61 protein-coding genes, 1 tRNA gene and 1 pseudogene (2 of these 63 running past the window's edge) are annotated in these 54,512 nt (G+C 59.1%); 35 read left to right on the top strand and 28 right to left on the bottom strand.

Annotation, left to right across the window (positions count from 1 at the left end; genetic code table 11):
• The 5 genes from aglF to SM755_RS17240 form a co-directional block, all read left to right on the top strand.
• Window positions 1-461 carry the 3' portion of a UTP--glucose-1-phosphate uridylyltransferase AglF gene (gene aglF, locus SM755_RS17220; RefSeq protein WP_323173744.1) on the top strand. 313 nt of this gene lie to the left of the window's left edge, so the window shows 461 of its 774 coding nt (coding positions 314-774); the start codon falls outside the window, past its left edge; its stop codon occupies window positions 459-461.
• A gap of 198 nt (window positions 462-659) precedes the next feature.
• Window positions 660-3,158 carry an MFS transporter gene (locus SM755_RS17225; RefSeq protein WP_323173745.1) on the top strand — a complete coding sequence of 833 codons (2,499 nt, stop codon included), beginning with the start codon at window positions 660-662 and terminating at the stop codon, window positions 3,156-3,158.
• A 312-nt stretch (window positions 3,159-3,470) separates the two neighbouring features.
• Window positions 3,471-4,301 (top strand): glycosyltransferase, encoded by an 831-nt coding sequence (locus tag SM755_RS17230; RefSeq protein ID WP_323173746.1) that lies wholly within the window; start codon window positions 3,471-3,473, stop codon window positions 4,299-4,301.
• A gap of 280 nt (window positions 4,302-4,581) precedes the next feature.
• Entirely contained in the window at window positions 4,582-6,039 is a 1,458-nt protein-coding gene (locus SM755_RS17235; protein WP_323173747.1) for a sulfatase, read from the top strand.
• Between the two features lie 516 nt (window positions 6,040-6,555).
• Window positions 6,556-8,031: a flippase gene (locus SM755_RS17240; protein WP_323173748.1), complete on the top strand. Its 1,476-nt coding sequence runs from the start codon at window positions 6,556-6,558 to the stop codon at window positions 8,029-8,031.
• A 9-nt stretch (window positions 8,032-8,040) separates the two neighbouring features.
• Here SM755_RS17240 and SM755_RS17245 read toward each other — a convergent pair whose 3' ends face one another.
• From SM755_RS17245 to SM755_RS17265, 5 genes are all read right to left on the bottom strand, one after another.
• On the bottom strand, window positions 8,041-9,600 hold the full coding sequence (locus tag SM755_RS17245) for an O-antigen ligase family protein (RefSeq protein ID WP_323173749.1): 1,560 nt from the start codon (window positions 9,598-9,600) through the stop codon (window positions 8,041-8,043).
• On the bottom strand, window positions 9,597-10,430 hold the full coding sequence (locus tag SM755_RS17250) for a glycosyltransferase family 2 protein (RefSeq protein ID WP_323173750.1): 834 nt from the start codon (window positions 10,428-10,430) through the stop codon (window positions 9,597-9,599). Before SM755_RS17250 ends, SM755_RS17245 begins: the two co-directional genes overlap by 4 nt.
• A gap of 3 nt (window positions 10,431-10,433) precedes the next feature.
• Window positions 10,434-11,387, bottom strand: coding sequence for a hypothetical protein (locus SM755_RS17255; RefSeq protein WP_323173751.1), 954 nt, complete (start codon window positions 11,385-11,387; stop codon window positions 10,434-10,436).
• A 167-nt stretch (window positions 11,388-11,554) separates the two neighbouring features.
• On the bottom strand, window positions 11,555-12,781 hold the full coding sequence (locus SM755_RS17260; RefSeq protein ID WP_323173752.1) for a glycosyltransferase family 4 protein: 1,227 nt from the start codon (window positions 12,779-12,781) through the stop codon (window positions 11,555-11,557).
• Window positions 12,778-13,665, bottom strand: a complete 888-nt coding sequence (locus SM755_RS17265; protein WP_323173753.1) for a hypothetical protein — start codon at window positions 13,663-13,665, stop codon at window positions 12,778-12,780. Before SM755_RS17265 ends, SM755_RS17260 begins: the two co-directional genes overlap by 4 nt.
• Before the next feature lie 140 nt (window positions 13,666-13,805).
• On the opposite strand from SM755_RS17265, the gene SM755_RS17270 reads away from it, so the two are divergent.
• Window positions 13,806-14,897, top strand: a complete 1,092-nt coding sequence (locus SM755_RS17270; RefSeq protein WP_323173754.1) for a glycosyltransferase family 4 protein — start codon at window positions 13,806-13,808, stop codon at window positions 14,895-14,897.
• A gap of 267 nt (window positions 14,898-15,164) precedes the next feature.
• On the opposite strand, the gene SM755_RS17275 is transcribed toward SM755_RS17270, so the two are convergent.
• Window positions 15,165-15,482, bottom strand: coding sequence for a helix-turn-helix domain-containing protein (locus SM755_RS17275; protein WP_323173755.1), 318 nt, complete (start codon window positions 15,480-15,482; stop codon window positions 15,165-15,167).
• A 224-nt stretch (window positions 15,483-15,706) separates the two neighbouring features.
• Between SM755_RS17275 and SM755_RS17280 the strand changes: the two genes are divergently transcribed.
• Window positions 15,707-16,066 carry a hypothetical protein gene (locus tag SM755_RS17280; protein WP_323173756.1) on the top strand — a complete coding sequence of 120 codons (360 nt, stop codon included), beginning with the start codon at window positions 15,707-15,709 and terminating at the stop codon, window positions 16,064-16,066.
• Window positions 16,067-16,324: 258 nt separating this feature from the next.
• Here SM755_RS17280 and SM755_RS17285 read toward each other — a convergent pair whose 3' ends face one another.
• On the bottom strand, window positions 16,325-16,864 hold the full coding sequence (locus SM755_RS17285) for a hypothetical protein (protein WP_323173757.1): 540 nt from the start codon (window positions 16,862-16,864) through the stop codon (window positions 16,325-16,327).
• Between the two features lie 461 nt (window positions 16,865-17,325).
• Here SM755_RS17285 and SM755_RS17290 point away from each other — a divergent pair, with 461 nt between their 5' ends.
• Window positions 17,326-17,580, top strand: coding sequence for a hypothetical protein (locus SM755_RS17290; protein ID WP_323173758.1), 255 nt, complete (start codon window positions 17,326-17,328; stop codon window positions 17,578-17,580).
• Between the two features lie 390 nt (window positions 17,581-17,970).
• On the opposite strand, the gene SM755_RS17295 is transcribed toward SM755_RS17290, so the two are convergent.
• Window positions 17,971-19,461 (bottom strand): hypothetical protein, encoded by a 1,491-nt coding sequence (locus tag SM755_RS17295; protein WP_323174066.1) that lies wholly within the window; start codon window positions 19,459-19,461, stop codon window positions 17,971-17,973.
• A 674-nt stretch (window positions 19,462-20,135) separates the two neighbouring features.
• On the opposite strand from SM755_RS17295, the gene SM755_RS17300 reads away from it, so the two are divergent.
• Window positions 20,136-20,534, top strand: a complete 399-nt coding sequence (locus SM755_RS17300) for a hypothetical protein (RefSeq protein ID WP_323173759.1) — start codon at window positions 20,136-20,138, stop codon at window positions 20,532-20,534.
• A 476-nt stretch (window positions 20,535-21,010) separates the two neighbouring features.
• Window positions 21,011-21,463: a hypothetical protein gene (locus SM755_RS17305; protein ID WP_323173760.1), complete on the top strand. Its 453-nt coding sequence runs from the start codon at window positions 21,011-21,013 to the stop codon at window positions 21,461-21,463.
• 265 nt (window positions 21,464-21,728) lie between these two features.
• Here the strand turns inward: SM755_RS17305 and larC are convergent, their stop codons facing one another.
• Window positions 21,729-23,138: a nickel pincer cofactor biosynthesis protein LarC gene (larC, locus tag SM755_RS17310; RefSeq protein ID WP_323173761.1), complete on the bottom strand. Its 1,410-nt coding sequence runs from the start codon at window positions 23,136-23,138 to the stop codon at window positions 21,729-21,731.
• 242 nt (window positions 23,139-23,380) lie between these two features.
• Here larC and SM755_RS17315 point away from each other — a divergent pair, with 242 nt between their 5' ends.
• Window positions 23,381-25,609, top strand: a complete 2,229-nt coding sequence (locus tag SM755_RS17315; RefSeq protein WP_006666688.1) for a CDC48 family AAA ATPase — start codon at window positions 23,381-23,383, stop codon at window positions 25,607-25,609.
• A 358-nt stretch (window positions 25,610-25,967) separates the two neighbouring features.
• On the opposite strand, the gene SM755_RS17320 is transcribed toward SM755_RS17315, so the two are convergent.
• The 3 genes from SM755_RS17320 to SM755_RS17330 all read right to left on the bottom strand — a co-directional run bounded on the left by SM755_RS17320 (window position 25,968) and on the right by SM755_RS17330 (window position 28,030).
• Window positions 25,968-26,327 (bottom strand): hypothetical protein, encoded by a 360-nt coding sequence (locus SM755_RS17320; RefSeq protein WP_323173762.1) that lies wholly within the window; start codon window positions 26,325-26,327, stop codon window positions 25,968-25,970.
• 218 nt (window positions 26,328-26,545) lie between these two features.
• A complete protein-coding gene (locus SM755_RS17325) occupies window positions 26,546-27,478 on the bottom strand; it encodes a DMT family transporter (protein WP_323173763.1) in 933 nt (310 codons plus the stop codon).
• 177 nt (window positions 27,479-27,655) lie between these two features.
• Window positions 27,656-28,030, bottom strand: a complete 375-nt coding sequence (locus SM755_RS17330) for a hypothetical protein (protein ID WP_323173764.1) — start codon at window positions 28,028-28,030, stop codon at window positions 27,656-27,658.
• Window positions 28,031-28,332: 302 nt separating this feature from the next.
• Between SM755_RS17330 and SM755_RS17335 the strand changes: the two genes are divergently transcribed.
• From SM755_RS17335 to SM755_RS17345, 3 genes and pseudogenes are all read left to right on the top strand, one after another.
• Complete coding sequence (locus tag SM755_RS17335) at window positions 28,333-28,989, top strand: ribonuclease H (protein WP_323173765.1); 657 nt, start codon at window positions 28,333-28,335, stop codon at window positions 28,987-28,989.
• Window positions 28,990-29,179: 190 nt separating this feature from the next.
• Window positions 29,180-29,626, top strand: a pseudogene (locus tag SM755_RS17340) (DUF2240 family protein); the annotation flags it as partial.
• A gap of 142 nt (window positions 29,627-29,768) precedes the next feature.
• Window positions 29,769-30,215, top strand: coding sequence for a hypothetical protein (locus SM755_RS17345; protein WP_323173766.1), 447 nt, complete (start codon window positions 29,769-29,771; stop codon window positions 30,213-30,215).
• A 20-nt stretch (window positions 30,216-30,235) separates the two neighbouring features.
• Here SM755_RS17345 and SM755_RS17350 read toward each other — a convergent pair whose 3' ends face one another.
• The 3 genes from SM755_RS17350 to SM755_RS17360 all read right to left on the bottom strand — a co-directional run bounded on the left by SM755_RS17350 (window position 30,236) and on the right by SM755_RS17360 (window position 32,635).
• Complete coding sequence (locus tag SM755_RS17350; protein WP_323173767.1) at window positions 30,236-31,537, bottom strand: cation:proton antiporter; 1,302 nt, start codon at window positions 31,535-31,537, stop codon at window positions 30,236-30,238.
• 35 nt (window positions 31,538-31,572) lie between these two features.
• A complete protein-coding gene (locus SM755_RS17355; protein ID WP_323173768.1) occupies window positions 31,573-32,073 on the bottom strand; it encodes a TrkA C-terminal domain-containing protein in 501 nt (166 codons plus the stop codon).
• A gap of 187 nt (window positions 32,074-32,260) precedes the next feature.
• Window positions 32,261-32,635 (bottom strand): methylglyoxal synthase, encoded by a 375-nt coding sequence (locus SM755_RS17360; RefSeq protein ID WP_323173769.1) that lies wholly within the window; start codon window positions 32,633-32,635, stop codon window positions 32,261-32,263.
• Between the two features lie 161 nt (window positions 32,636-32,796).
• Here SM755_RS17360 and SM755_RS17365 point away from each other — a divergent pair, with 161 nt between their 5' ends.
• A complete protein-coding gene (locus SM755_RS17365; protein WP_323173770.1) occupies window positions 32,797-33,231 on the top strand; it encodes a VOC family protein in 435 nt (144 codons plus the stop codon).
• Between the two features lie 127 nt (window positions 33,232-33,358).
• On the opposite strand, the gene SM755_RS17370 is transcribed toward SM755_RS17365, so the two are convergent.
• On the bottom strand, window positions 33,359-33,898 hold the full coding sequence (locus tag SM755_RS17370) for a hypothetical protein (RefSeq protein ID WP_323173771.1): 540 nt from the start codon (window positions 33,896-33,898) through the stop codon (window positions 33,359-33,361).
• 372 nt (window positions 33,899-34,270) lie between these two features.
• Complete coding sequence (locus SM755_RS17375; RefSeq protein ID WP_323173772.1) at window positions 34,271-34,621, bottom strand: hypothetical protein; 351 nt, start codon at window positions 34,619-34,621, stop codon at window positions 34,271-34,273.
• A gap of 435 nt (window positions 34,622-35,056) precedes the next feature.
• Here SM755_RS17375 and pyrF point away from each other — a divergent pair, with 435 nt between their 5' ends.
• Both pyrF and SM755_RS17385 read left to right on the top strand, forming a co-directional pair.
• Window positions 35,057-35,857: an orotidine-5'-phosphate decarboxylase gene (gene pyrF, locus SM755_RS17380; RefSeq protein WP_006666670.1), complete on the top strand. Its 801-nt coding sequence runs from the start codon at window positions 35,057-35,059 to the stop codon at window positions 35,855-35,857.
• Window positions 35,858-36,241: 384 nt separating this feature from the next.
• Complete coding sequence (locus SM755_RS17385; protein WP_323173773.1) at window positions 36,242-36,661, top strand: hypothetical protein; 420 nt, start codon at window positions 36,242-36,244, stop codon at window positions 36,659-36,661.
• Window positions 36,662-36,927: 266 nt separating this feature from the next.
• Here SM755_RS17385 and SM755_RS17390 read toward each other — a convergent pair whose 3' ends face one another.
• The 3 genes from SM755_RS17390 to SM755_RS17400 all read right to left on the bottom strand — a co-directional run bounded on the left by SM755_RS17390 (window position 36,928) and on the right by SM755_RS17400 (window position 38,842).
• Window positions 36,928-37,899: a hypothetical protein gene (locus SM755_RS17390; protein WP_323173774.1), complete on the bottom strand. Its 972-nt coding sequence runs from the start codon at window positions 37,897-37,899 to the stop codon at window positions 36,928-36,930.
• Between the two features lie 460 nt (window positions 37,900-38,359).
• Complete coding sequence (locus SM755_RS17395; RefSeq protein WP_323173775.1) at window positions 38,360-38,623, bottom strand: hypothetical protein; 264 nt, start codon at window positions 38,621-38,623, stop codon at window positions 38,360-38,362.
• A gap of 33 nt (window positions 38,624-38,656) precedes the next feature.
• Complete coding sequence (locus SM755_RS17400; protein WP_006666667.1) at window positions 38,657-38,842, bottom strand: hypothetical protein; 186 nt, start codon at window positions 38,840-38,842, stop codon at window positions 38,657-38,659.
• 115 nt (window positions 38,843-38,957) lie between these two features.
• On the opposite strand from SM755_RS17400, the gene SM755_RS17405 reads away from it, so the two are divergent.
• A complete protein-coding gene (locus SM755_RS17405; RefSeq protein ID WP_323173776.1) occupies window positions 38,958-40,565 on the top strand; it encodes a GTP-binding protein in 1,608 nt (535 codons plus the stop codon).
• A gap of 94 nt (window positions 40,566-40,659) precedes the next feature.
• On the top strand, window positions 40,660-40,956 hold the full coding sequence (locus SM755_RS17410; RefSeq protein ID WP_323173777.1) for a hypothetical protein: 297 nt from the start codon (window positions 40,660-40,662) through the stop codon (window positions 40,954-40,956).
• Here the strand turns inward: SM755_RS17410 and SM755_RS17415 are convergent.
• The 8 genes from SM755_RS17415 to SM755_RS17450 all read right to left on the bottom strand — a co-directional run bounded on the left by SM755_RS17415 (window position 40,925) and on the right by SM755_RS17450 (window position 45,368).
• Window positions 40,925-41,374: a hypothetical protein gene (locus SM755_RS17415; RefSeq protein WP_323173778.1), complete on the bottom strand. Its 450-nt coding sequence runs from the start codon at window positions 41,372-41,374 to the stop codon at window positions 40,925-40,927. The two genes, SM755_RS17410 and SM755_RS17415, sit on opposite strands and share 32 nt — an antisense overlap.
• A 96-nt stretch (window positions 41,375-41,470) precedes the next feature.
• Window positions 41,471-42,151, bottom strand: a complete 681-nt coding sequence (locus tag SM755_RS17420) for an HAD family hydrolase (protein WP_323173779.1) — start codon at window positions 42,149-42,151, stop codon at window positions 41,471-41,473.
• A 50-nt stretch (window positions 42,152-42,201) separates the two neighbouring features.
• Entirely contained in the window at window positions 42,202-42,762 is a 561-nt protein-coding gene (locus tag SM755_RS17425; protein WP_323173780.1) for a hypothetical protein, read from the bottom strand.
• A gap of 39 nt (window positions 42,763-42,801) precedes the next feature.
• Window positions 42,802-43,734, bottom strand: coding sequence for a methenyltetrahydromethanopterin cyclohydrolase (gene mch, locus SM755_RS17430; RefSeq protein ID WP_323173781.1), 933 nt, complete (start codon window positions 43,732-43,734; stop codon window positions 42,802-42,804).
• A 114-nt stretch (window positions 43,735-43,848) separates the two neighbouring features.
• Window positions 43,849-44,064, bottom strand: a complete 216-nt coding sequence (locus tag SM755_RS17435) for a heavy-metal-associated domain-containing protein (RefSeq protein WP_323173782.1) — start codon at window positions 44,062-44,064, stop codon at window positions 43,849-43,851.
• A gap of 70 nt (window positions 44,065-44,134) precedes the next feature.
• Complete coding sequence (locus SM755_RS17440; RefSeq protein WP_323173783.1) at window positions 44,135-44,446, bottom strand: MTH1187 family thiamine-binding protein; 312 nt, start codon at window positions 44,444-44,446, stop codon at window positions 44,135-44,137.
• Between the two features lie 83 nt (window positions 44,447-44,529).
• On the bottom strand, window positions 44,530-44,907 hold the full coding sequence (locus SM755_RS17445) for a HalOD1 output domain-containing protein (protein ID WP_323173784.1): 378 nt from the start codon (window positions 44,905-44,907) through the stop codon (window positions 44,530-44,532).
• A gap of 390 nt (window positions 44,908-45,297) precedes the next feature.
• Window positions 45,298-45,368: transfer RNA gene (locus SM755_RS17450), tRNA-Gly, on the bottom strand.
• Window positions 45,369-45,669: 301 nt separating this feature from the next.
• Between SM755_RS17450 and SM755_RS17455 the strand changes: the two genes are divergently transcribed.
• The 16 genes in view from SM755_RS17455 to SM755_RS17530 are tightly spaced (at most 12 nt apart) and all read left to right on the top strand, a layout consistent with a single transcriptional unit that may run on beyond the window.
• Entirely contained in the window at window positions 45,670-46,569 is a 900-nt protein-coding gene (locus SM755_RS17455; protein ID WP_006666657.1) for a putative RNA uridine N3 methyltransferase, read from the top strand.
• 4 nt (window positions 46,570-46,573) lie between these two features.
• Complete coding sequence (locus SM755_RS17460; protein WP_323173785.1) at window positions 46,574-47,596, top strand: 50S ribosomal protein L3; 1,023 nt, start codon at window positions 46,574-46,576, stop codon at window positions 47,594-47,596.
• A gap of 3 nt (window positions 47,597-47,599) precedes the next feature.
• Window positions 47,600-48,352: a 50S ribosomal protein L4 gene (gene rpl4p / locus SM755_RS17465; protein ID WP_323173786.1), complete on the top strand. Its 753-nt coding sequence runs from the start codon at window positions 47,600-47,602 to the stop codon at window positions 48,350-48,352.
• Window positions 48,349-48,603 carry a 50S ribosomal protein L23 gene (locus SM755_RS17470; protein ID WP_006108961.1) on the top strand — a complete coding sequence of 85 codons (255 nt, stop codon included), beginning with the start codon at window positions 48,349-48,351 and terminating at the stop codon, window positions 48,601-48,603. The genes rpl4p and SM755_RS17470 overlap by 4 nt, the downstream gene beginning before the upstream one ends.
• A 2-nt stretch (window positions 48,604-48,605) precedes the next feature.
• Window positions 48,606-49,328, top strand: a complete 723-nt coding sequence (locus SM755_RS17475; protein WP_323173787.1) for a 50S ribosomal protein L2 — start codon at window positions 48,606-48,608, stop codon at window positions 49,326-49,328.
• The gene (locus SM755_RS17480) at window positions 49,325-49,750 is read left to right on the top strand and encodes a 30S ribosomal protein S19 (RefSeq protein ID WP_006826041.1); all 426 of its coding nucleotides are present in this window, start codon (window positions 49,325-49,327) and stop codon (window positions 49,748-49,750) included. The genes SM755_RS17475 and SM755_RS17480 overlap by 4 nt, the downstream gene beginning before the upstream one ends.
• 7 nt (window positions 49,751-49,757) lie before the next feature.
• Entirely contained in the window at window positions 49,758-50,252 is a 495-nt protein-coding gene (locus tag SM755_RS17485) for a 50S ribosomal protein L22 (RefSeq protein WP_006826042.1), read from the top strand.
• On the top strand, window positions 50,252-51,247 hold the full coding sequence (locus SM755_RS17490; protein ID WP_323173788.1) for a 30S ribosomal protein S3: 996 nt from the start codon (window positions 50,252-50,254) through the stop codon (window positions 51,245-51,247). Before SM755_RS17485 ends, SM755_RS17490 begins: the two co-directional genes overlap by 1 nt.
• Window positions 51,247-51,459 carry a 50S ribosomal protein L29 gene (rpmC, locus tag SM755_RS17495; protein WP_006666651.1) on the top strand — a complete coding sequence of 71 codons (213 nt, stop codon included), beginning with the start codon at window positions 51,247-51,249 and terminating at the stop codon, window positions 51,457-51,459. The genes SM755_RS17490 and rpmC overlap by 1 nt, the downstream gene beginning before the upstream one ends.
• 12 nt (window positions 51,460-51,471) lie before the next feature.
• Window positions 51,472-51,936 (top strand): ribonuclease P protein component 1, encoded by a 465-nt coding sequence (locus tag SM755_RS17500; protein ID WP_323173789.1) that lies wholly within the window; start codon window positions 51,472-51,474, stop codon window positions 51,934-51,936.
• Window positions 51,927-52,376, top strand: a complete 450-nt coding sequence (locus SM755_RS17505) for a 30S ribosomal protein S17 (protein ID WP_006666649.1) — start codon at window positions 51,927-51,929, stop codon at window positions 52,374-52,376. Before SM755_RS17500 ends, SM755_RS17505 begins: the two co-directional genes overlap by 10 nt.
• A complete protein-coding gene (locus tag SM755_RS17510; RefSeq protein WP_006666648.1) occupies window positions 52,376-52,774 on the top strand; it encodes a 50S ribosomal protein L14 in 399 nt (132 codons plus the stop codon). Before SM755_RS17505 ends, SM755_RS17510 begins: the two co-directional genes overlap by 1 nt.
• A gap of 4 nt (window positions 52,775-52,778) precedes the next feature.
• Entirely contained in the window at window positions 52,779-53,147 is a 369-nt protein-coding gene (gene rplX, locus SM755_RS17515) for a 50S ribosomal protein L24 (RefSeq protein WP_006826047.1), read from the top strand.
• Window positions 53,144-53,890, top strand: coding sequence for a 30S ribosomal protein S4e (locus SM755_RS17520; protein WP_323173790.1), 747 nt, complete (start codon window positions 53,144-53,146; stop codon window positions 53,888-53,890). Before rplX ends, SM755_RS17520 begins: the two co-directional genes overlap by 4 nt.
• Complete coding sequence (locus tag SM755_RS17525) at window positions 53,887-54,432, top strand: 50S ribosomal protein L5 (protein ID WP_323173791.1); 546 nt, start codon at window positions 53,887-53,889, stop codon at window positions 54,430-54,432. Before SM755_RS17520 ends, SM755_RS17525 begins: the two co-directional genes overlap by 4 nt.
• On the top strand, window positions 54,425-54,512 hold the 5' portion of the coding sequence (locus tag SM755_RS17530; RefSeq protein WP_006108949.1) for a 30S ribosomal protein S14. The gene runs 125 nt beyond the window's last position; the window shows 88 of its 213 coding nt (coding positions 1-88); it begins with the start codon at window positions 54,425-54,427; its stop codon lies off the right edge, out of view. Before SM755_RS17525 ends, SM755_RS17530 begins: the two co-directional genes overlap by 8 nt.

The following is a 54,512-nucleotide window of genomic DNA, read 5'->3' on the forward strand; positions in this document are numbered from 1 at the left end:
ACAACGTCTTCCGGGCGAATCTCGGCGATGTCGTCGCTCGCCAGCGCGAGGATCGCGCCGACGCGGCGTTTCTCGTCGAACAGGTACCCGTCGAGGAGGCCTCGCGCTACGGCGTGCTCGATACGAACGAGTATGGCGAGATCGTCGAAGTCGTCGAAAAACCAGACGACCCGCCGTCGAACCTCGTGATGACCGGCTTCTACACGTTCACGCCGGCGATCTTCCACGCCTGCCATCTCGTCCAGCCGAGCGACCGCGGCGAGTACGAACTCTCCGACGCGATCGATCTCCTGATTCAATCGGGGCGGACGATCGACGCGATCCGCATGGACGGCTGGCGCGTCGATGTCGGCTATCCGGCAGATCGGGATCGGGCGGAGGCGTTTTTGCAAGGTGACGCCGTGCCGCCCACGGAGGCCGGTGGGACCGCCGTCGGCGTGTCGGAAACGGAACTCGACTGAGACGGTCTTCCGTGCCGATTTTCCGGCCACTCGCAGACGGTTGCGGCTGCGCCTGCACCGACTGCCAGCAGCCCGCCCGAGTCGCCTGCGTAGTGTCGCCAGTCCCCCCTCGATATCGCCTTCAGCCGGTCCGTATTCTGGGTGGCATCCGCGGGCAGTCTCGCAGTTTTTATCCTCTCGCAGATGAACGTCTGCCCAATGGCCGACGCCGACGACCCGGCTTCCGGAAGTCATCCCCCGGCGATTGCCGATGCAGCAGCGTCGTTCTGCGAGGACCACGACGACGGGGAACAGGCCCTCGAGACGCTCCTCGAAACCGACGCCGACCACGGCACCGAAGCGTGGACGTTTGCGGACCTGCCGCTGGATTCGGGTACCTTCGGTGAACTCGTTTCGCGCAATATCGTCGTCAAAGACGGCGGTGAGTACCGCGTCTCGAGTCGCGAGGGCGTGCAGGCAGCGCTGGCCGGCGACGACATCGTCTCTCCCGAGGGCGAATCCGGGTCCGAGTCGAGTTCAGCGAGCGTCCGGTCGGCCGTGGCGGCCGTCGATGTTCGCACGGCCGGGGCGCTCGTGGGCGCGCTCGCGGTGCTGTTGGTGATGCGATTGCTGAACTACGGGGCGGTGTTTCGCGGTGATCGCGTCGTTTCGCCGGGGAACGATCCGTACTACTACCGGTACTGGATGAGCGAGTTCCTCGCGTCGTCGGACGGACTGACCGACTGGAGCGTGATTACGTCGATGCCGGCGGGGGCGGCCGAACGGCGGCCGTTTACCCACGCCGCGAACTGGCTGCTCGCGGAGGCGCTCGGTGGTGGTCAGGGGGCGGCGGATACGGTCGCTGCGTGGTTGCCCATCGTCGCAACGCTTGCGCTGGGGTGTGTCGTCTACTGGCTCGCCGTCGTCGTTACGGACGACGTTCGCGTCGGGATCGCATCGGTGATCCTTCTCGCACTGACTCCCGTTCACGCCGTCTACTCCGGCGTTGGGTTCCTCGAGCACCGATCGTACCAGTACCTCTGGCTCGGCGTGACGGTGTTGGCACTGGCCTGGCTGGCCGTCGACCTTCAGCGACGCCTCGAGGCGACACCGGACCGAACACACGGGGTGCTTCGCGAGTACTGTCGCGCTCCCTGGCCCTGGATCGCTGCTGTCGTTGTTGGCATCGGGCTGACTTTCTCGGCGTACGCCTGGGGCGGCTCAGTTCTGATGTATATCCCGGTCGCTATCTACGTCGGATTGAAAGTCCCGGTCGACGTTCGGACGGGAGTTTCGCCGGCGCTTGCAAACGGGCCGTTGCTGGCCGGACTGGGCGTGAGCAGCGCGCTCAGTGTCTTCCTGCATTTCCGCTGGGGATGGCACGAATCGTTTACCGCAGTCGTCTCGATCCTCGTCGTTGCCGGCGGCGTCGGCGTGGTTGTCCTCGGCGAGGCGTGGCACCGGTTCGAGTTCAGCGTTCCCGTTTCCGGGCTGGTCGGGATCGAAGCGGTGCTCACCGCAGTCGGCATCGGTGCGGTTCACACACTGCGGCCGACGGACTGGGCGCGGTTACGGACGCGGGCCGACGATCTGCTGTTTCGGACGGGGGCGACGGAGACGGGGTCGGTCTTCTCGACGGACAACTCCGTTATTCTCGAGCCGATGGCCCAGCTCGGCGTCAACTTCTACCTCGCGGTTATCGTTCTCGGCTGGGCGGGCTGGGTTGCCTCGCGCCGGTACGAACCAGGGTGGCTCTTGCTATCGGTCTATACCGTCTTCTGGCTCGCCATGGCGACACTCCAGGTTCGCTTTGCGGCACAGCTTGCGATCCCGCTCGCCGTTCTGGGCGGCCTGGGACTCGTCGCCCTCCTCGCCTGGGTCGATCTGGCCCGCGTGCCGCGACCGTTCCGAACCGCTTCGGCGGCCGCCGATTCGAACGTCTCGTTGCGCGCGCAGGATACCGTCCCTGATGGTGGAACCGGGGAGGGTGAGCCGGGACTCATCGTCCCCCGGGACGCCCGCAAACTCGCCACGTTGGGAGGGGTCGCGCTTCTCGTCTGTGGGATGAGCCTGATTTTCGTCCCGTCATTGAGTGCGCAGACGACACACAGCGACGCACAACTTGCGGCGACGACGGCGATCGAAGAGCACGCCCTCGAGACAGACCGGACATATCCGGAAACCTTCGTGTTCAGTCGGTGGGATGATACCCGGCTGTACAACTACTTCGTGAGCGGTGAATCACGGAGCTACAGCTACGCCCAGAACAATTTCGCGGCGTTCCAGACGGGAACCGATCCGGACGGTTGGTACGATCAGTTCGAGGACCGCGTCGGCTATGTGGTTCTGACCGCCCAGCGCGGCGACGCTGACGGGATGGCACAGTCACAACTCCACGAGGCCCACGGTACGGGTGGCAATCAGACTGCCCCACTCAGCCACTACCAGGCGATCTACCTCGACGACGACGTGACCGCGTTCGCCGTCGTGCCTGGCGCGACGATCACCGGCACCGGCGAGGCCGGGGAGACCATTACTGTCGAAACCGAACCCGACGTTTCCGGCGAACCGCTTCCGTACGAACGGTCGGTGACCGTCGACGACGACGGCACGTTCTCCGTCACCGTCCCGTACCCCGGCGACTACGACGTTGGCACGGCGTCGGTCGACGTTCCCCAGTCCGCAGTCGAGTCGGGGGAGTCGGTTCCGCTTCCCTAACGTCGCTCTCGTCTCCCGCTCGTCGAACTCGTCTGGTCAGCCGTCTGGAATTTGACTGCCATTATCCAGTTTAATGCGCCTATTTGCCTCTATGATAGTGTTTTATCATAATAGTACCAGGAGCGACGAGTTCAACAGCCAGTTGAGTCTCTGTAATCCAATCATAGATTATGGGCTAAAATCCACCCGTGAGGGTGTTGTGATTTCAGGATAACCATGAGTGGTACGGCCCTCTCGCTCAAAGTTCCTAACTGTGACCGCTATCGACATCGTTTCAGCACCGTTTTTACCACGGGAGAGGAGATGAGAATAATGATTGATGAATCCATTTCCGTGCTTTTGTCGATTTACGAAGGGGAGAACGCCGACCATGTCGATGCAGCCATCGAGAGTATTGTCGAACAGTCGGTGCCGCCCACTGAAATCGTCGTGGTCAAGGATGGGCCACTGACATCTAGTTTAGACCAAACGCTTTCGGTATGGGGGTCGGAGTATCCGTCACTCTTCGAGTTCGTCGAGTTCGAGGAAAATAGAGGACTAGGGATAGCACTCAGAGAGGGTATCCAACATTGCTCGAACGAACTCGTTGCGCGTATGGACGCCGACGATATCGCACACCTGGATCGACTGGAAACGCAACTCCGTTTTTTTAAGCAGTATCCAGATACAGATGTCGTTGGCGGCTACGTTGCGGAGTTCGAGGGTGACATATCGAACAGTGATCGAGTTCGAACGGTTCCGACTGACTCAGAACAACTTGCGAAAAAAGCACGGTTCCGCTGTCCCATGAATCACCCAACGGTCATGTATCGGCGAGCGGCGGTGCTCGATGTAGGAAACTATCGTGGATTTCGCTCGATGCAAGATTACGACCTCTGGGCACGAATGCTTCTCGCAGGAAAGGTGTTGCGTAATGTTCCAGAAGTGCTGGTGTACGCGCGGGCCGGAGATGAGTTGTATCGACGTCGGGGCGGGATAAATTACCTGAAAATTGAATATCAGCTTCAGCGTGATTTTCTCAGACGAGGGTTCGTTTCAATGCCAGTGTTTGCTATGAATATGGCTTCGAGAACGGCAGTTCGTTTCATGCCGAACAAACTTCGAGAGTGGATTTACTCGTCGTTTCTTCGAATAAATAAATAGTAATCCCTCTACCAGTATTTACTCACTCAGTTCGCAGATACGATTTCTGATGGTTCCATCAACTATGTAATAATACAATCCATTATGGATGATTAATTCTAGCTGGGATAATTTCCGTATCGGGATCAATAGCACTCATAACTGATGGGTCTCGAATCACCGTTAAACGATGAAGAAAAACGGCTTTCTGAATTATGTATATCATTTACGATAAATTTGTGTCGCCTAGTCTCCGTGTAGACTAGATGGTTATTTGGATAATCAATTCCTTTGTCAAGATATGACCGATCGAAGATCAAACGTTATCGTTCTTATATTTGATACCCTTCGCGCCGACGCCCTCTCCTGCTATGGTGGTACCGCTTCCACGCCGAATTTCGACCGCGCTGCTGATATGGGCACTCTGTTCGAACGGGCATTTTCTGCCGGTCCTGGCACACCGATTTCACATGCCGCTCTCTATACTGGCCAGTACCCGGCAGAAAACGGCGTCACGGGTGCGTATATCAGTCTCCCCGACGAGAGTCCAGTCATTGCCGGCCACTTTCGTGAACACGGCTATGAGACATTCGGAATCACCGGTCCTTCTAAAATGGGGTCTGACTTTGACTACGACCGTGGGTTCGACGAACTGTTCGAACCCTACTATGATATCGGCCAGCGGAAATCGCTCGATTATCTCAAACGTGTCATAACAAACCCGCTTCTCCGGAATAATCTCATGCGAACTATCCGTCGCGGCGACGACTCCTACACCGAACTCAAGTTCGATTTACTCCAGAATCGAATCAACTCATTCACCCAGCCATTTTTCGTATTATCGAATTTCCTTACTGTACATTCACCCTATAACCCACCGCGACCGTACAAAGAACAAGCTGTTGAAGGCTACAAACGCCCACGAATTCCTCTAGAGGAAATCCTCTTCAACAACATTGGCACACTTGACCGAGACGACATCCGGTTAGATCGGATCATGAAGGCTCAAACAGCTACCGGTATCGGGAAATACATCGCGGATTCCGATTGGCTCACAGATGCGGAACTTACGGTACTGAAGGCGTGGTATCGTGCAGCCGTCGAATACCTCGATAAACGTCTCGGTCACTTTCTCCACTACTACAAGCGCGAACTCGCCGAAGACACGATTCTAGTGCTCACTGCCGACCACGGCGAAGAACTTGGTGAAAACGGGTTGCTCGGCCATAGCCACCGGTTGTACGATGCGACCCTCCACGTCCCACTCATCACCATCGGACCAGACATCGACGCTGGCATTCGCCGTGATGACCTCGTGTCTCTCATCGACGTGTTTCCGACGCTCTGTCTGCAGACTGGCCTACCGACCCCCGACACGGTCTCCGGTGTGCCGATGTTCACGGAAGAACATCGTACAGCAGTCTGTGCAGAGCACGGTGTGCGTCCCAATACCTATCAATCTGACCCGCACGTCTCTCGCCTGAGTAGTGAACGTCTGCAAGAGTTTCTCGCAGGACGAAAATGTGTCCGTACAGACGAGTACAAACTCGTCGTTACATCAGACGGCAAGTCGATACTTTACGAACTACCCGAGGAACGGCAAGTCGAAAACCCACCTCCGGAGGTTGTGATGGAACTCGAAACTGAACTGTCCGAACAACTCGAACCGGAATTTGGCAATTGGCCGCCAGCGAAGTCATGGAGTGATGTGTCGGCGAGCGTTGAGGATGACCTTCGCGCACTCGGCTATATCGAGTAACTTGTTCCTCGTTACAAGGTTAGAGGTTTGTTGCACTAGAGGATGAGTTGTACCTACATCGATACTATTCGAGATATCCGAGTCTCTCTAACTGAGTCCTACCAACGACATCATCCGTAGCGACTGTGTGGATATCAAAGCTATCTGGTAAATAACAAGCGTGCTGTCTAACAATACTCAGTCTTTGAGACTCTCAGTATGTAGATGAACAGTGTAACGACGACATTCGTAGCAAATCGAACTGATTTGAGGTTCTGAAGAACCTTATTGAATTATGTCACATATAGTAATGTACCAAATACTATTTTATTTAATGCCTCCAATATGAAAATTTATAATGGTGAGTCGAGATACTGCCTACCGTATTTGACTACTGTTTAGATATTTCTCATCAACTACTATTCAAACCGTTCCCGATAATTGAAAACTCAGTGTTACCGCGGTAATTTTCAATGATGACTCACCCATTCCACAACCTACATTATGGTGACTTGTATGTAGACGAGTATTCGCTACATGCCAGATGAGTCTACTTCCTCCTTACGAACCGTGACTCGCGGAGCAGGTCTTTTCATCGCGGGACGCGGAATCAGCAATATTCTTCGATTCTTCATCAACCTCCTTCTCACGCGTTCGTTGGGAACAAGTTTGTACGGTATTTATTCGTTCGGAAATATAACCCTCTCCATCTCACTTATATTCACTAATTTGGGAACGGACCGATCTATTTTGAAGTTCATACCACAATTCGATGGTGAGCGAAAACACCAAAATCAAATACTCGGTCTCGCTGCGCTGACTTCGACTGGGGCGAGTATCGTCGTCGCTGTCGGGCTCTACTTTGCAGCGCCGTGGATTACAGCAATGACGCTCAATCGTCCCTTAGAGACAGACGTGATACAGTATTTCGCACTGCTTCTGCCCGTCAGTACGCTCACTAACTCGATAGTAAGTCTTTTCAGGAGTCTTGAGCTTCCAAAATACCACGTCCTGATCTCCCAGATAGTCGTGCCACTGACTCGACTCGTCTCGGTTGGCATCGCCTTTGTTATTGGCCTCTCGTTGCTTGGAACGGTCGCTGCCATCGTCGTCGGTAGTGTTATCGCGTTCCTCATCGCGATTCGTCTGTTTCTCTTGAAGACCAAACTTCGACCTCGTCGTGGGTCTTCCCGCGAGATGGCTGTCGAATTTTATGATTTCTCGATTCCCCTGACGCTCAGCAAAGCGGGTTCCTTTCTTGCGAATCGTGTGGACGTGTTGATGGTCGGTATCTTTCTCACCAGCAGTGCTGTCGGCATCTACAACGTTGCAACTCTCATTGCTGGTCTGTTAACACTTCCTTTGGCCGGATTTAATCAATTGTTCCCTTCTATCGCATCTCAACTGTACTCGGAGCGCAAACTCAACGAACTTGAATCAATATACTGTCGCGTCACTCGCTGGACGTTCACTATCGCTCTCCTCATGGCAATCGGAGCAATTGTCTTCAGAATGGAAATACTGACGTTGTTCGGTGAGGACTTCGTGGCCGGTCATGTCGTCCTTGTGCTATTCGTATTCGGACAGCTGACCAATGCTACAGTCGGGCCGAGCGGGTACCTGCTTATGATGACTGACCACCAGTACGTGACACTCGTCAATCAATGGGTATTGGGAGTATTCAACGTGGGACTTAACTATATTTTAATACAAGAACTTGGGATGATAGGAGCCGCAGTTGCAACAGCGAGTGTCCTCGCGACGGTTAATCTCGTTCGCGTCGGTGAGTTATGGTGGCTAGAAGGTCTATTCCCCTACTCGCACTCGTTCGTCAAACCGCTCGTTGCAGGCGTCGTCGCTGGCGTGACAATGGTGATGATACGAGATCTGTTTAGTGGTCTTGTGTCGTTGTTCGTTGGCGGTGGAATGGGAGTACTTGTGTTTGGAGTCATACTTGTCGTCCTCGGAATTGAACAAGGTGACCGAGAACTCTTTGATGAGGTCATATCGTAATTGACCAACCTACTGTCGCCGCGGAACAGAACCCATTGTGGCACCTGCAATCAACCAGAAAGTACCCTGTGTTGGGACGTGGCTATACACCACAACCAACAATGAGTACAAAACAAACCCCGCCATTCCGAGAAACAACGCAAACCAGAATGATGAATCATCTGCGCCAACCGTCAAAAGACGCCGGAAAAGAATACAAAATGGAATTGCCACAGCGAGACAGAAAGCGAGGAATCCTGGAAGTCCAACTTCTGCGAGGTACGAAAGAAACGTATTGTGAATGGACATTTGACGGGGAAGGTAAGATTCAGAAACCGCGACGAAATTGTATCCACCAATGCCGAACGCGGGGTGTTCAATCCATAGTTTTACAGCCTCGACATATTGGATAAGTCTAATTGAGAGTGTATCGAGTGAGAAGATGAACAACTGACTCTCTCCGGCTTGGGTCGTTTTGATAACGAAGAGAATGACATAGGCTACAAATCCGAGTATACAGACTAGTACCGTTATGAGGCCAGCAATGACCTTTGGCTGACGTAGTATCGTCCGTTTGCACACCTGGAGTTCGGTGTAATCTATCTCCTGTCGTTGAAGAACAATATACACGGTCGTAATTCCGAGCATTGAAATCACAGCTAATAAACCGGCGTCTGTCTCCGCTACGACAAACACAAGCGAACCGAGAACGACAGTGGCCACCGATAAGACCCGCTTGATTCCGTGTGCGTGTAGAGACAATAGCACGGCCAGTGGAAGAAAAAGTATTGTAATCCCCCACAGATGGCGAGAGTTCCCGACGATACCACCAGCGTACAGACCTGTTTGGAACTGAATTAGCCCTAAATCAACGACTGACAAATAATGGCCACCCTGATCACCAAGATACGTAAGTCCGAGTGTGCGCCCGTGAATGACCTCTACAAATGCGTAAACAAGGTTCGCTACCACAGCAATTCCTGTTGTGTACAACACAACCCCGATCGTCATCCGATGAACGACGAGAAGACCAAGTAAAAATAGCAGGAAAAATCGAAGTTGATCGAGAACGAATGCAAATGCCGCAATGCGAGATGGGCCATTTCCGACCAGTGCCGATAGAAATGCCCAGACAATGAGCGCACCAAATGAAGCGATGACTGTTTTCTGGGACAACGATAGTGCGAATGGTTTCTGATTCAAACTGGTGATCAAGAGTAACACTGCAGATACCAGTACTGGATCAAGAAGCATTATATCGATATTAGCACTAACGGGACCATCGACTAACGGAACTCTTGTATGGACATATAGTAACACGAGTGCAGCACTCGTGACTCCCTCGAAAATGATGTCGTTCGATATGATTGCAACTGCATACACGACACCGATGACGACTACTGATATCGGAACGGGAACGTTGACGAAGATTGCGAAGATAGGCACCACGAACGCCAGTGCAACGACTAATGATACTGCGCAAATGAGGGATGTCCTGAGAAGCGGCTCTTCTTTGGGAAGACACCGCTGTAGAAAATCATCGACTATCCGAGCAGTACCCAATTGTTGAGTACCTAGTTTCTCCTTCATTTAAATCCTCTGAAACACTTGCTAGTACTCATCCAACAGTACTGGACAAATGATAGTGCAAAAGCACCAACGGGTTTCAAATGTGGGATTTCAATGAACGAACGCCCGAGATAGTCAAGAGATTTCAAGTATTCGCCATCGAAATAGTAGTGTCGACCGTGGTGATAGTACGTTCGTGCCCAGAATCTATTTGAAAGTTTTTCAAGTACTGGAAACAATCTGATGGCTTCTTCGTGAAACCGTTCTTGTGCTTCCAGTTTTTGTTCGTGATTTTCATTCTCTGAAAGCCCCTCCTCATGTTTTTCGACGTAGGTCAGTGCACTATCAACATAACAGTATCCACCATCACGGGCTGCTTTAAGCGCGAACAAGTGATCTTCTAAACGGTAGATCGTCTCGTCGAAACGGACGTTCGTTTTCTTAGTGTCGATCACCATCGACGAGGTAAAACTAGCCATAGAACCAAGGAATACCTCGGCGGCGAATTCAGTGGCCGTTGAAGCAGCAACATCAGTAACTGATCCATCTGAACGCTCGGTTGCAGTCAAACAGAGGGCTGTATCGGATTCCCGCAACGTTGCCATTTGTACTTCTAACTTCTTCGAAGCCCAGTGGTCGTCGGCATCGAGAAACGCTACGAAGCGGTGACTCGAACGATCGAGACCTCGATTCCGCGCCCACGCTACGCCTCGTTGTTGCTCGTCAGTGACAACGATTGGTTCCGCTGAAATCGTTTGAGAGCGGACCGACTCGACTGCTCGAGCGCGTAGACGCTCCGGCGTATGTTCAGGGCTGTAGGGTATGATGACATCGACAGGTTCTGCATTCATGATTTATTCACGGTATCCTAGTGCTTCGAGTCGATTCGACACTATTTCGTCGTCGGTTTCAGCCGTCTTCACTGGCGATTCCGACATTACTTTCCTCTGCTGGCCCGTTTCGACAATGAACCACGGAACTTTCACGAGTGGAGGAGCGTACAAACCACGCGGATGGCCGAATCCGCGTACTGGAATCGGTCGCAGTTCGTCACCAACCAGATTTCCGTGGTCGGACGTGACGACTGTCTTCCCGTTTAGCTTCGTGAGGAGATCACGTACATGGTTCAGAACAATATCAAGATTTTCGGAGTACGCTCGGCGTACCCGACCAATATCGACTTCGCCGCGACGGGCCGCTTCCCAGACATTCGGTGCGTCAGAAGCGTCGTCGTCTAGGTGAATCGTGATCCCCTTATGATTCAACCCGTCTCCATGGTAGCCGATGAAAGGGAAGTGTGGCTGCATGAAATGGACGATTAATCGCTTGTTGGGATACATCTTATGTGCTTTCACAGCACGTTCGACGACTGCGCTCGGACGAACTGTTCCCACCTTGTCGTCCCATGCATCGCGAAGTAAGTCGATGACTGCGTGAAAAGTGTCATCGGGAAGTTTGTGCCAGTGTGGGTTAGCCGTTACGTATACCGTATCGTGGCAGTCTCGACTGCCAAAATTGTGGGAGAGAAACTCCCAACTTTCGCTTCCGTGTGATATTCGATGTTCGAGATTTCCAGATAGATCGTTACAGCGATCAAACACATCGAAACGGCAGCCATCGAGAATAAAGAGGTTGTCCCAGTCTTCTTCGAAGACATCAGTTCCACCATCGTACGAGCGTTCGTAGAATCGTTTGTTGAGTAAGAGAGCAGCGTCGTAGTACTGGCTATTTAATTCTCCAAGAAATAGTTTCGGATTACGAACCGCACGGAAGAAATTCTTTAGCGTATATCGATTCTGCCAACTCATCTGTCGAATACCATTTTTGCGAAGCGGATAAAGATTTCTTCACTCACTAGTGGCTTTTGAAAACTCTAATAATGCAAATCATACCAACAAATGTATTTCGGTTATTATCATTTGGATTAAACCAGCTTTCGGAAAGACACATACTAGAGATGGGTGATTAATATTGGTCACTTTCCAACGATGATCTCTTCGTACATCGATTCGATACGGCCTACAACCGACTCACGATGGAATTTCCGCGCCTCATTCATCGCAGCTACAGACATCTCTTCGAGGCTCTCACCGTCGAGAAACTCCGCTATCGTCCGAGCGAACGCACCGACATCGCCCCTCACCGCAACGCCACCATCACCCATTATATTTTCTATACTTCCGTATCCAGATGAAATAATCGGCGTTCCGGTTGCTAGTGATTCTAAATACACGCGGCCAAGCGGTTCCTCCCAGAGACTGGGATACACAAAGAGGTCGTGATTGGCGTATATTCCTGGAAGTTTTTCATTCGATATGAATCCGCGGAACTCAACGGCGTCTTCGACGCCGAACTTTTGAGCTTGCTCGCGCATATGGTTTTCACGTGGTCCTTTGCCGACGATTGAAAGCGTGAATGAGATGTCAATCTGTTCTCGAAGGCGGGCGACGATCGGAATCAAATTGTCAACCCCTTTCTTCTGTTTTAGAAACCCGACATAGAGCAATCGAAACGGTTCCGCGAACTCACTTCGATGATCGACGAGAAAGTCGGAATTGAGTGGGTGTGGGATGACGTGGATTCGCTCAGAAGAGAAACCGTGTTGGACGTAGTTTTTCTTAACGTGACCCGATGGCGCTCGAAATGCGTCAACATGTTCGAGGTTTTGTTTTGCTTCGTGGACTAGTTTGAGGTTCGCAAATCTACTTGCAGTTAGGCGAGCAGGATTCCGTCCGTCATCAAAACTCGTCCGACCGATACAAGCTGTACACTTCGTAAGCGATCCTGCAGTGCATTGCTTTTGACCAAGGAAGTACAAGTCGTTTTTCGGACAGACACCGCCGTATGCGTTCAATGTAACTGCCGTTGCTGCAGATGTTTCACGACCGATCGTTTCGAGCGCAGGAAGTGTAATGGTAAGGTAGCTGTGGACAACGTCATATTCTTCGAAATCGGCTGCACGGTTTTTGAGAGTGTTATTTAACCGGAGATTCCCTTGGTAATGGTATAGTCGCCCATCGTCAGGTAGATAGCTCATTTCCAAATTCGTGGTATTGGTATGGTCTTCCGGAATTGACTCGGTGCAGAATACATGAACGTCGTGACCGCGTTCCGCGAGTCCATGAACTACTTGCGTCGCACTGTGGGTCGCACCGGTTCCCTCGCTCCCGGGCCAACTAGGATGGATGAACGCAACCTTCATAATTTGTAGCCCAACTCTTCGAGGCGTTGTTCAACCTGGTCGAAATCCGCGTCGAATTCAGCATCAGATGGTGACTCCGCGACGATTTCTTTCCGTTGGTCGTTTTCGATGACGAGCCACGGGACGGTCACCAGTTCGTCGTGATAGAGGCTACCGAAGTGACCATATGTCCGAACCGGAATCGGTCGTCCCCGCTCACCGAGCATCTCTCCGTGATCCGCGGTCACGACTGTCCGCCCATCAAGTGATGATAGGAGGTTGGCGACTGAGTCAAGTACGAGATCGAGATTTTCTTGATATGCCCTTCGAAGGGTGTCGTCGGTCACATTGCTTTGATGTAGCGTCTCTCGAAGTCCTGGAGAGACCTCAAACAGTTTACGCCCGATTGGCCCAATGTACGGTTGATGTGGTTGTAGATAGTGGACGATAAGTCGTTTATTGGGGTATTCTTCGGCGGCATTGTGTGCCTCTTCTGTGACTGCTTCGGGGGGAACTGTTCCGAGCGCCTCGTCGTGATGTTTTTCTTGGAGGTTGACGAACTTGTGGAGTTCACTATCGAGTTCTTCGAAGAGTTTTAGGTACCAAACGTTCGCGGAGACGTATACCGTATCGTGAAGTGTTCGTCCCTCGAAATTCTCGCGAATGAACTCGGCGGTCGTCGAACCGAGCGAGCGACGACGTTCAAGTGTACCAGGAAGCGAGGAATGCGCAGCGAATGCATCGTATCGACAGGCATCCAGAACGATGAGGTTGTCCCACTCGCCATCGAAAATACTTCGTGCGCCTTCGTTAGTTTTCACTCGAGAGTGGAAATAGCGATTTATCTCAACCCCAGCACGACCAGGATAGCGTATCGCATTGAGCATCTGCGAAGGCGTGTACATTACCCAACGGTTCAAGGTCGATTACCGAAAAGACCAACGATCACCGCCGACTAACGCTATTCTCCCGGTCGTATTGATTCCAACATAAACATGCGGAGCAGACACAATCTTTTCCTGATGGCTGCGACAGCATACAGTCGATGACTACTCCTCCGCATCGAGTGACGTATCTCATCGACGGTCTCAACGTTGGAGGCGCGCAAGTTGGTATGGCTCGGTTGATAAACCAACTTAACCCTGACCGGTTCGATATCACTGTCGTCGGTCTCGACGGTAGAGGAAAGGGCGTCGTCTCCTTACTCCCGGAACACGTAACTATCATCGATCTTGGAATCCAACAGAAGTATCGATTCGACCGTCTCACTCCGCTGTGGCGGTGTCTCGGGCAAACCGATATCTTGGTTACATCGCTTTTTCACTCTCTTGTCATCGGCTCCATCCTCGGAAATTTGCGAAGCGTTCCAAACATACTCGCCTGGCAAAACTCGGCGGGGCATACGAGCTCGCTTCGCCGGAAGATATCTCGACTCGCGTTCGGCTGGTGCGACCACATCCTTGCCGATTCCGAAGCGGTTGCATCGATGTTACGCGAGGTAGGAGTAGCCGCATCCAATATTTCTGTCGTTCCAATCGCGGGCGTCGATGTAGAAACGTACCAGCCAAACACGGCACGTTCATCAGACGACGGTGCGATTCGTGTCGGTTCGATTGGGCAACTCATTCCTGCGAAAAATTACGAAGGGTTAATCGAATGTGCAGCGCAGTTAGACGATACATTCGAATTTCACGTGGTCGGCGATGGCCCACGCCGGGATGCATTGGAAACCCTCGCAGCAGAGCGCACTCCCGACCGCGTCACCTTTCACGGCAAGATGCCACCAGACGAAATTCCCTCGTTTCTCGGTGAACTTGACATATATTTTCAGCCCTCCCGTCGAGAAGGTCTCTGCATCACGGTTATCGAAGCAATGGCGTGCGGACTTCCGGTCGTTGGGAGCATGGCTGGGGGTATTTCTGAATCAGTTGAACACGGCCAAACAGGGCTTCTAGCGCCGACGGACGCGATAGACGATCACTGTCAACATTTACGGATTCTCACAAACGACGAGGAGTTGCGGCATCGGTACGGGCGGGCGGCACGAGAGCGCGTGGCTTCTAACTACTCGGCTGAGGCGCTTGAAGCTAACTTTCTCGAAGCAATCTCCCACGTGACTGGGCCACCATCAACGTAATCTGCGAGGCCCAATAACTAGCCAGTGTCGAGTGAGCGAAAAACGATCCATAACTTCCGGTTCTAACCACACATTCAGAACCGCAGAGGAAACAAATCACACTCTCCCGCCAGAGAACCTGCTATAGCAGGTTCGAGACAATTGATTTCGGATCAACTATCTATACGAAATCGTTCTGATGAGGAACCGTTGACACGTTCTCTTGTCTTCTTCGACTCTAGAGCAGCAGTTGAGCAGTATTAACAATCTTTGACGGAAGAGCGGTCTTCACAATTTCTCTTCCTTCTTTTCTTCGAGTTCACTTGCAGCAAGTTCACCACGAAGATAGGCGAGGCCGCGATCTGTGATTTGATAGTAGCCGCGTTTTTCGTCGGTTTTCTCGAGCAAGCCAGCATCTGAGAGGACGTTCATCCGTCGCGAGACCGTATTCTGGCTCCGGTCGAGGACGCCGAGTTCTTCGACAAGATTGTACCAAACGGTGGTTGGTGGAAGCGCAATTCGGTGGCCCGCGTCAGTCTCCAGTTCCCGAAGGTATTCTAAAATTGCATCGTCAGCCTCGTTCATCCACGATACGCGGGCCCGCATGTCTCGGAGGTCATCTGTTTGTTGATTAATTGCACCGGATCGGACGCTTGTTGGACCATATAATCCAACTATGAGCCATATATACCAGAAACTAAGTAACATGAATCTGTAGGTCTTGTTAGGGAAGCTATACGCGGATTCGACTCTCAAGAAAGTCGGAAATGCGGATCGGTGCTGCAGACACCGAGTCCGCGAGAAGCTCCCGTAATTCCCCTACGGAAGCCATGTCAAACGACGAGACACGGGGTAATGAAAGCCCCGACCGGCAGGACGCGATCGACCCGAACGACCCGCTCGAGACCCACCTCGAAGCCATCGACCAGCTCACGAGGGCTCTCCTCGTCAAGACGACGCCACCGGACGCGCCGGCGATCGACGACCTCGAGCAGCCACAGCGCCGAGAAGTCCGCCGCCGACTCCGCGAGATCCGAGCCGAGACCAGTCGGATCGGCCTGCTCCTGATCGGCCCCGAGGCGGCGATCCCCTACCGGCCCGATGGCGTCACGACCCACTCCGGCCCGGACCCGGATCTGTTCGAGGACGACTCGCGACGGGACGACACCCAGGGTGAGCGCGATGACTGACACCCTCCGCAACCACGTTGAAACACTGGAAGCCGACCTCCAGCGCAAAACCGCTTGTGACGGACGTGTGACTGTTCATAGCACAGGTCTGTGTGTAGATACTAAATAAGTTCTCCTTTGGGAATAAGTGTCCGTAGCCAAGCGGAGTACGGTAGCCAGCGATACAGCTAGTGGCGGTACTGGCATCCCACAGACATTCAAATAGTCTGACTACTCAATCGAAAACAATGGATGAGGTATCCGCGAGGCCGACCCGTTTCAACACGAGACCGACGAGTCCGTTTCGATGCCACTGTCTCCAATAGTTAGCTCCGTCATCCCCTCCTCGCAATCGTTTGGCGACCAGGTGGTGGACGTTTCGCTTTCCAGTCCGTCGGCTTCGATCGCCATGTCGTAGGTGCCGCCGCTGGACAGTTCGATTACGAGTTCACTTGCGGCCGGGATTGTAACGTCCCGATCGAGGATCGAGTCGCCGTCGTGGTCGAGTCGAAGCGCGATCGTGAGCTCCTCGTCGGTCGTGTTTTCGATGCGAATGCCGTATGCGTCATCCGCGACGGTCCAGTCGTCTTCGCTGGATCGGCGTTCGAATCGATCGATCACGTCGGAGTCGTCGGAGATCGAGTCGAGGTCGCCCGCCGTCTGGGAGTCCGACGGTGAGTCGGTGTCGGTCGATGAGTCATCACCATCGGGCCATGTGGTGCCGCTGAGACAGCCGGCGAGAGCGGTGAGCCCGCCCGTCGCGCTGAGCGTGATGAACGTGCGTCGGTCCGGGTCACGATCATCGAGATTCAGATCCATATCGACAGCACACGAGCGCGCGTAATGGCCTTTTTTCACGGAACGCGAACGGTCTGGCCGGAGAGACTGTCAAACGGTGGCTTTCGTTCCGAAAGGATGGCGACTACTGAAGAGGGCCAAGAGCACCCCTCTCGCGTTCAGTATGGCTGACTGGACGATCCCACACCGTGTTGAGTAGGTGGGAGTTACACGGTTGTGGCTGGCACAACGGGGCCGAGTACGGTGGTGTAGTCGGGTCGCTTGTTGAATGGCCGGGGGCCGGATGGCTACTGACAGCCATCACAAACGGTCACCTATCGAGATGAAAGTTCCCACTGAGCGTGTAAACGCCACGTGGGGTTATTACCATCGGCAGGGAGCCACGAGTGCCCGTAGGGCAGTATCACCTCATGAGCGGAACACACTGGTTCGATTCGCGTTCGCGCACAGTTTCACTGGTAGTCATCGGTGGGCTTCTCGCAATGGTGATCGGTGGTGGATTCACTGCGGCTGTCTCAGCCCAGTCGTCCGCAGACGATGTCGCCGTCAACGAGACGATCACCAACGAGAGTTCACAGGAGATTATCGAGGAATCGGTTGCCAACGAAACGTCCGAAACGGGAACGGACGTTCCGGAGACACCCGACCCATCTCTCCCGGCGCTCCCGGAGATAGATGATGGGCTGATTCCTGATGGTATCGCCGACGGAATCGCCGACAACTGGATTCCGTTCTGAGAGCCACTTTCCACCAGTAGACCAGTAGAGATTCGCTCCTACTGGTCGACTACCTGCTTTCGCGTGCATGGCTCGAGCCACGAACCACGAACTGAGTCGGGGCTGGTGGTGCGGTGTCGACTCCCGCAGACACGGTGCGATGGTGGTTCGATAGGGTACCGAAGACGAGAGATAGTTCTTCAGCAGTCCAGTCTCCCCGATCGAGATGGTTGGTACTACAGTGCAAGCGGTCGGCGAGTGCCAGGCAGGAACAGTGTCTCTGTGAAGAAGTACCCTCTAACGCGTGTGTGTATGCGTTAGTGCCACTGACGAACCAGTGCTTGCGAAGAAACGGAAGAAACGGCGGTGTCAAATAGCTGAATCGCAGTGAATGGGCGCTAACGGAGTGGATTACGCGCCGGCCCAGACGTTCGTTGAGGCGACAGCACCGAACTGAGCGTTTTCGTTCTCCTGAAGGGTCACCTGTGCGGAGTCAGCGGTGCCACCGTTTTCGGCGACGGCGATGGCGGCCTGCTGCTCGTTGATGTTCTCCTGGAGCACGTACTGGACCTGGTCGATCTGTGCGCTCGCTTCCTGCTCGACCTCGTTGGTCTGCTGTGCGTCGTAGTCGAACGCGATACCTGGTGCACCTTCGACGTCGCCGCCACCGAGGGTCATGCTCGTCGTGTCGGAGTAGATGACACTGTCGTGCATGTAGCCCGGTCCGGCGTAGACGTTCAGCGCATCAGCGAACCCAACCTGCGTGTTGATGTTCTGCTGGTGGGCCAGCTGGACTGCGGTGGCTTCGCTGCCGTTGGTCGCGATCGCCATCGCAGTGCTCTGGAGGTTGACGTTCATCTGTTCGACTTCCTGCGTCTGGCTGACGCCGGAGGTCGCCGTCTGGACGCCCTTGTCCTTCTTGTGGTGGTCGTCGTCCTTCTTGTCCGACTCTTCACCGAGCGTCTCGGCCGCCTGTGTGGCCTCATCCATCATCTCGGGGTTGTCGACGCCCGCGGTGGCGATGGCCATACCGGGCATCGACGAGAGGATGTTCTGCGCCTCTGCTTCGCCGATCTGCCCGTTGAAGTTGGTTTGTTCGGTGAGCTGGATCGCCGTCGCAGTGCTGTTGTTTCCGACAGCGATTGCGACCGCGCTGTCTTGCTCGTTGTAGTTCATCTGATCGGCGTTCTGGCCCTGTTCGACTGTGGCCTCGGCCGATTGATCGAGGAACTCGCCGCCACCTGCGTAGACGTTCGTGGCGTTTGCGACTCCCTGCTGGAGGTTCTGGTTGGTCTGTTGGGACTGCTGGATCGAGAGCGCTTCACTGTTGTTCGCCGCGAGGGCGAACGCGGTGCTTTGCTCGTTGTAGTTCAGCTGTCCAACGACCTGGCTCTGGGTGACTTCGGCTTCGGCAGCCTGGTCGGGATCGACTTCACCCTTGTCACCTTTCTTGTCGGCGATACCCCAGCCGTCGAACTCCTTGCCGTCACCGCTCCCGATGACGACGTTGACAGTTCCGACATCCTCGAAGGAGGTCATCTCGCCCATGTTGTTTCCGGCGAGGGCTTCACCAAACTGCTCGTTGTCGTTGTACTGGTTTGCCTCCTGAACCGCGGTGGCTTCACCACCGTCGATCGAGATGGATGTCGCGTTCGACTGTTGGTTGATGTTAACCTGATCAACATCCTGGTACTGGCTCACTTCGGCATCGGTCTGTCCGGACGCCTGGGACTCGATGAACTCGTCGAGTGTTGTCCCGTTGAGGTCGGCCCCGAAGACCAGATACAGTTCTTCACCATTGTCGAGCGTGTGTACACCGTTCGAACTCGGTGTGGTATCTTCTCCGGCTGCGGCTGCGGGTGCCCCCGCAGCGAGCATCGATAAGGCGACAATACACGCCATCAGGACGGTCGTACATCGTGACCGTCTCGTCGTTGTGGTACTCATGTTTCGTTTGATCCGTGCCGTGAGAGTCTTTTGTTTCTGCACCTCCACGGCGCAAATCGTCGTATCCTGATGACAGACTTTGTTATCTGGTAGTTGCCGCATCGATGGAAGGGCCTACCGCGCGGAAGCAGGTGGCTTATCAGCCGAAGGAGCAGACTTCGAGCGCGAGAAACTGGACGTGTGTCCCAGGAATCGGCTGTTCGGATTCAAACTGTCCATAAGGAATCCGTATATCGGTTTCGAACCGTCCTGACGGTTCGAGTTCAGTGACTGTTTCAGGCGGCAAAGTCGCTGGTTAGTAGTGCTGGAACCGTTCGACTGCGATATAGTCACCAGGCGGTGAGTGATCGGTACTGCTGGCTGTTACTGCTGGCTGATACTGGATATAGTACCCCCTCAATCTGCCGAATTACTCGGTTCTGGGAATGTGTAGGTGTAGGCACACAACGATAGGTGCGGATTCAGCGGGGCTAATCGCGGTATTCACCGTGAAACCGTTGTCCGGGTTCAAGTCCCTCTCCATACTGCGTTGGAACCGGGCAACGTGTCACACGGATTGCAGAGTAGCGAGCCTGTTGTTCCGCTCGTGAATATCTGCCGTGTGCCGCGTGCCTCAGGAACACTCCACTATGAAGCGAACACTCACGATCACACTGACGGTAGCACTGGTAGGCGGCCTCATGTTCATGGGGTTCGCCGGAACGGCAGCAGCCCAAGACGGGCTCATCGGGGTCGACATCGGTGACGATGTTGGTGTTAATCAAAGTGCCAACGCAACCACCGACGTAAGCGTCGATCAATCGAATTCAAACGATCAGGCACAAGAATCCCTCGCTCTGTCCAGTAACGGAGCCTCGGAGGCAGTCGGTGCCCAGGCCCAGGAGGTCACACAGGATAATAGCGCGAGCGTAGAGAACGTCTCGTCAACCGCGACTAACGATGCAGATGTCGATACCGGCACGATTGAGATCAATGTCACCGCCGATATCGGTATCGGTGACGGTATCCTCCCTGTTGAGGAGGCATAAGCTAGACCCAATCTGCACATTTTTCGCTGATCGCTCCGTTTCTGCTCGCTACTCACCGATTCTCTCCTCGTCGCTAGGCACACCGTCGAGCGACAAAACTGCGAGCAGTTCAGAAGCCCCGTTCCTAGACGGTTCACTGTTCAGTAATCGAACCTGACTGTCTCTCGTTATGACCGATAGGCGAACGTGAGATACACTGGCTCGCTGTGTTCTCAGGTGGCTTTAGTGAACGAACAGTGACTGACACAGTACTTGTCATCCGGTAGTCGCTACGACCAGGATCGGTTTGCCGTTTTAATCTCGTATAATGGCTGAAACCGTTCTCTGGTTTAATACCAATCTCTATTGAGCCACTGGATGGGCAACGCGCTAGCAACCACAGCTGGATCATCGGGGTCTTGTAGTATGCGATACCCTGCAACGGGGATTCCAGAAGGACCCCGGTCGATTGAGCGTGTCTGCCCGGTGACCACAGTATGAAACGCGCATTCACCCTACTAGTGACCGTCGCAATGGTCGGCACCCTCATGTTTATGGGGATCGCTGGAACAGCCGCCGCACAGGATGGTGGCCTCATCGATGTCGGTATCGGTGATGAAGTCGACGTCGATCAGGATGCAGATGCAACGACTGACGTAAGTGTCGATCAGAATAACGATAATAGCCAGTCCCAGTCGGTAGTCGCAGCCAGTGCGGGTGGCGGCGATGCGAACAGCCACGATAAGCACGGCCACGATAAGCACGGCCAGGATAGTTCCTCTAGCGGCGCAGACGCTGTTGGTGTACAAGAACAGGCTGTGAGCCAGAGTAACGATGCCAATGTCGAGAACGTTACCTCCGCTGCCGGTAACAATGCGACTGTTGACACCGGGCTGATCGAGATCGGCATCGACATCGGTCTTGACCTGCTTGGTGCCACCAACGGGTAATTCGGGACCCTCATTCCACATTCTATCCGTTATTTCATCCGGATAAACAGCGCCTGGATACTTCGGGAAGCGGTCCTGTGACTGTGCTGTTTGCTCTCCCGAACAATCGCTGCCACTGACCCGCGGCTGTTCTCGTCCCTGTAGTCAGTACCATCTTCGTCGCCTCCCCCAGTGATTGCTTCGATATATCCGCTCATCTCGACTGCTACATTCCATCTTGACTGTCCGTACTACCGGCTCACAGCGCACTTACGAGCGGTCGAGTTCAGTTTCTCTCCGGGTCACCATCGAGAGCACGTCCATCCCGAACGAGTGCTTCCGCGCGAGTGATCACGGTCCGTATTGGCAGATCAGTGTCGTGAGCCACGGCCGCAGCGTCGTCGTACTCCGCACTCACGTCGTAAATCTCGCCGTCGCTGTCGCTCGCAACCTTCACCGTCACCTCGTAGGTGTCGCCGGCGAGTTCGACGGCGGCCGTTCTGAACTCGCGCTGGGCGATCCAGCGGTGGGTTGCGCCGGCGTCGCGGACCCCCAGGGTGCCGGTCTCCTCGGCCAGTCGCCTGGCAACTCGCCGTCTGTCCTCGGGTTTGCAGATTACCTTCACGAGGTGGCCGGGACGGGATTTTTTCATCGTGACCGGAACGATTGAGACGTCACGCGCGCCCGCATCGGCCAGGGTTTCCTGCAGGCCGCCCAGAACCTCGGGCGCGGCGTCGTCGAGGTTCGTCTCGAGGACGGCGATATCGTCTTTCACCAGTCCGCCGCTACCCGTGCCGACCAGGACGCGGAGCATGTTCGGGTGGGGGTCGAGGTCGTAGCCGCCGGCACCGTAGCCCGCGCTTGTGAGCTCGAGTTCGGGAAGCGAGTCGACGCCGTCGGCGACGTGGGCAAGGATGGCAGCACCGGTTGGGGTGAGCAGTTCTGCGTCGACGGGGCCGCCCCGGAGCGCCCAGTCGGCGTCCGCCGCGAGTTCGACGACGGCGGGCGTCGGAATCGGGTACTCGCCGTGGGCCATGGAAGCGGTGCCGCCGCCGGTCGCGAGAGGTGTCGTCACGATGCGGTCCGGGTTCAGATCGTGGAGGAGGACGACTGCACCGACGATATCCGCGATGGCGTCGTCGGCACCGACCTCGTGGAAGTGGATGTCTTCGAGGGCCTCGCCGTGAACGCTGGCTTCGGCTTCGCCGAGACGTTTGAAGATGGCGAGGGCATCGCGCTCGACGGGTCCGGGGAGCCCCATCGCGTCGACGATGTCGCGGACTTCCCGGTAGCTGCGATGGGGGCCGTGACCTTCGGCGTGCGTGTGGCCGTCGTGGCTGGTGTGGTCGTCGTGGCTATGTTGTCCATGCGTGTGCTCGTGTGCGTGTTCGTGTCCGCGCTTCTGGTTGTCCTCGGCTGCCGCCGCAACCGTCTCCGCCGAATCCGCATCAGTATCGGCGTCCGCATCAACATCCGCGTCCGCCCCACTGTCGGACTCGGACCGTTCGTCGGTGAGAACCACATCGACCGTCGTTCCCGTGATTCCGCACTTGTCCGTCTCGTCGATCCGGTACTCGACCGCGAGTTCGTCCGCGATGAACTCGAGGCGGTCGGGGTCGGCACCGGCATCGAGGAGGGCGGCGAGGATCATGTCGCCGCTTGCACCCATGCGGCCGTCGAAGGCGAGTAGCGTCATCGTGATATACGGATAAGTCGGTGCCGAGCGCAAAAAGTCATCTTCTCGAGTCCAGCCGGTGACCGCGAGCGCGAATCCGCGACCGTGAGTCTTTCTCCGATTCTCTCAAAACCAACCGCCGTCGACACTTCTATGTAGGTTCCAACCAAACATAGGTTTGGTAGCACCTAGCAAACTCAGATGAGCAAAAAACCTATCCGATCCGGAATCGGAGTCACAGACATTGCCGTGGATCCTGAATCATGAATGAAGTTCAACTGGAGGTTGCGAAGGCGTACCCGAACGACTCGGGTCGTGGTATCGCCCGGCTCGACCCGGACACGCTGTTGCATTTGAAGCTGAGTCCGGGCGACATCATCGAAATCGAAGGCGCAGATACGACCGCTGCGAAGGTGTGGCGTGCGGACCGGCAGGACTGGAACACGGATACCGTCCGAATCGACGGGTTCACGCGACAGAACGCCGACGTGGGTATCGGCGAGCGAGTCACGATTCGCAAGGCGGAGGCGACCAAGGCCGATAGCCTCGTCCTCGCCCCGCCCGAGGAGGCGTCGGTGCAGTTCGGCTCCGACGCTGCGGGCATGGTCAAACGCCAGATTCTGAAACGGCCGGTCGTCGGTCGCGATATCGTCCCCGTCATGTCCTCGACGAACCACCCGTTCATGCGGTCGCCCGGCCAGGCGATCCCGCTGATCGCAGTCGAAACCGAACCCGAGGGCGTGGTCCTTATCACTGAAGACACCGACGTCGAACTCCGCGAAGAACCCATCTCCGGCTTCGAGAAGACCGGCGGCGGGATCACCTACGAAGACATCGGCGGGCTCCAGAGCGAGATCCAGCGGGTCCGGGAGATGGTCGAACTCCCGATGAAACACCCCCAGATCTTCAAGAAATTGGGGATCGAACCCCCGCAGGGCGTCCTCCTGCACGGCCCGCCCGGTACCGGGAAGACCCTGCTCGCGAAGGCCGTCGCCAACGAAACCTCAGCGTCGTTCTTCTCGATCGCCGGCCCGGAGATCATCTCGAAGTACTACGGCGAGTCCGAACAGCAGTTACGCGAAATCTTCGAGGACGCGAGCGAGGAGTCACCCGCCATCATCTTCATCGATGAACTCGACTCCATCGCGCCCAAACGCGAGGACGTGACCGGCGAGGTCGAACGCCGCGTCGTCGCCCAACTGCTGACGATGATGGACGGCCTCGAAACGCGCGGCCAGGTCATCGTCATCGCGGCGACCAACCGCGTCGACAGCGTCGATCCCGCACTTCGTCGCCCCGGCCGCTTCGACCGCGAGATCGAAATCGGCGTCCCCGACGAAACCGGCCGCGAAGAGATCCTGCAGATTCACACGCGCGGCATGCCCCTCTCGGACGACGTCAACCTCTCGCATCTGGCCGACGAAACCCACGGCTTCGTCGGTGCGGACATCGAGAGCCTGACAAAAGAGGCCGCGATGAAGGCACTGCGGCGCTACCTCCCGGAAATCGACTTAGACGAGGAGGACATCCCGCCCAGCCTGATCGACCGGATGATCGTCAAACGCGAGGACTTCCGCGGTGCGCTCAACGAAGTCGAACCCTCCGCGATGCGGGAAGTCCTCGTCGAACTCCCGAAGATCACCTGGGACGACGTCGGCGGCCTTCACGACGCCAAGGATCAGGTCAAAGAGTCGGTCGAGTGGCCGCTCAACAACCCTGAACGGTTCACCCGACTCGGAATCGATCCGCCCGCCGGCGTCCTGCTGTACGGCCCGCCCGGTACCGGGAAGACGCTCATGGCGAAAGCCGTCGCCAACGAGACCAACGCCAACTTCATCTCCGTGCGCGGGCCGCAACTCCTCAGCAAATGGGTCGGCGAATCGGAGAAGGCCATCCGCCAGACCTTCCGGAAGGCCCGGCAGGTCTCGCCCACGGTGATTTTCTTCGACGAACTCGACGCCCTCGCCCCCGGCCGCGGCGGCGAAACCGGGTCGAACGTCTCCGAACGCGTCGTCAACCAGCTCCTGACCGAACTCGACGGGCTGGAGGACATGGAGGACGTGATGGTCATCGGCGCGACGAACCGCCCGGACATGATCGATCCCGCGCTCTTGCGCTCGGGCCGCTTCGACCGCCTCGTCATGATCGGCGAACCCGATATCGAGGGCCGCGAACGCATCCTCGATATCCACACCCAGGAGACGCCGCTGGCCGCGGACGTAACCCTCCGCGAAATCGCCGAGATCACCGACGGCTACGTCGGCAGCGATCTCGAATCGATCGCCCGCGAGGCCGCAATCGAAGCGCTTCGCGAGGACCACGAGGCCAACGTCGTCGAGATGCGTCACTTCCGGCAGGCGATGGAGAACGTCCGCCCGACGATCACCGACGACATCCTCGACTACTACGAACAGATCGAAGACGAGTTCAAGGGCGGCTCGGCCGGTCCGGACCCGACAGGTCGTCGTGGCAGCCGGATCGGATTCCAGTAACGGTCTGCCGTTCTGGTCCGTTCTCTGGCCTCTGGTCTCGATTTCCTCGGCCCACACCATCTGCGGTCCCGCCGACCGGTCTCTTTTTCCCTGCGTCTCCGTCCGATCCCGTTCGGGCGGTGGCTACTGTGTCCGCTACTCGCGAGTTGCCGTTTCTCTTCTTGGTCGATTGGTCCTGGGTCTCCTGGGTCCCGACCAGCGTCCTACGTCGACACCACCGTAATCACTGCTTACTGCAACCACGGATTGCTTATGACGATCTTACCGGCCGACCACGACCAGTGGTGCTCTCCTGAACTCGGGCGGGGAGATAGAGATTCGCATGAATTCCGTCCAACGATTCGAAACAGTCGCGCTGCTATATGCCGGCCGCAATCAAGAACTGGACCAACGGTGTCTTGATGTCGGAATCTGCATCTTCCCGGGAGTCGCCCGCTGTATCGAACGAGACAACGTCCGGCTCGACGGCGGCGAACGAATCGACGCCACCACCCACAACTGCGGACACGGCGCCGCCGGCGATGGCGGACCCGACATCAGCAACGACCGCCCGTGCGGACGCGTCACCCACTACCGACTCGGCTTCGTCCGCGTCGCCTTCTTCGTCAACCCGTTCGTCGTCCGCGTCGCTCTCTTCTTCCACTGGGTCGGCTTCCGAGTCTCCATCATCTTCATCGTCCGCCTCGCCCTCATCGGCCGACTCTACCCACCTACACACACTCACCTCGTACCTCCGCATCACCGGCTTCTGGGTCGCAATCGTCCTCCCGTTCATCTACATCCCGATCCTGCTTACCGGACTCTCCACGCGCGCCCAGACGAGCGCGTTCCTCCTCCTGTTTCTTCTCAACCTCCTTGCCCTCTACGTCGGGCACACCCACCGGCAGGACGACCGACAAAACGGTACCGGTCCCACCCCGCGCCGTCGCTAGCTCGCTACTCTCGGCTCCGAGCCGCCAGCGACCACACGTGACTGAACTCGTCGCGGATCGCCTGGCGTTTGACGAGGACGAATCCGAGTGCGATGAGGCCGAATCCGGCAACCGTCGTGGCGTCGACGACCTGATCGAGGTAGAGCCAGCCGACGACGGCGGTGAAGATCGGCGCGACGTACGAGACCATGTTTATCTCGACGGCTCCCAGGCGTTCGAGCAGGTCGAAGTAAAGCAGGAAGCCGAGCGCGCTCGCGATCAGTGAGAGGTACGCGAGCGCACCGATCGCTTGCGGGTCGGTCCAGGCCGCCGGGTCGATCGGTTCTCGCAGGCCGAGGCTGACGAGATGCATCAGTGCCGCCCCGCCGAGCATCGACCAGGCCTCCATCGTTTCGATCGGGAGCGTCGCCTCGATCCGACGGGTGAGAACGCTTCCGAGGGCGAAGGCGGTCGCCGCACAGAAAACGAGAGCCTTCGCGACGGCATCCGTTGCGAACAGGTTCGAGGGATCGGGCTGGACGATAACGGCGACGCCGAACAGTCCGAACACCACACCGACGATTCCGGCCCACGAGAGCGCATCGGATGGCAACAAGACGCGGCTAAAGCCCGTCGTCAGGATCGGCGAGAGACTTACCAGAATCGCGGCCGCAGCGGCAGTCGTGTTCAGTTGCCCCACGAAGAGAAACACGTGGTAGGCTGCGATCAGCAGAGTCGCACCGACGGCGGCGACGGCCCACTCGCCACGAGTTCGCGGATACCAGTCGTCGACGGTAACGGCTGCGTACGCGAGCATCACGAGACCGGCGATATCGTAGCGAAACGCTGCGAAGAGAACTGGTGGGAAGTATTCGAGGCCGGCGCTGATCGCGACGAAGGCCGTCCCCCAGGCCGCTGCGAGCGTCAGGAAGAGTCCGAAGTTCCGGTAGCGACTCACACTCGATTCACAGCAGTGGTCTCGATTCCGAGACACTATGTGTTTCGATTCGAATGGGATAGCGCGAACCAATGTCGGAGGAAGAACAGAACTGAGACGAGTAGCGAGTGGATAGCAGACGGCTAGCGCGCGACCGCCGGATACTTTGAAATCTGGCGTCTCCTGCTGTCTCGGCTGCTACAGCGTTGGCTGCTTGCGGAGTTCGGGAATTTCCTCGGTCTGTTTGAACTGCTCCAGGAGCGGTTTGATGTCTTCGAACCCTTCACTGAGTACGATATCACCGCTTCGAAGATCGTATTCGATGATATCGTAGTCAGCGAGCCGTGGCAGGTGGTTGTGAACCAGTGAGACGTACAGCTGTCGGCGGGTGTCGCCGTCAACGGTGTCGACCGCTTCGCCGCGTTTCCAGGCGACGATCTGCGTGAGCAGGTCATCGAGCGTCGCCTGATGGTTGTCCGCCAGGTGGTAGAGCAGGTAGCGCCGCTCTGCCTTCGACAGGAGGTCGCAGGCTGCTTCCATCCGGGAGGCGGTCGCGCGGTCTGAGTAGGTCATATCTGTGTCAGGCCCTAGGCGGTATTACACCTGCTGCCAATACAGATTGGTTCTGCATGGTTTTGCATGTAATAGAAATCGATCACGGCCCTACGCCGTCCGTCTTATTGGCGCTTCTCTCAGCGGCTGTTGGTGGAAAACGGTGCTCTATCGATTGAATCGTCCGCCACGGTGGCCGATAGCGAGTTTAGTCTGGCAGGCGGTCGGCGACGACGCGCTCTCCACCGGCGTTCGGTTTAGAATCAGTACCAGTTGCTGAGTCGCGCCATAAGCTTAAGTTCCCTACAGTCCGTACCACAGGTATGGCCGCTCACGGCCGGTCCGCACTGCGGGACCTGTTCGACGAGTCGCCCACACCTCATATTGCACACCCTCCTCGGACGCACCATCGCGACTTCTACGTCGCGACCGACGGCTCGTTCCGGGAGTCCGGTGGTGGATTGGGCGCTGTTATCGAAACGCGCGACGGCACCCGCGTCGCACGCATTGCGACGATGGATACGCCACCGGACAACAACGTTGCCGAGTATCGCGCACTCCACCTCGGTCTCGATGTCCTCGCCGCACGAGCGCCGCGTGATGCCTCCGTCGGCGTCCTCATTGACCACGATGCCCTCGCGAGCAACGTCAACAACACGATTCTGGCGACGAGCCACCCCGACGGCAAGCCGCCGCGACCCATCTCGATTCCGGCCGCAACGCGCTATCACTGGCGCGGCATCCAGGCTCGCCTTACCGGCTTCGGTGCCGTCCGCGCCGCACGGATCGATAGCGACCAGAACCCCGCTCATCCGCTTGCCAACACTCCCGGCCAGTACCAACACCTCTCTCACGAACCGGCGCGCTGTGTCCTGCCGGACCCGCCACAGTCTTCCGGTCCCGATCCCGGCGATCCGACGCCGTCGGAGTTCCCGCCGCCATCGCGAGCCGACCGCAACAACAAGCAGGCGTCGGACTAACGCCTGATACGGTCTGCTGTCAGTCAGTTTTCACTCCCCTGCGGTCCGGTCCTGCGAGTCGTCGGGAACTCGGTACAGCAGCCCGTCTGAACGGTCTTCGCGACATCCACGGTATCCAGGTATCCGAACGACTCTCGTTCAACACCCGGAATCGTCATCGTTATTTCACCGCTCCAGAGAGTCGTCCCCGATGAGCCTTCGCGTCGCCGCCGCCGCCCCCTTCGTTCAACACGGCACGAACCGTCTCGAGGAAAGCGAGTTCGTCGTCGCCCTCTCGCTCGACCGCGACTGGTTCTCTCCCGACCAGTCGAAACGCCTGATCGATGTCGCCACCCAGGACGGCCTCCTCGAACCCGACGGCACCGAACTCGTCGCCACCTTCGACCCGTCGTCGATCACGATCCCCGAGGACTTCGTGCCGGACGACGACATTCTCACCGAACGATCCGCGTTCGAACGCGTCCTCGACGCCCTCGTCGCCGACGGCATGGCGAAACACGAGGCCGTCGGCGCGATTAACGCCCTCCAGAGCGACCTCGCCGTCACCATCGAAACCGCTGCCGTCGTCTACGCCCGCCGCGAGGGCGTCGACGTCAGCGACCTCGTTCCCACCGCCCGCGCTGAACTCGTCAGCGACGGTGGCGATGCCGATTCGAAACCGGAGTCAGAACACACATCAGGAGCCGGAACTGGAACTGAAACCGAAGCCAAAGCCACATCTGAAGCTGAAGCCGAAGTAGAAGCCGAAGAGCGTTAACCCTCGCTATCCCACCACCAGCATGGTCGAAGACCGGACCACCGACGGCACGCGAATCGCACAACTGCTCTCGTCCGAACTCGACGGCCGCGAGGACGGTGAACTCGCGGCTCTTGCCGTCACAAATGCCGATCGAGATGTCGATCCGACGGTCGACGGTGTTCGCGCATACGACGTGACGATCACGGGCGACAGTGGAGACACTGACGGCGATGTTGCCACCGACAACTCCGCCGGTGAGCGACTCGCACAGGTGTTCGTCCACCCCGACCGTTCCCACCTCGAGTTCACTGCGGGACAGGACGTTGCGGCCGAAGCCGCTGCGGACGAGGGGCTTCGCGTTCGACCGAAGGCGACCCAGCCGCCGCGAACGCTGGTATTCGTCGAGAGCGGTGCCGAAGTCAAGCGCGCGACGGATGTCGTGCAGGCGGTCGTGCGCGCGGAGAGAGCGGACGGAGCGAGTACGTAGCGGTCAGGCGCTGGTGCTGATCAATCGTCGCCCGGTTGCGGCGTCCGGTCGACGGTGTCTTCGAGTCGCGGCACGACGATCGCTTCGATCCGATCGGAGTGTTGCATGAGCGTCGTCCCGAGCACGCTCATGACGAGTACGTACCCGATGGCGAAGGCGTAGATCGCGTCGGCAGTCCCCGCGGCGAGGCTGGTCCCGGCACCGCTGATGGCGAGACTCGCGATGATCAGCGAAAACTCGCCGCGGGTCGTCATTCCGAGCCCGACTCGGACCGACCGCTGAACATCGAGCTCGTAGAGACGCCCCCCGAGATAGCCGCTGAGGAGTTTCGTCGGGGTCGTCAGCACGACGCCCACAGCGATCGCTGCGAGGACGAACCCGTCGGCGAACAGCATCGGGTCCGTCTGAATCCCGATCCAGACGAAAAACACCGCCGCGAAGGTATCCCGAAGCGGTTCGAGCAAGTTCTCCAGATCGTGGACGTGATCCGTCGAGGAGAACGCCATTCCAACGAAGAAGGCGGCGACCGCCTCGCTCACGCCAAGCGCCAGCGCCACACCGGATACGAATATCGTGATGCCGAGCGCACGCAAGACGAAGAACTCGTGAGAGTCCGTTTCGAGACTGCGCTGGATCCAGTCGGTTCCGAACGAGACGGCGAGCAACAAGACCAGGAGAAACCCGACCGCGATGCCGATCTGGCCGAGCGCTTCCCCGACATCGCCGCTACCGCCGACGAGCGCCGACGCGATCGCCAGGTAGACCGCGATAACGAGATCCTCGTAGACCAGCGTCCCGAGCAACGGCTCCGATTCGTCGTTTGCGATCCAGCCCAGATCGATGATCGACTTCGTAATGATCGCACTCGAGGAAATGTAGACGATCCCCGCCGTGAGAAACGCGGGCAGTATCCCGTTGAAAAGCAGCCAGCCGAGACCCAGTCCCGCGCCGAAGTTGATGGCGAAATCGACAGTCCCCGCCTTTCCGATCCGATCTCTCGCCTGGATCAGGCGGTCGAGATTGAACTCGAGGCCGAGAAAGAACAACAACAGGACGATCCCGACCTCGGCACTGACGTGAACGAAGTCCGTGTCGGCGAGTGCACCGTCACTGAGCGACGCGACCAGATCGACGCCACGGACCGTCCACTCCACGCCGAGTGCGCCCGGGAGTTCACCGAGGACGTGCGGACCCAGCAGTATCCCGATAAGGATGTACCACGGAATCACCGATTGGTTGATCCGCTGGGCGACGAGTCCGGCGACTCCAGCCGCTCCGAACAGGACTCCCAAATCGATCAGTGCGGTCGATTCAGCCGCCACTCGAGTTCACCTCGGAAACTCCCGCCACCGGAGACTCAATCCTCGTCTCCGGTCTGGGATTCGAGCAACGTTTCGAACTCGCGACAGTCCTCTCGGTCCCCGACGACGACGAGCGTGTCGTCGGCTTTGATCACCGTCTCGGGATCGGGTGGCGCGATTACCTCGCCCGCACGCTGGACCGCGACGATGGAGACACCGGTTCGTTCTCTGATCCGTGCATCGGCGATACTCTGTCCGGCGAGTGCAGCTCCCTCGCTCACGCTGTACCATTCGAGAAACGTATCGTCGGAGAGAATCGTCTCTACGCGTTCGGTCTGAACCGGCTGGAAGTACGCCCCTTCGAGGATCGTGCCGATCTTCCGCGCGAGCCGGTCCGACGCCTCGAACAGTTTCTCGCTGTCGGCGTCCGGATCCGGTTTTCGATACACCTCCCGCTTTCCCGTATTGTGGGTGACGATAACGAGCCGCTCGTCGTTTTCGAGTTCGACCTCGAACTTCTTTCCAACGCCGGGGAGGTCGCTCTCGTAGATGGTCATACACGAACCAAGCAGGCCGTGATATTAAAATCCGTGACACACCGGGGACGGGTCGATGGCGGGCGGGACAGTGGTGTATCATGGGATTGTCTCATCGGCGTGCTGAACTGTTGTGGTGGGGAGGGGAGGACGAGCGGACAGTCGAATACCGGACGGATCCACACTTCTTCGGCGGGATTGCACGTAGTCAGCCGGTCTCTGTAAGTCCCTCGATGAGAAACGTCGCAGACGCGAGGTTCGTCGCCAGGGCCGTGTCGTGGACGTCACAGATCCGTAACAGCGCCGAGATATCCGGCTCGTGGGGCTGGGCACGAAGCGGGTCGCGCAGGAAGATGACGCCGTCCATCATCCCCGCTGCGACCTCCGCGCCGATCATCAGATCACCGCCGTACGGGCCCGACTCCTTGCGTTCGACCTCGAGTTCAGTTTCCGTCTGGAGGCGCTTTCCGGTCGTTCCGGTCGCGACGAGGTCGCAGGTCGCAAGAGCATCCTCGTAGCGCTTGGCGAACTCGATCAAGGCCGGTTTCTCCTCGTCGTGGGCGATCAGTGCGAGGCGACTCATATCGGATTGTCGAGTGCGGTGACTGTAATAGTATCCCCGCCGTTTGCTTCGGTTCGGACGATGCCGACACCAGCCGCTGTCGTCAGGAACACGGGACGAACTCGTCGATCGAACCAATCCAGAGCCGAACGTTTTTTCGGCCGGGCTTCCGGACGTTCGCTATGCCACCGATCCGCTCCGACACGGACACTCACCACGTTGGGATTACCGTCAGCGACCTCGATACCGTCCTCCCGTTCTACCGCGATGTACTCGGCCTCTCGGTCGCCGACGAGTTCACCGTCGCCGGTCCCGAACTCGCCGACGCGATCGACGTCGACGGCGCGAGCGGGGCGTTCGTGCATCTCGAGGGCTCTCGGAACTGCCGCGTCGAACTCGTCGAGTTCGAACCGGCGGTTCGCGAGGTGCCGGCCGCGGGGCTCAATCAGCCGGGTGCGACGCACGTCGGCCTCGAAGTCGGTGATCTCGCGGCGTTCGACGAGGCGTTGCCGGCGGATGTGACGACGTTGAGCGGGCCCCGAACAACGGAAAGCGGGACGACGATCATGTTTTTGCGCGACCCGGAGGGGAACCTCGTCGAGGTGCTCGAACCGTAGCGAACCGACGAGTCGCCGTCTCGATACCGCGTTGGCTCCGGTCCCGAACAGCCGTGAGAACCATGCGCTTGCTTCCGATTCCCTCCGCGATTTCGATCGGTGGCGGTCGATTTGCTACCGTGGCTACTCAGTCGAGAAACCGTTCCGTCCCGGGGATTTCGTCCGCCTCGGCCGGAAGGTCATCGAACCAGCCCGCATCCTCGACCGGGTCGCCCTCGGGGGTAGCCGCCTCGAGGTCGTAGCTACCGGAAACCGGCGAGGCGCTGAAGATGACGAATCCTCGAGACGCCGTTTTCGTCCCGTCTTCCGTCCGGAGGCGGATATCCCAGACGCCTTCGATCGCATCGAGTGTGACGGTGAAGCCGATGGTTTCCCGAATGTGCGTCGTAATTGCCGCGGCGAAGTCCTCCTCGGGGGCGACCGTTGCGACGGGAATTTTCCACGCGCACGTGTCGGTGAGCCGCCGGAAGAGCAGGTCGCCATCGGGGTTCGTGATCCCTGCTCCGGCGAGATCAGCGAGGGCTGTGACTTGCTCGACGAGTTCCTCATCGACAACGTTCGTCCGTTCGTGAAACGGGACATCGTCGTGATTGCGCAGCGATTCGTAGTCGATAACTGGTCCGGCGGCTGTCGGTGGAGATTCGTCCCCGGTGTGGTGACTTGGCATTGTGCAGGTGACTGCAATCGATGTCGTTGCTGGTCGCCCCGTGCCGTCGATGGCTCCGTCTCCGTGGATCGTGAACTCGTCCGCTGAACAACGGCAGTATGAACACCGTAATTCCTCTCTACAGGTAGGAATAAAAATGATTTCATCGAGCGCCGCAGTGGTTCCCTGTCGGCATCGAAACCAGCAGGTCGTGTGATCTCGCCCCGGTCGTCGAACTGATACGGACTGCTGTAAGTCATTTCCGGCGCAACCGCAGGACGGGCGCGGTTGCACCGGTAAATCGGTACAGCAGACCGTATGACTCGTCCGCTGTGAACGCGAGTCTCGCGACTGTTGGTGAACGAGGAGACTGCGCGTAGCTACTACCGCGTCCTATCGCGAAAACGTCGATCGAACCTGTTCGACCTCGGTATTGCACGAGGGACAGGTTTCCTTTTCGTCGTCAATGTAGACCGCATTGCAGGTCGAACACTGGAAGAGATTACCGGCGGCATCCGACTGTCCCGCCGTCGAGTTCGTTGCCGCCTCGGGTTCGTGATTGCCGTTGTAGTCGGGGCCGTTCTCCTGGCCGCGACTGTCAGTCGGTTTCGGTCCGCGAACGGACGGTTGGCCGGATTCCGTCGCTCCCCCGCTTGCCTGAGTCGTCCCCCGAAGTGTCGACTGGATCTGGTTTCGAACGCGTCCGAACTGCAATAGCGGCTTCACCTCCCCTCGGATGTCCATACAATGCCTATACGCCATTACCCCGAAGTAAATACCATCTAATATGTTTGGTATTGGTGTCTGGTACCGTTCCGTACACTGATCCGGACACGCCATTCCTCGTCCGTGCCCTGCAGGGATACTGTCGGACAGAAGTCAATACGAAGTCGGTCGCGAATTCGCGGCCGTTGCGCAAACCGTCGGTTTGCGATGCCCAGCAGAACGCATGCGTTCTGCGGACGTCTCCACCGGCGACGGCCGTAGCGGAGCGACTGATATTCACGTCGTTCTGTCCGACAGTATGAAATGGAAGACTATCGGGTCGATTCGGTATCGGCCTGTCGTTTTGCTGTCGACTCCGTCTGGACGACAGCCTGCAATTTATCCCCGACTGCTCACTGAGTGCTGTCCAGCGGTATAGGAACCTTTTCGACCGTCCGGCGGTCACTCGCGTGCATGAACTTCTTCGATCGACTGCACGACCGCATTCGGACGGTCGACAGCGTCGTGAGCGTCGGCCTCGATCCCGACCCGTCTCGCATCCCCGAACACCTCCGCGAGTACGACCTCCCTCGGTGGGCGTTCAACCGCCGCATCATCGACGCAACCCACGAGCACGCCGCCGCCTACAAACCGAACGCCGCCTTCTACGAGGACCCCGACGGCTGGCGCGCACTCGAGGAGACGATCGCCTACGCCCACGGCAAGGACGTGCCGGTCCTGCTCGACGCGAAGCGAGCGGACATCGGCAACACGACCCGCCAGTACGCCCAACTGCTCGAGCGCGCCGACGCGATCACCGTCAATCCCTACATGGGCCGGGACTCCCTCCAGCCGTTCCTCTCGAACGAGGACGCCGGCGTCTTCGTCCTCTGTCGCACCTCGAACCCCGGCGGTGCGGACATCCAGGACCTCGAACTCGACTCCGGCGAACCAGTCTACGAACGCGTCGCCGCCCTCGCCGATCTCTGGAACGAAAACGACAACGTCGGCCTCGTCGTCGGCGCAACCAAGCCCGAAGAACTCGAGGACCTCCGGGAGCAGGTCCCCGACCTGCCGTTTCTCGTCCCCGGCATCGGCGCACAGGGCGGCGACGCCGAAGCCGCCGTCGAGTTCGGCCTGGCCAACGGCGTCGGCCTGGTGAACTCGTCGCGTGGGATCATTTTTGCGGGGGAAAACGACGGCGAGGAGTTTGCCAACGCGAGCGGCCAGGCGGCAAAGCGGTTGCAGCGGCGACTCAATCAGTATCGGGACTGAAACGAACGGAATCGGGCGCGAAATCGCCAGCCAAGTCTGAACTCGCGCGGGCGGTCTCTCACTGACGATCCTCTCGTGGATCGCGTTGAAGTCGACCGTGCCGTTGCGATGCAGGCTGCACCACAACGGCTGCGCGATCGGTGTATAATTACAGGTACGATCGGCTCGATGTCTGCTGTTTCCGACGAAACGAATCTCATCACCGGCCAGTACAGAGCGAGGATACAACGGTAGATTGACCGGGTGACAACTTTTATATGCATATGCGTTTTTATTGGGAATATGCGCCGTCGTGCCCTCCTTACCGGTCTCACGGTTGGATCCGCTGCTATCGCAGGGTGGATGACTCGTGGGGCTAGCAGTATAACAGATTCCGTCGGAAGTATGGACGTTGGAGCCAGCACTGGAGCAGATTCCAGCAATACGGAACCCAAGTTCGAGGTGAATGACGCCGACCCCGGTGCGTTCATCCTCCTGCGGAATCAACCACAGGATCCAAATGGAATTACCGTGGGTGACGAATTTGAAATCGGTATTCATCTAGGAAATCCTGGTGGTGAGCCAGCTACTGGTGAAGTGAGTGTCGAACTCACGCCACCGAACGAGGATGAATCCGTGCAAACGGCCTCCACCAATATTGACGGTGATGCGGAAATCCCGCCAGGAGAAGCGAGATTTTTCACTCTCGGTCGGTTTGATGCGACGGTAGCTGGGGACTGGGAACTCACCGCCGCTTCCGGAATTGAGCAAGTCAGTGATAGTTACGACAAAACAATTGAAGTCAAAGAGCGATCTGACGACTAACAGCTGACGCTCGACATTGGGGAAATAGTCAGGTGTCTGACCGAAAACAGTCCTCTCGGCCCAGCGATCAACCAGCTACACTCCCTGCAGGTCGGTCAATACCAGTAACCGCTGAGAGCGCCACGTTCAGCATATTTGCGAGCATTGTATCTGGGCTGATCAGCAGTGTCTGTTCATGAAGCCCAGGTCACCAGTACTAGTTCCTAGTCAGCAGTAGAAAGAACTGTTGAAGCCCATTCAATTCCTCTGTTAGTAAACGTGCATGACTACCAATAATAGTTAGACATGTGCCAGTTATGTCCGAGATTATAGACGCTGCCCCAAATTCCTTCTGCTCGATCGGTGATCACCTTGTCCCCATATGATCCTTGGTCCGCGACGACGTGACTGCCGGGGTAGAACCATGATGTTCCATTCCTCGGGATGCCATAATGCCAATCGATACTTGGATCACTGTTGTCAAGCGATTGTTCCACGTCGCCAGATCCTCCAGCGTTCCAACTGAGAGAACCTCCTGCAGGATATCCTATTGAAACAGTGTATCCTTCATCATGCGTGGTGGTTGGACCGGCATTGTGGATTGATTCACTCCCGAGTTCGCTTTCACCCCAGTCATGCGTGGTATCTATCCAGCGGCTATATGGGTTAATAGTATCATCGCTACTCGCGATGAGGCTTCGAAATGCATTACGGACTTCGTTATCCTCGAGAACGTAATACCATTCAATATTGTGGTTCAGTTCTCCCCAGTGCGCCGTCTCATTTGCCTGCCAGTCGTCGATAAAGTCCCATTCTGGGCCAGATTCGACGGGGGGTGAGGAGGTCGTCACTTCCGACGTTTGGAATTCGTCTTTTTTCCTTTTCCCCTTCGCGTGGGCAGATGCTTCCGTGTCTTCTGATGAGCCACCATAGTACTGGCTGACACGACCGTTAGATCCTATCCGAGCAACGTATTCGACGGTTTCGGAGCCCTCTCGAAACTCCGAGACTCCTTCTGTATCAAGAGCCTTCGAATGAGCACTCGGACTTTTATCGACCAATCTTTCGAGAGCCTCTCGTGCTTCGCTGGACTTGATCGGACTGTTGTAACTACCCTTGAGCCGAATGACCTGCGGTTCATACTGTGACGCTCCGGCAGATGCCGTAGCGCCCAGTCCACCGAGAGCGGCTGCACTCGCGAGTTTTAGCACTTTACGCCGGTCAATTTTGTCACCACTGTGTTTGCCATTCTGTGGCATGGCAATATAGGTGACATACACGATTATAAAACTATCGGCTATAGTTATAGGAACCCTGGTACAGTAGTTACTAGTGGTTCCTCAATGGCTATTTAGTTGAGTCAAGTTGCGAATCGAGAAGCAGTCACACCCTCAAATCCGGCTTGATCGTGTCCACAACTCGTAGATGGATAATAGTCGAGCGTCCCCGAGTAGCTTGAACGGTTCAAGCGCGATTACAACTAGCAGAGAGTCACATCAAGCTCTCACCGAAAGACATCAGTGGTGGGATGGAAACTAGACCCTTCCAGGAAAGAGTATCGCTGATATTCCAGAGCCTCACCCGTTCACACCCGGTATTGTGTAGTATGAACTCGATTGTACAGTGCTTTCCCGACTGAGGGGCATTCTCGCCGGCCGCAATATCCGATGGAGACTAAAGAGACGAACGCACCTGATGGCTGTCGATCTACTCGAAGGCTTACGGAAGGTCGGGCGTCGAACAGTCGACTGCGACGAGTCGCCCGACGACGTAGTCCTCGACGATTCGGGGCTCGATTTCGACTTCGACCGGGGTAGCGGGGATCCCCTCAAGTTGGTCGACTCCCTCGACGACGGCGATGTCCAGCGGACTCCCCTCGCGCGGGTGCGTAGCGACGAGCATTCCCTCACGTTGTGCTACCTCAACGCAGAATCGGTCGCCGACGCCGACGGCGATCGCGAGTTCATCGCGAATGGCGGTCATTTGGTGGAGTGGATGCGAGGGCGGAGAGAGCGGTCAGAACCGGTGTACGTCGACGTCGTCCGAGTTCGGATCACGTCCCGGTTCGACCTGGGCTGCACAGTCGGCACAGAGCCCTTTCTCGCGGTCGTAGTGTTGCTCGCAGGCGAGCGTGCCGCAGTTGTCACAGCGCTCCTGGGCCGGCCGGGACTCACAGATCTGACAGAGGCCACTGACGCTCATACTACATACAGGGGCTCGAGACCCTTGAAACCGGCCCCAGTATCTTCCGCCGATCTATGGTAATTGATACCCATAGACGGGAAGGCTTTTGCCGTGTGGACCGCTATCAGTTGCTATGAGCCGTGACCGGGCTCTTCTCGAGCGAGCCCTGGACCGTGGCGAACAGGACGGTGGCAACGTCGAGTTCAAGGAACGGCTTTCACGCGATGTTCACCTCGAGAGTGGACGACGCGAGAGTCTGGCGGCCCAACTGCGTCACCGACTCCTTTCTGGCGACGGCGAGGCGACGTACGTCGTCGGCGTGACGGACGACGGCGGACTCGCCGGTGTCGATCCCGATACCTTCTCGGAGACGATGGACGTGCTCTCGCTGCTGGCCGAGGAAGCTGACGCACACATCGACGACGTACAGACCTGGGGAATCAACCAGGGGCTCGTCGGCGTCGCGACGATCAACGAAGGAAGCGTCCTTGAGACGGACGACGAACACGTCGTCGTCGGCACGGCGGGTCACGTCGACCACGGCAAGAGCACGCTCGTCGGCTCGCTCGTCACCGGCAACCCGGACGACGGCGACGGCGCGACGCGCTCCTATCTCGACGTCCAACCCCATGAGGTCGAACGCGGCCTCTCGGCGGATCTCTCCTACGCTGTCTACGGCTTCGACGACGACGGCCCGGTCCGCGTTCGTAACCCGAATCGCAAGGCGGACCGCGCCCAGGTCGTCGAGGAGGCCGATCGACTGGTCTCCTTCGTCGACACCGTCGGCCACGAGCCGTGGCTCCGCACGACGATCCGCGGGCTTGTCGGGCAGAAACTCGACTACGGACTGCTCGTCGTCGCCGCCGACGACGGCCCCACGCGAACGACCCGCGAACATTTAGGCGTCCTCCTCGCGACCGACCTGCCGACCATCGTCGCGATCACGAAAACCGACGCCGTCGACGACGACCGCGTCGAGGAGGTCGAACGCGAGGTCGAACGTCTCCTCCGGGAGGTCGAAAAGTCGCCGCTTCGCGTCTCCCGCCACGGCATCGACACTGCAATCGACGAAATCGGCGAACGCGTCGTCCCCATCGTCGAAACCAGCGCCATCACGATGGACGGGCTCGAAACGCTCGATGAACTCTTCGACAGACTTCCGAAGACATCCCAGGACACCGGCGAGTTCAGGATGTACGTCGATCGGAGCTACTCGGTGACCGGCGTCGGCGCGGTCGCCTCGGGAACCGTCAAATCCGGCGAGGTCGAGGCCGGCGACGAGCTCCTCATCGGGCCGATGCCCGACGGGCGATTTCAGGAGGTCGAGGTTCGATCGATCGAGATGCACTACCATCGGGTCGATACGGCCCAGGCTGGCCGGATCGTCGGCATCGCGCTGAAGGGGATCAAGGAGAGCGCGATCGAGCGCGGCATGGTCCTGCTCCCGCGGGACGCCGATCCCGAACCGATCCGCGAGTTCGAGGCCGAGGTGATGGTACTCAACCATCCGACCCGGATCGGCGACGGCTACGAGCCGGTCGTCCACCTCGAGACGATCGGCGAGGCGGCGGCGTTTCACCCCGACGAGGGTCGCCTCCTCCCGGGCGACACGGGCGAGACAACCGTCCGGTTCAAGTTCCGCCCGTACCTCGTCGAGGAAGGCCAGAAGTTCGTCTTCCGCGAGGGTCGCAGCAAGGGCGTCGGCACGGTGACGGCCGTTCACCCCGCGAACGCGGAGTGAGTCGTGTCCGCCGTCGACCTCTCCTAACCACCCGTCGATACACCGATATGACACTTCGGCACATTTTTATTAAAACCAACTAGTTATTCGACCGATGTTTCCGCGCTCCCCGTCCAGCCGCCTTCGATGGGCGATCCGCGAAGCGCTCGTCTTCGCTGGCATCCTGCTGTTCTGGATCGCTCTCGCCACGGTCATCACGATCGTCTTGCAACTCCTCGTGCTGCCGTTCGAGCTTCTCGGACTCCAGCTCGGGCCGATGAGTGAACTCGTTTCGCTGGCGCGAGGATTTCAAGACCTGGCCGTTCCGATGACGGTGCTCACCTCGGGACTCTACACGCTCGTCCGCGCTGGCACGGTGCTCATCGATCACTACCGCCGGACGAGTTCGTAATCGCGACCGTCCCCAGCCCCACGGGGTGCTCGCCGGTCACCGTTCCGCCGAGGGTCACCGCATCCGGGTGCATGAACAGAATCGCGTCGTCGGGCATCGACACGTCCGTCCAGAGCTGCCGCTCGAGAAACGGCATCGATTCGACCGCGAGTTCGTCTGCGAGCAATCGTCGCTCGAGTTCGCGACGCGCGTTTGGATGCAGATAGAACTCGCAGGTCGTCGGCTCGGTTCGCTCGGCGAGCGCACCGAAGAGTTGCTGGCAGACGTCGATCACGTCGTCGCCGTCGACGGTAACGAGCGGTGCGTCAGCGGGGCCGGTCGTGCCAGTCTCGGTCCTGTCGCCGCCAGCACCGTTCGAGTCACCGGTTCGCCGAATCTCCGCGACGATCGACTGAAAATTGATCGCGTGGTCGGTCATCGACTCGCACGGACGGCCGTCGCGAGTAAAAGAAGCCGGTCTCAGTCTACGCACACTTACAGACGCGCCAGCACGTGCGAACCATCACTATCACCATCACCAGGGCGGCGTCACCAGTTCCTCGAGCGACTCCAGCGTGTGCTCGGGCGCGGGAGTCGGTTTCTCGGGGACCGAATCCGTCGCGGGAATCCACACCGACCGGAGGCCGGCCGCGCTGGCACCCGCGACGTCCGACGCCAGCGAGTTCCCGACGTAGACCGCCCGGTCCGGCGTCGACTCGAGTCGCTCCAGCGCGAGATCGAACGGTTCGGCCGAGGGCTTCGCCGGCGCATCGTAGCCGGCGCAGACGATCGTCTCGAATCGGTCCGCGAGGCCGATCGCCTCGAGTTTCGTCCGTTGCATGCCCGGCGGACCGTTCGTGATGAGTCCGAGTCGGTACTCCTCGCCGAGTTGGTCGACGACCCGCCGTGCCCCCGGGAGGGGCTCGACGCTTTCCTGCGCTCGAACCTCCGCGAAGGCGTCCGCGACCGCCTCGCCAATCGCGCGATCTTCGCCCGCGGCGACGGTCAAGTCGCCAAAACACCGCCGTCGAAGGTCACGAATATCCGTGCTGTCCCCGAGGTAGTCGCGGTAGCGGTCGTAGTACGCATCGATATCCCAGCACTGCGAGACGCCGGCGCGGTCGAACGCGGCCGCGAGGACCTCGTCGCCGCCGCGGCTGTAGGTACACAGGGTGTCGTCGAGGTCGAAACAGACGGTCTCGATCGTCTCAGTCACAGCTGCAGAATGGGTGTACGAGCCGATAAAACGACCGTTTCGGCTACGGGCTATGAGGACGTGGCGATCGCTCGATACGCAATCTCGTCCGCCCGCTCCCGGCGCTCGGCGAGTCCGAGCAGGACGGCCCACTCGAGTACCCGCTCGACTCGGTCCGGTTGCACTCGCCGGCGGGACGACGACTGGGACCGGGACTGGGGCTGAGGCTGAGACTGGGACTGGGACTGTACTCGGTCGGCAACAGCTGTAGCAGAAAGCGGTTCTGCGGCGGCGTCCAGTGCCTCGAGTATCGACCCCACGCCGTAGACTCGCTTGCGAAATGCAGCCCGTACCGCTTCCAACTCGAGTTCACGATCCGTCCGCCGATAGCCGTCCTCGCCGTCGGTCACGAGTTCGAGCGCGCGGAGGAAGGTCAGCCAGGTTGCGGCGTCGTCGCGGTCCCGGATCAGTTCGGTTCCGTCCGCGTCCCTCCCGGTTCGCTCGAGAACTCGCACGCAGCAGTCGGCGGTCTCCGCGGCGGCGGCCTTCGTCGCCGGAACCGCGTTCCGAACGGCGGCGAGGGTGTCACAATCGGCTGGTGGCTCCGGGACCGGTTTGAAGGTAAGCGGCATGTGCTGTGTGGCGATTAGGGGGTATAGTTACGGGTGTCGTTACAGGTCGAACGACCGTGCGACTAGCTCCTCGTCCGTCTCGCCGTGGACGTACGTCGGCCCGCCGAGCACGTCGATCGTGACCGACGCAGGCGCGAACAGATCCGACGGAACCTCCTCGAAGTCCCAGTCGAGTTCGTCGAAGATGTCGCCGAACGGGCGGCCGTGGTCCTCGGCGGCCACCGACGGTACCGCGTCGAAGATGTCCGCATCCTCGCGAACCGTGAGGTGAGCCGTGCCGCCGTAGGCGATCGCATCGTTCGTGCGCGCAATCGCCGTCTGTTCGTCTGCGGCGACCGGCGCGACCGGTGCCCGGCCCGTCGCCGAGACGATATCGCGCAGGTCGTAGCCCAGTTCGGCGAGGCGGAACGTCGCGAGTTCAGCCGCCCGCGCGGCGTTCGTAATGCTTCCGGCGAGACTCGCCGTCCGGTAAGCCAGCAGGAAGACGCTGCTCGTCTCGACTTCCGCGAGGTCGGCAACCTGTGCGGCCGCGCTCTCGGTCGGGATGGCCTCCGTCTCGACGGCCAGCGCCGTCAGATCGAACGCGTCCGTGTACCCGACGCGCCTGAACTCTTCTTCCTCGGCGACGAGCGCCCTGGCGGGACCGCTTCCGAGTCCCTCGAAGTCCTCGGTGACGAGTTCCCAGCCGGCTTTCTGGGAGCAAAGCAGGGAGAGTGCGGGCTGGTCGGTCGAGAGTTCGACGTAGGGAAGCGACGCGCCGTCGAGGTTGCCGAGTTCGTAGCTCGGCGTCGCGAGCCCGGCGGTTTGGATTTCGGTCAGCAACAGTCCAGCTTCGATGCCGCCGTCGAACTCGACGCCGAAGTCGAGGACGGTCGCCTCGTTTTCGAGGTCGTAGCCGCCGACGTTCAACTCCTCGGCGTAGTCGAGGGCCTCGTCGACGAGCTCGATCGCCATGCGATTGAGACTTTCCATAGGCTACGCTTCAGGCTCCGCCATAAAACAGTTTGCCAGATTCAGTCTGACCTGCGTCTGACACAAGGGTCGAGCACGCCGAACGTAGCGTTCGACGCGGATCGCTGATAGCGATTAGGCCGCTGGCTCGTAGCCGGCGTTTTCGATCGTCTCGGCGAGCGTCGCCTCGCCGACGGTTGCACCGTCGTGTTCGACGCGGACTTCGTCGGCTTCGTGATTCGCCGTCGCGGAGGCGACGCCGTCGAGCGCCTCGACGGCCTCGATGACGGTCGCTTCACAGCCGTTACAGGACATGCCAGTAACCTCGAGTGTGGTCTGGGTCTGCGCCATGGGCAGTGTAGTTGCGTCGAGCGGTTGAGTGTTCCGCTCAGCGGTCGGCGATCGCGCCGGTCGGCAGCGGTCAGCGCTGGCTCGTCGGCTCTCGGCCGAGTTCGTCCGCAACTGACTCGACTTTCGTCGTTGCGCTCGTCTCGCGCGTGCGTTTATCATCTATTTTGAGAACCGTACTGACTCGATCGCCGTCGACTGCGTCGTGGGCGGCCTGTGCGGCCGCGAACAGTTCGTCCGTGCTTTCGGCCTCGATTACGGTGCCCATCGCGTTCGTCTCGTACTCGACGTCGTAGTGTTCGAGTTCGTCGACGGCCGCTGCGACTTCGCTTGCCATACTTCCCTCGATTACGGGGGCGACACTCAAGAGTGCAATTACCGTCATACCGGGTTCGAGGGCTTCAACGGTGGTAAACCCGTCCCCTTCGATTTTCAGCCCGGCGTCGGTTACGCGACAGCCCGCATCGCCTACTGTTGCTGGGCGTGAGGGAGGTGGGGCCGGTCCACACCGGGTCCTGATTCTGCCGGCGGATAGATGATCACGTCCCCGTTCGCGTACACGTAAATAGTATGTTCTAGCGCCGTGAAGGCGACGTGGCCACCGCTGCGTTCGGAACCGTCTGCGGTCGATCGGAACAGCCGGTTGAGAGCGTCCGGATCGACGCTATCGTACAGGGAGAACTCGCCCTGGGAAACGTCGATATCCGTGACCGATGCCAGCGCGTGGACGATCGTCGTCGTCACCAGCGCGCTGCTCTCGGTATCGTGGTGGAAAACGTAGCGGTCGTTCGGTTGGTCGTACTGGCGGTCAGCCGCGTCATCTGCGGGTGAACAGTCCGTTTGCATAGGAGACGTGATGCGGTCGTCTACACCTCCATATCCTGTTCCAGCATAAAACTCACTCGGTCGTGGTATCGGTTGTCGCTTGTGATGAACTGCCGCACTAACCAGTTGCCCGTCCGTGAACTCGGCGGACCAACAAGCGACGGGCCGGGAATTAACGATGCGTACTCACGCTCTATACTACAGGTACGGACGGTGAGTATGCACTACGGCGGTGCGTATCAACAGTCGCCATAGGAGTACAGATCCCGTCGCTCACGAGCTCGGTCGTGATAGAAGTGCGCTGGCTGGGATTTGAACCACGCCCAGACGTGCTCGCTTCGCTGTGCGCGACTGGTCTGATTCAAATCCAGATACGATTTCAGCCGCTCACGAATTTGTTCGCGACAAAAGTGCGCTGGCTGGGATTTGAACCCAGGTTGTGACCATGGCAAGGTCACGTGATACCACTACACTACCAGCGCCCTGCTGCACTTACACCTACTGTCGGAGGGATGTATAAGGGTTGCGAATCGTTTTGTCTTCGCTATGTCTGCCCATGTCGGAATCTGTGTCCGTGCTCTTGTACACCGCATTCGATGCAGCAATACTTGCTTCGTTCTGCCGCTGACGGACGAACGAATCACTCCAAACGACTGTGTGCCCGTTCGGTACGAATTACCGGGTGTGAGGCGTTCACAGCCGGGATCGAATCCGCTATTCTTTTAAGACCTTGTCCGCAACACATCGCTACAGTCTAGTGACGCGGCGCCGAAGCGTCACGGCATGACCGTCAGCGTACTCGTGCCGTCGTCGCTCACTCGGGAGGCCGAGGACAAACGCGAGGCCACTCGCAAACTCGGATACGTCGCCCGCGCGGCGACGGTCTTCCGTGCTGACCGCCTCGTCGTCTATCCCGATCGGGATGGCGAAACGGGGCGATTCGACGGCGGGTTCGTAAGCACCGTCTTGCGATACGCCGCAACACCGCCATACCTCCGCAACGAGGTCTGGGGGATGCGCAACGAACTGGAGTATGCGGGCGTCTTGCCGCCGCTCCGCGCCATGTCACAGACCGGCTCCGAATCTACCGGTTCGGGGTCGTTAAGACAAGGGATCGTGACCGAGGTCGGACCTGATCAACGCGTGCGGGTCAATTGCGGCTTGCAACACCCGATCTCCCTCAACGTGCCGCCGAAAATGGCGGTCGACGAGGGCGAGCGCGTGACTATCAGGATCTCTTCGCGACGACCGGTCCGGGCAAAGCTCGTCGACGACCCCCTTCCGGGGCTCTCCGTCGAGCGGACGGACCTACAGGCAGCACTCAGCCGTGAGGACGCCGGCGTTCGAATCGCCGCCTCCCGATACGGTACCGAACTTACCGTCGGGCGGCTCGGAACGCTGGCCGGACGCGTCGAGCGCGACGGGATGACCGTCGCCTTCGGCGCGCCCGAGAGAGGGCTGCCGGACATCCTCGAGTTCGAATCCGAGGACGCCGTCGACACGTTGTCGTCCTGGCCGCCGCGGTCAGACGACGCTGACGGAGTCGAACCCACATCTGGCGATGTCGATCCAGGACGAGGGTTCGACCTCTGGCTGAACACGGTTCCGTACCAGGGAAGCGATGTCGTGCGAACGGAGGAGGCTCTGTTCGCGACGCTCGCTCCCCTCTCACTCAGAGAGTGATAGAATGCCACAATCAAACGCACCACGCAAAGGCTCACTCGGGTTCGGCCCACGAAAGCGGGCGACCAGCGAGGTCCCACGCTTTAATTCGTGGCCGGACGACGACGGACAGCCAACGCTCCAGGGCTTCGCGGGCTACAAGGCCGGCATGACCCACGTCGTAATGGTCGACGACAAAGCGAACTCGCCGACCGAGGGAATGGAAGAGACCGTTCCCGTCACGATCGTGGAGACGCCGCCGATGCGCGCCGTCGCCCTGCGTGCGTACGAAGACACGCCGTACGGAAAGAAGCCGCTCACCGAGGTCTGGACCGACGAGTTCGTTCCCGAACTCGATCGCGTGCTGGACCTTCCCGGTGACGACTACGACACTGACGCTTCCGCGGACGAACTCCGCGGCTTCCTCGAGGAAGGACGCGTCGACGACGTTCGCGTCATCACGCACACGGTTCCGGGGGACATTCCCTCGATGCCGAAGAAGAAACCGGACGTGATGGAGACGCGCGTCGGCGGCGGTTCCGTCGAGGACCGCGTCGACTACGCCCTCGAACTGCTCGAGGACGGCGGCGGCGAACACGTCATGAACGACGTGTTCCGCGCCGGCGAGTACGTCGACGCAAGCGGCGTCACGAAAGGAAAGGGGACACAGGGTCCCGTCAAGCGGTGGGGCGTCCAGAAACGCAAGGGCAAGCACGCCCGGCAGGGCTGGCGCCGCCGCATCGGGAACCTCGGTCCCTGGAATCCGTCCCGCGTCCGGTCGACGGTCCCACAGCAGGGACAGACCGGCTACCACCAGCGGACGGAACTGAACAAGCGCCTCGTCGACATCGGCGACGGCGCAGACGCGACGGTCGACGGCGGCTTCATCAACTACGGTGAAGTCGACGGACCGCACGTGCTGATCAAGGGCTCGCTCCCCGGACCGGAAAAGCGCCTCGTGCGCTTCCGCCCGGCGATCCGACCCGGAGACCAGCCGCGCCTCGACCCAGAGGTGCGCTACGTCTCCACCGCATCTAACCAGGGATAACACATGGACGCAACAGTACGCAACCTGGACGGCTCCGACGCGGGATCGGTCGACCTCCCGGCGGTCTTCGAGACGCAGTACCGCCCGGACCTGATCGCCCGCGCCGTCAACGTCGCCCAGGCAAACCGCAAACAGGACTACGGTGCCGACGAGTTCGCCGGCATGCGGACGCCGGCCGAATCGTTCGGTAGCGGCCGCGGGATGGCCCACGTCCCCAAACAGGACGGACGCGGTCGCCGCGTTCCCCAGACTGTCAAGGGACGTAAGGCCCACCCGCCGAAAGCCGAGAAGGACCAGTCCGAATCGATCAACACGAAAGCAAAGAAACTGGCCGTCCGCAGCGCCATCGCTGCGACGACCGACGCTGAACTCGTCGCCGAGCGCGGGCACGCGTTCGATGATGACACCGAGATTCCGGTCGTCGTCGCCGACGAGTTCGAAGACCTCCAGAAGACGAAGGAAGTCGTCGAGTTCCTCGAGGCAGCGGGCCTCGCCGAGGACATCCAGCGTGCGGACGAGGGTCGAAACGTCCGATCGGGTCGCGGGAAGACCCGTGGGCGCAAGTACAAGACGCCGACGTCGATCCTCTTCGTTACGTCGAGCGAGACGGGCCCGTCGCGAGCGGCTCGAAACCTCGCCGGCGCGGACGTCGCGACGGCTGCGGAGGTCAACGCGGAAGATCTCGCACCCGGCGCACAGCCGGGTCGACTGACCGTTTGGACCGAAAGCGCACTCGAGGAGGTGGCGGACCGATGAGTTCGGTTATCGAGCATCCGCTCGTGACGGAGAAGGCGATGAACGACATGGACTTCGAGAACAAGCTCCAGTTCGTCGTCAACCCGGACGCTGCCAAGCCCGAGATTCGCGACGAGGTCGAAGAGCGCTTCGAGGTCTCGGTCACTGACATCAACACGCAGGTAACGATGAAGGGCAAGAAGAAAGCAACCGTCAAACTGTCCGAGGACAACGACGCACAGGAAGTTGCCTCGCGAATCGGGGTGTTCTGAGGATGGGACGACGAATTCTTGGACAGCGACGTGGACGCGGGACGCCCACGTTCCGCGCCCCGTCACACCGGTACAAGGCAAAGCTCGAGCACAAGAAGGGAGAAGACGACGACGTGATCCGCGGGACGGTCGTGGACATCGAACACGACCCGGCCCGATCGGCACCCGTCGCCGCCGTCGAGTTCGAAGACGGCGACCAGCGACTCGTCCTCGCCCCCGAGGGTATCGGGGTCGGAGAGGAGTTGCAGGTCGGTGTCTCGGCTGAGATCAAGCCCGGGAACACGCTCCCGCTTGCGGAGATTCCGGAGGGCGTGCCGGTCTGTAACGTCGAGGCGAATCAGGGCGACGGCGGCAAGTTCGCTCGCGCCTCGGGGACCAACGCGGACCTGATTACCCACGACCGCAACGCGGCGGTCGTCCAACTCCCAAGCGGCGAGGTCAAGCGCCTCGATCCGCAGTGTCGTGCCACCATCGGCGTCGTCGCCGGTGGCGGTCGCACGGAAAAGCCGATGGTCAAGGCAGGGAACAAGTACCACAAGATGAAAGCGCGGGGCACGAAGTGGCCTCGCGTCCGCGGTGTGGCGATGAACGCCGTCGACCACCCGTTCGGTGGTGGCGGTCGCCAGCACCCCGGCAAACCGAAGTCCGTCTCGCGGGACGCCCCGCCGGGACGGAAGGTCGGTGACATTTCCTCGCGCCGCACTGGTCGAGGTGGAAACAAATGAGTCAGGAGTACCGAACCGGCCGTGAGGGTGAGGAGTTCACCTACCGTGGCCACACGCTCGAGGAGCTGCAGGATCTGGAGCTCGACGAGGTTGCCGAACTGCTGCCCGCACGGAAGCGGCGAAGTATCGAACGCGGACTCTCCGTCGAGAAGCAAAAGCTCCTCGAGGAAGCCCGCGGGAAAGACGAGCAGGAGACGGCGAACGCGCCGATCCGAACGCACCTGCGCGACATGCCGGTGCTGCCGGAGTTCGTCGGGCTGACCTTCGAGGTCTACAACGGACAGTCCTTCGAGCGCGTTCGCGTCGAGCCCGAGATGATCGGACACTATCTCGGCGAGTTCCAACTGACCCGAACGTCCGTCGAGCACGGACAGGCGGGAATCGGTGCGACTCGCTCGTCGAAGTTCGTCCCACTGAAGTGATCCACGCATGGGAATCAACTACTCAGTCGACGCGGATCCCGACTCCACCGCGAAAGCGATGCTTCGGGAGCGTCACATGAGCCACAAGCACAGCAAGGAGGTCGCCCGCGAGATCAAGGGCCGAACCGTCGCGAACGCCCAGGCGTATCTCCAGGACGTAATCGACGAAGAACAGTCGGTCCCGTTTAAGTCCCACAACGCCGGTGCGGGTCACCGCTCCGACGTCGACGGCTGGGACGCCGGCAAGTACCCCGAGAAGGTTTCCGGGGAGTTCCTCGACCTGCTCGAGAACGTCACGGCGAACGCAGACCATCAGGGCTTCGACGGCGAGTCGATGGAGATCGTCCACGTCGCCGCCCACAAGGTCGGCGAATCGGTCGGTCGCAAGCCCCGCGCGATGGGGCGTGCCTCGTCGTGGAATACGCCGCAGGTCGACGTCGAGATCGTCGTCGAAGAAGTCGACGAGGAGACAGCAACCGAGGACGCGGAGGGTGACAACTAATGGCTGACGAACAACAGTTCATCGAAAACGGCCTGCAGCGGTCCCAGATCGACGAGTTCTTCCAGGAAGAACTCGGCCGCGCAGGCTACGGTGGCATGGACGTCGCCAAGACGCCGATGGGAACCCAAATCGTCCTCAAGGCCGAAAAGCCCGGGATGGTCATCGGCAAGGGCGGCGAGAACATCCGGAAGGTAACGACGGCGCTCGAAGAGCGCTTCGACCTCGAGGACCCGCAGATCGACGTGCAGGAGGTCGACGAACCCGACCTGAACGCACGCATCGTCGCGGATCGCCTCGCCAACGCCCTAGAGCGCGGGTGGTACTTCCGCAAGGCCGGTCACACGACGATCGACCGGATCATGGAAGCCGGCGCACTCGGTGCCGAGATCGTCCTCTCCGGGAAGGTCACGGGTGCACGCTCGCGCGTGGAGAAGTTCAACCGCGGCTACATCAAGCACAACGGTGAGCCCGCCGCCGAAATCGTCGACGAGGGCCAGGGCGTCGCCGTCATGAAGCTCGGGACGATCGGCGTCACGGTCAAGATCATTCCGCCGAACGCAGAACTTCCCGACGACTTCGAGATCTACGAGGACGTCGATCCGGAAGAACTCGTCCCCGAAGCCGTCGAGGCCAACGAGGCCGACGGCGTCGAAGAACTTCTCGAAGGCGAACCCGAAGAGCCCGCGGATGCCGAGGCCGCTGACTCCGGCGTCGAAGCGGGAGCCGACGAGACGCTCGAAACCGCAGCCGACGACGACGCCGAACTCGACGAAGAGGTCGTCGAGGAAGTCATCGAAGCGGAAGTCGAAGCTGAAGACGAGTCCGAGACGGATGCGGAGGCCGAGGATGACGCTGACACCGACGACACCGAGGACGACGACCTCGATGAACTCGAAGAAGACGTCGAGGCCGAAGCCGAAGAACTCGTCGAGGAGATGGAAGCCGACGCGGACGAAGATGAAGACGAAGACGAAGACGAGGGAGGTGACGCCTGATGGCAATTCTCCACGTCAAAGAGATCCGCGACATGACGCCCGCCGAACGCGCGGAAGAACTCGATGAACTCGAGACGGAACTGCTGAACCAGAAGTCCGTTCTCGCCGCCGGTGGTGCCCCGGAGAATCCGGGCCGCATCGGTGAACTCAGTCGCACGATTGCGCGGATCAAGACGATCCAGCGTGAGGAAGGCGACCTGGACGAGGAGTAATCGATTACAACGATGGCACTGACACCCGAGACACTCCCACGACACGAACTCAACGGACTGCCCGTCCGCATCGTCGAGAGTGACGACGCCGAACGGGTTGGTCTCGAGGGCCGCGTCGTCATCGAGACGACGAATACGCTCTCAATCGAAGTTCGGGACGACGGGGAGTCTCGGGTCGTCATGGTGCCAAAATCGGGCTCGGTGTTCGAGTTCATGATCACAGATGACGCCGCCGACCCCGCGAAGGGGTTGGGGACCGCGTCCAAACTGGCCGACACTCAACCTGGCGAGACCGAGCAATCGGACGCGTCAGACCGAGCCGACGGCGATGCCGTCGGCTGTCGTGACGACGACCCCTCGCGAGGTCGCCGTCGCGCTGCTGGCGAGGATGTGGCCTACGTTACGGTCGATGGATCGCGACTGCTCTCACGACCCGCCCGACGCACGGAAACGAATGGTGACTCACCATGGCAATAGGACTAGACGTTGAAACCCCTCCGGAACCAGAAAACCCGGAGGAATACGACTACGAGAAGTGTCCGTTCTACGGCGAACTCTCCGTTCGAGGACAGATCCTCGAGGGGACCGTCGTCTCGACGGACATGGACAAGACCGTAGTCGTCGAACGAGAGTACGACGTAGCGGTTCCGAAATATGACCGCTCTATGAAACGTCGCTCGCGCATTCCGGCACACGTGCCGGGCGTGCTCGAGCCGCTCTCGGTCGGTGACACGGTCAAGATCGCAGAGACCCGACCACTGTCGAAGACCAAATCGCACGTGGTCGTCGAAGTAACCGAAGAAGCGACTGCGGCAGACATCGCCGAGTTGACCCGCCAGGCAGAGCCTGATCGGGAACTCTCGAGTGGCGACGTCACGCAGGGCGCAGAACCCGAGGCAACCGAGGGTGAGCAGTGATGGAGGCGCTCAAAGCCGACGTCACGCAAGGCCTGAAGAAGGGCTCGCTGGTCACGTGTGCCGACAACTCTGGCGCACGTGAACTCAAAGTCATTAGCGTCTCGGGCTACCACGGCACCAAGAACCGCCAGCCGAAGGCGGGTCTCGGTGACAAGGTAACCGTCTCCGTCACGAAGGGGACTCCCGAGATGCGCCGCCAGGTTCTCGAGGCCGTCATCGTCCGCCAGCGGAAGTCGATCCGCCGACCGGACGGTACGCGGCTGAAGTTCGAGGACAACGCGGCGGTCATCATCGACGAGAACGAAGAGCCCCGCGGGACGGAGATCAAGGGACCGATCGCCCGCGAGGTCGCAGAACGCTTCGGAGCAATCGCGTCCACCGCGACGATGATCGTATAGAACCATGAGCAAGCAACCACACAAACAGCGAACGCAGACCGAGCGTGCACCGCTGCACAAGCGACAGAAGCAGCTTCACGCGACGCTCTCCGAGGACCTCCGCGAGGAGTATGACACCCGACGCACCCGCGTCAACGCGGGCGACACCGTCGAGGTCATGCGCGGTGACTACGCCGGCGACGAAGGCGATGTCATCCGAGCCATCCTCGAAGACGGCGTCATCCACGTCGAGGACGTGACGGTCGAGACGGCAGACGGCGAGGAAGTTCCACGCCCGCTTGACCCCTCGAACGTTCGTATCACTGAACTCGATCTGGAGGACGAGCGTCGCGAGGCACGCCTCGAAGGCGATACAGAAGGTGATAGTGAATGACGAAACACCAGAAACGACTGTCAGTACCGAAGTCCTGGCCGGTCGAGCGCAAGACCGAGGTCTTCACGGTCAAGGCTGACGCGGGTCCGCATGGCGAGGAGGGTGTTCCCCTCGTCGTCCTCCTGCGGGACGTGCTCGGCTACGTGGACTCGGCGAAGGAAGCGCGGTACGCCCTGTCGGAGGACTCGATCATCGTCAACGGCGAACCGATCAACGACGAGCAGCGACCAATCGGGATCTTCGACATTCTCGCGTTCCCCGGTCGTGGCGAGTTCTATCGCGTCTTCCCCGACGAGGGTGGCCGCCTCGCCCTTACCGAGATCGACGAGGAGTCGGCAGATAGCCGCCTCGGCAAAATCGACGGCAAACGGCAGGTTCCGGGTGGCGACACCCAGCTGACGCTTCACGACGGGACGAACGTCCTCGTCGACGACGAGTTCAGCGCGAAGGATTCCGTCGTCGTCGACAACGAGGACAAGTCGATCGTGGCCCACTTCCCGTACGAGGAGGGCGCGCTCGTGACGGCTATCCGTGGCAACCACGGTGGCAAGATCGGCGAGATCGAATCGATCGACGTCACGCCCGGAAGCGGCTCGAACACCGTTACCGTCTCAACGGACGACGGTGCGTTCGAGACCGTCGAGGAGTACGTCGTCGTCATCGACGAGAACTTCACGGGTGAGGACTCCGATGCGGAGTCCGAGGAACGTCAGGCCGCGTCTGACGGCGGTGATGCTGAATGAGCGACGCCGAGACCAGCGAGTTCCACGAGATGCGCGAACCCACCGTCGAGAAGGTCGTCGTCCACATGGGCGTCGGTCAGGGTGGTCGCGAACTCGGTCGAGCGGAGGACATCATCGAGGAAGTTACCGAACAGGAGAGCGTCCGCACGCAGGCAAAGCGGACCGAACCTGATTTCGGGATTCGACAGGGCGATCCGATCGGTACGAAGGTTACCCTTCGTGGCGACGACGCCTACGAGTTCCTCGAGAAGTCGCTGCCGCTTGCGGACCTGTCGTCGGCGCAGTTCGACGATACGGGCAACTTCAGCTTCGGGGTCGAGGAACACACCGAGTTCCCGAGCCAGGAGTACGACCCGAACGTCGGCATCTACGGGCTGGACGTGACCGTCAACCTGGTTCGTCCCGGCTACCGCGTGACCAAGCGGGATAAGGCGACGCGGCCGATCCCGTCGAGTCACCGACTCACCCCCGAGGACGCCATCACGTATCTCGAGGCGAACTTCGACGTAACCGTCTCCGCGGAGGAGGAAGACGATGAGTGAAAGCGAACAGGAACCGGAACCAGAACCGGACGAAGACGTCGCAAGCGAGCGCACAGGCGAGCACGCGGCAAAGCGCACTG

This window comes from Natrialba sp. PRR66 (genome assembly GCF_034808065.1).
GTDB classification, from domain to species: domain Archaea; phylum Halobacteriota; class Halobacteria; order Halobacteriales; family Natrialbaceae; genus Natrialba; species Natrialba aegyptia.

What these genes read in the sequence shown, in the direction of transcription:
- SM755_RS17225 (WP_323173745.1), top strand. Translation starts at nt 660, where the DNA reads ATGGCCGACGCCGACGACCCGGCTTCCGGAAGTCATCCCCCGGCGATT.
- SM755_RS17230 (WP_323173746.1), top strand. Translation starts at nt 3,471, where the DNA reads ATGATTGATGAATCCATTTCCGTGCTTTTGTCGATTTACGAAGGGGAG.
- SM755_RS17235 (WP_323173747.1), top strand. Translation starts at nt 4,582, where the DNA reads ATGACCGATCGAAGATCAAACGTTATCGTTCTTATATTTGATACCCTT.
- SM755_RS17240 (WP_323173748.1), top strand. Translation starts at nt 6,556, where the DNA reads ATGCCAGATGAGTCTACTTCCTCCTTACGAACCGTGACTCGCGGAGCA.
- SM755_RS17245 (WP_323173749.1), bottom strand. Translation starts at nt 9,600, where the DNA reads ATGAAGGAGAAACTAGGTACTCAACAATTGGGTACTGCTCGGATAGTC.
- SM755_RS17250 (WP_323173750.1), bottom strand. Translation starts at nt 10,430, where the DNA reads ATGAATGCAGAACCTGTCGATGTCATCATACCCTACAGCCCTGAACAT.
- SM755_RS17255 (WP_323173751.1), bottom strand. Translation starts at nt 11,387, where the DNA reads ATGAGTTGGCAGAATCGATATACGCTAAAGAATTTCTTCCGTGCGGTT.
- SM755_RS17260 (WP_323173752.1), bottom strand. Translation starts at nt 12,781, where the DNA reads ATGAAGGTTGCGTTCATCCATCCTAGTTGGCCCGGGAGCGAGGGAACC.
- SM755_RS17265 (WP_323173753.1), bottom strand. Translation starts at nt 13,665, where the DNA reads ATGTACACGCCTTCGCAGATGCTCAATGCGATACGCTATCCTGGTCGT.
- SM755_RS17270 (WP_323173754.1), top strand. Translation starts at nt 13,806, where the DNA reads ATGACTACTCCTCCGCATCGAGTGACGTATCTCATCGACGGTCTCAAC.
- SM755_RS17275 (WP_323173755.1), bottom strand. Translation starts at nt 15,482, where the DNA reads ATGCGGGCCCGCGTATCGTGGATGAACGAGGCTGACGATGCAATTTTA.
- SM755_RS17280 (WP_323173756.1), top strand. Translation starts at nt 15,707, where the DNA reads ATGTCAAACGACGAGACACGGGGTAATGAAAGCCCCGACCGGCAGGAC.
- SM755_RS17285 (WP_323173757.1), bottom strand. Translation starts at nt 16,864, where the DNA reads ATGGATCTGAATCTCGATGATCGTGACCCGGACCGACGCACGTTCATC.
- SM755_RS17290 (WP_323173758.1), top strand. Translation starts at nt 17,326, where the DNA reads ATGGTGATCGGTGGTGGATTCACTGCGGCTGTCTCAGCCCAGTCGTCC.
- SM755_RS17295 (WP_323174066.1), bottom strand. Translation starts at nt 19,461, where the DNA reads ATGGCGTGTATTGTCGCCTTATCGATGCTCGCTGCGGGGGCACCCGCA.
- SM755_RS17300 (WP_323173759.1), top strand. Translation starts at nt 20,136, where the DNA reads ATGAAGCGAACACTCACGATCACACTGACGGTAGCACTGGTAGGCGGC.
- SM755_RS17305 (WP_323173760.1), top strand. Translation starts at nt 21,011, where the DNA reads ATGAAACGCGCATTCACCCTACTAGTGACCGTCGCAATGGTCGGCACC.
- larC (WP_323173761.1), bottom strand. Translation starts at nt 23,138, where the DNA reads ATGACGCTACTCGCCTTCGACGGCCGCATGGGTGCAAGCGGCGACATG.
- SM755_RS17315 (WP_006666688.1), top strand. Translation starts at nt 23,381, where the DNA reads ATGAATGAAGTTCAACTGGAGGTTGCGAAGGCGTACCCGAACGACTCG.
- SM755_RS17330 (WP_323173764.1), bottom strand. Translation starts at nt 28,030, where the DNA reads ATGACCTACTCAGACCGCGCGACCGCCTCCCGGATGGAAGCAGCCTGC.
- SM755_RS17335 (WP_323173765.1), top strand. Translation starts at nt 28,333, where the DNA reads ATGGCCGCTCACGGCCGGTCCGCACTGCGGGACCTGTTCGACGAGTCG.
- SM755_RS17345 (WP_323173766.1), top strand. Translation starts at nt 29,769, where the DNA reads ATGGTCGAAGACCGGACCACCGACGGCACGCGAATCGCACAACTGCTC.
- SM755_RS17355 (WP_323173768.1), bottom strand. Translation starts at nt 32,073, where the DNA reads ATGACCATCTACGAGAGCGACCTCCCCGGCGTTGGAAAGAAGTTCGAG.
- SM755_RS17360 (WP_323173769.1), bottom strand. Translation starts at nt 32,635, where the DNA reads ATGAGTCGCCTCGCACTGATCGCCCACGACGAGGAGAAACCGGCCTTG.
- SM755_RS17365 (WP_323173770.1), top strand. Translation starts at nt 32,797, where the DNA reads ATGCCACCGATCCGCTCCGACACGGACACTCACCACGTTGGGATTACC.
- SM755_RS17370 (WP_323173771.1), bottom strand. Translation starts at nt 33,898, where the DNA reads ATGCCAAGTCACCACACCGGGGACGAATCTCCACCGACAGCCGCCGGA.
- SM755_RS17375 (WP_323173772.1), bottom strand. Translation starts at nt 34,621, where the DNA reads ATGGACATCCGAGGGGAGGTGAAGCCGCTATTGCAGTTCGGACGCGTT.
- pyrF (WP_006666670.1), top strand. Translation starts at nt 35,057, where the DNA reads ATGAACTTCTTCGATCGACTGCACGACCGCATTCGGACGGTCGACAGC.
- SM755_RS17385 (WP_323173773.1), top strand. Translation starts at nt 36,242, where the DNA reads ATGGACGTTGGAGCCAGCACTGGAGCAGATTCCAGCAATACGGAACCC.
- SM755_RS17390 (WP_323173774.1), bottom strand. Translation starts at nt 37,899, where the DNA reads ATGCCACAGAATGGCAAACACAGTGGTGACAAAATTGACCGGCGTAAA.
- SM755_RS17395 (WP_323173775.1), bottom strand. Translation starts at nt 38,623, where the DNA reads ATGACCGCCATTCGCGATGAACTCGCGATCGCCGTCGGCGTCGGCGAC.
- SM755_RS17400 (WP_006666667.1), bottom strand. Translation starts at nt 38,842, where the DNA reads ATGAGCGTCAGTGGCCTCTGTCAGATCTGTGAGTCCCGGCCGGCCCAG.
- SM755_RS17405 (WP_323173776.1), top strand. Translation starts at nt 38,958, where the DNA reads ATGAGCCGTGACCGGGCTCTTCTCGAGCGAGCCCTGGACCGTGGCGAA.
- SM755_RS17410 (WP_323173777.1), top strand. Translation starts at nt 40,660, where the DNA reads ATGTTTCCGCGCTCCCCGTCCAGCCGCCTTCGATGGGCGATCCGCGAA.
- SM755_RS17415 (WP_323173778.1), bottom strand. Translation starts at nt 41,374, where the DNA reads ATGACCGACCACGCGATCAATTTTCAGTCGATCGTCGCGGAGATTCGG.
- SM755_RS17425 (WP_323173780.1), bottom strand. Translation starts at nt 42,762, where the DNA reads ATGCCGCTTACCTTCAAACCGGTCCCGGAGCCACCAGCCGATTGTGAC.
- mch (WP_323173781.1), bottom strand. Translation starts at nt 43,734, where the DNA reads ATGGAAAGTCTCAATCGCATGGCGATCGAGCTCGTCGACGAGGCCCTC.
- SM755_RS17435 (WP_323173782.1), bottom strand. Translation starts at nt 44,064, where the DNA reads ATGGCGCAGACCCAGACCACACTCGAGGTTACTGGCATGTCCTGTAAC.
- SM755_RS17440 (WP_323173783.1), bottom strand. Translation starts at nt 44,446, where the DNA reads ATGACGGTAATTGCACTCTTGAGTGTCGCCCCCGTAATCGAGGGAAGT.
- SM755_RS17445 (WP_323173784.1), bottom strand. Translation starts at nt 44,907, where the DNA reads ATGCAAACGGACTGTTCACCCGCAGATGACGCGGCTGACCGCCAGTAC.
- SM755_RS17455 (WP_006666657.1), top strand. Translation starts at nt 45,670, where the DNA reads ATGACCGTCAGCGTACTCGTGCCGTCGTCGCTCACTCGGGAGGCCGAG.
- SM755_RS17460 (WP_323173785.1), top strand. Translation starts at nt 46,574, where the DNA reads ATGCCACAATCAAACGCACCACGCAAAGGCTCACTCGGGTTCGGCCCA.
- rpl4p (WP_323173786.1), top strand. Translation starts at nt 47,600, where the DNA reads ATGGACGCAACAGTACGCAACCTGGACGGCTCCGACGCGGGATCGGTC.
- SM755_RS17470 (WP_006108961.1), top strand. Translation starts at nt 48,349, where the DNA reads ATGAGTTCGGTTATCGAGCATCCGCTCGTGACGGAGAAGGCGATGAAC.
- SM755_RS17475 (WP_323173787.1), top strand. Translation starts at nt 48,606, where the DNA reads ATGGGACGACGAATTCTTGGACAGCGACGTGGACGCGGGACGCCCACG.
- SM755_RS17480 (WP_006826041.1), top strand. Translation starts at nt 49,325, where the DNA reads ATGAGTCAGGAGTACCGAACCGGCCGTGAGGGTGAGGAGTTCACCTAC.
- SM755_RS17485 (WP_006826042.1), top strand. Translation starts at nt 49,758, where the DNA reads ATGGGAATCAACTACTCAGTCGACGCGGATCCCGACTCCACCGCGAAA.
- SM755_RS17490 (WP_323173788.1), top strand. Translation starts at nt 50,252, where the DNA reads ATGGCTGACGAACAACAGTTCATCGAAAACGGCCTGCAGCGGTCCCAG.
- rpmC (WP_006666651.1), top strand. Translation starts at nt 51,247, where the DNA reads ATGGCAATTCTCCACGTCAAAGAGATCCGCGACATGACGCCCGCCGAA.
- SM755_RS17500 (WP_323173789.1), top strand. Translation starts at nt 51,472, where the DNA reads ATGGCACTGACACCCGAGACACTCCCACGACACGAACTCAACGGACTG.
- SM755_RS17505 (WP_006666649.1), top strand. Translation starts at nt 51,927, where the DNA reads ATGGCAATAGGACTAGACGTTGAAACCCCTCCGGAACCAGAAAACCCG.
- SM755_RS17510 (WP_006666648.1), top strand. Translation starts at nt 52,376, where the DNA reads ATGGAGGCGCTCAAAGCCGACGTCACGCAAGGCCTGAAGAAGGGCTCG.
- rplX (WP_006826047.1), top strand. Translation starts at nt 52,779, where the DNA reads ATGAGCAAGCAACCACACAAACAGCGAACGCAGACCGAGCGTGCACCG.
- SM755_RS17520 (WP_323173790.1), top strand. Translation starts at nt 53,144, where the DNA reads ATGACGAAACACCAGAAACGACTGTCAGTACCGAAGTCCTGGCCGGTC.
- SM755_RS17525 (WP_323173791.1), top strand. Translation starts at nt 53,887, where the DNA reads ATGAGCGACGCCGAGACCAGCGAGTTCCACGAGATGCGCGAACCCACC.